This window comes from Parvimonas sp. M20 (assembly GCF_035282425.1).
Taxonomy (GTDB): Bacteria; Bacillota; Clostridia; order Tissierellales; family Peptoniphilaceae; genus Parvimonas.
In genome coordinates, this window is record NZ_JAYKBQ010000011.1 from 1 (window position 1) to 53,845 (window position 53,845).

Genomic DNA, 53,845 nt, shown 5'->3' on the forward strand with positions numbered 1-53,845 from the left:
ACTTCTTCAAAAGCTACTAATGTTGTATCTTTTTCAAAATGTTTAGCATCCACAGTTGTACTTAATTCTACTTCTCCATTTTCTTGTTCTGCTACGAATTCTTTTTCTACTGTTACTTCTTTCCCGTCAACCATGAATGGCTTTCCTGTTTCTTTATCCATCCATACTAACTTAGCTGTATATTTCTTTCCTACTATTAAGTTATTATACTTAACTACATCTGTTAATACTACCTTGTCAGTTGGTTCGTCTTCTTTCTTGTCATTTACTGTTGCCTTTGTCTTTACTGTTGGTTTCTTACGGTCCGTAATTGTAACTTTTCCACCTTCTGATTTTACTATATCATCTTCTGCTACTTTTGTTACTTTTACATTTCCGTCTTTGTCAACTTCAAACTCTATATCTGTTACTGTTAAATATCCTTCAGGTGCTGCTTCTTCATGGAATACATATTTTCCTGCTCTTAATTTTAATTCCTTAGCTGTATCTGTTGATTCCCAAGAAACTGAATTTACACTCTTACCATTTTCACTAATTAAGTTTGTTCCATCTGCTGACTTAACTGTTATCTTTGCTCCAGCTAATTCTTTTCCACCTAAATCTACTTTACTTACTTTTACTGGATGATATTTGTAATCATCTACCATTGTTACAATAGTTGTAGAACCTTCTACTTTTACATTAGTTCCTTCTACTGTTCCATCAGGCTTTACTGTAAACTTAATTGTTGTAGCGAAAGTGTATCCTTCTGGTGCATTTTCTTCTTTAAGTGTATAACTACCAGGCTCAAGAGTTAATTGTTTAGCATTCCCATCTGAAACCCATTCTACTGATGGCACTTTAACTCCATTTTCTTTAATTAGATTTCTACCATCATCTGAGCTTAATTTAATAGTTGCTCCTGGTAATTCTGTTCCATTAATATCAGTTTTTCTAAATTTAAAATCAAATTCCTTAGGTTTATATGTGTTCTTTACATCCATACCTGTAACTTCAGAAGTATATCCTTCAGGTACATTTACTTCTCTTACAGTATAAACTATAGGAATATCCTTCCCATTTTCATCTCGTTTATCTGTTCTGTATTTAGGTAAATCCTTAAATTCATACTTCCATTGTCCATTTTGATCTGGTTTTACTGTTAAAGTCTTTCCTTGTACATCAACTCCATCAGCAACTAATTGAATAGTTACTTGTTCAGGACGAACATTATATCCCTCATCATTTACCCAAGTCTTTTCACCAGAAACACTTGTTAAAATACGTTTATTTTTAATATCTATACCTGTTAACTTATTTGCATTCGGTGTAAATTCCAAGTTTTGACTTGTTGATTCAACTTCATATCCTGGTGGTGTACTAATTTCTTTTAATATATATTTCTTAGTTGGATCCAATGTTTTTGTGGAAATAGCCTCTCCATTTGCTCCTGTAATCATTGTTTCAACTAATTCATTTGTATCTTTAACTCTAATTTCAAATTTCGCTTGAGGAAGTTTAATATTAGGATTAACTGCATCCACTTTTACAATCTTAACTTTCCCCTTATTTCCTTCTCCAGTTCCTCCTGAAGAAGCTGATTGGTATTGGAAAGTTAAATCTTTTGGAGAATCCCAACTAGGTGAAGTTCCTTTAGCATTATTAGTAACTTTAGTTCCAGGAGTATAAGTTGTTTTATAAGTAATAAATAATTGAGCTCCTGTTAAATCTCCAACAGGTTTATCACTTTCCTTCCAGCTTGTAACATTACCATTTGCATCAAAACTTTCTGGAATATGTGGTTTTACATTGCTCAAGTCAACAGTAAAACTCTTCTTATCTGCAGATAACTTAAAATTAGCACCAGGTATCTCTATTTTACCTTTATTTTGACCCAAATTGTTCAAAGATATTGAATATAATTTCAAAGAACCTTCTACAATTGTTTCATTACCTGAAAGTTTATCTTCAATTTTAAGATTAGTTAATTTTCCTGCACTGAAGTTAATTCTTAAAGACCATTTAACTTGATTACTATTACCAGGAATTTCTTCAGCCCATTTTGCAAATTGTTCTGTAGGTTTTCCAATAACTTTTTTAATATTTGCTTTTAGTTCTTTTGCTGTATTTCCAACTACAACTTTAAAAGTATTTACTTGTCCAAATTTAAGCTTCTCTTGAGAAAAATTTGCTTCCAGATGCATTGTCCCTTTAACATTATATTTATCCTTAACATAACTTGTAAATGTAGCTTTAATCTTACCGCCACCACCTGCTCCTGGTGTAACCACTGCTTTGGCAACAACATTCCCTGCATCATCACGCAAATCAAAATTAGTTGCCTCGCTCGTTGTAGGAAAAACCATATTTTCAGGTAAAGTAACCTCAAAATAATCCCCTTCTTTAAGAGTATTATTGTAATGAGACGCATCCCATTTCAATTTAAGTTTAACTTTCTCATAGCCATAATACTCAGATTTTTGATCAACAATAGAAAACTCCGTAACTGTAACATTCGGCTTTACTTCACCTTGTGCATGAATAAAAGCTGAACCAATCGTTTGAAATACCATTGATAAAATCAAAAAACATACTATAAAACCTTTCGATCTTTTTTTCATAAATATCCCCCTTCTAAATCAAATTATTATATCTAAATACACCTAAAAAAATAATTTGATTTTTATTATATTGTTCAATATATGTTTGCTCACACAATTTTATTATATCAAAATTCTAAAACAATGTCTATACATCTTATCTAAAAAAGTTTTATGATGTATGTATTGTCGTTTAATAACATGTTATCTTGCATTTTAATATCCAATTAGTTCTGCTAAATATACGATATTTACAACGATACCTTGTTCTTATATTATTATTGAAAATCTTTAATGTATTTTATCACAAATAGGAATTTTCTTTTAGTTCAACCTTTTGCCTTCACTAACATAACTATTCAGTTTTTATTCGTTTTTTCAGAAAAATTATGCTTAAGCAAGCAACAAAAAAGACGGTTTCAAAAACCGTCCTTAATTTTATAAATTATTTAATAAGTCTAGTAGCTCCAACGAAAGTATTTCCGAAATAACTTCCAAACAGTTTACTAACAATAACACCAGTTCCTGGAGTTGATGCATGAACAAACTTGTTGTTTCCAATGTAAATACCTACGTGACTAATTCTGCCACCACCATTATTAAAGAATACTAAATCTCCTTTTCTTAATTCAGAAGATTTAACTCTAGTACCATAATTAATTTGGCTATATGATGATCTACTTAAAGTAATTCCTACTTGTTTGTAAGCATAATATACTAGTCCTGAACAGTCAAAACCTACATTAGGATTAGCACTTCCCCAAACATACGGTTTACCTACTTGAGCTAAAGCTAGATTAACAACTGTATCCACATCAGCATTACTTGATTGGCTTTCTTGTCTAGATGAATTATTAGAAGAACTTGAATTGTTTTGTTTCTTAGATTTTTCTTCTCTCGGTTGTTGAACTTCAGGTTTCTTTTCAGAAAGATATGATTTCATAACATAACCAGTCTTTCCATTGAAGTTGAATTCAACCCATTCACCCTTATCTATACCATTTACTTTTTCTCCTTTTGATAACACGCCAAGTTTAGATGAACTAGATGATTGATCTGATCTAACATTCAAATTTTCTGTTGCGTAAAGACTAACCTTTTTAACAGGAGCCTTCTTTAGAGTTTCAGCTTTATTTTCTTCTGCTTTCTTTTCTTCAGCAGCTTTTATTTCAGTTTCATTTTTTTCAGGTTCAACTGTTTCCTTTGTTAAAAGTTCAACATCAATAGTTCCAACTTTATCATTCACAGAAACAATAGCCTTCTTATCACCACTCATTTCAACTTTAACGACAGAACCTTTTTCTACTTTAATAGTTTCTTCTTCGTTTTCGCTTAAAACTGGTTTCATTTCAGTAGATTCTTTTACATAATATGAATTTTCTTCTAACTCAGGCATTTTAGTATCTTCTTCACTAACTAAAGAGTATATATTATTATCTTGTTCTAATTTTGCTAATTCTAAAGCGGAAGGAACTTCAAATATCTTATCTGAACTACTGATTAATGATTTATTTACTTCTTCAATACTTGTCCTTTCAATTTTAACTTCTGTCTTGTCTGTTTCATCTGCAAAAGATTTTGATACTGGTAATGCAGTACAAACCAATGCACACAACATAGAAGTTGTTAAAACTTTCTTAATTTTCATAATTACCTCCTAACTCACAAGGACATTTTACAACAAGTATTGAAAAAAGTCAACAAAAAGTTACAAAAAAATTACAAAAGGTTACAAATAAGTTACAAAAATGTTTTTAGGTTCATTTATGTTTCGCATGATATGTTTCACGTGAAACATTTTTACTGTTTTTTATTTAATTCTTTGTTTCACGTGAAACATTTTTATAATTTTTTTTATAATTTTAAATATTATATCTAAAATTATGATATAATAATAGTAGTTTTATACTTGATGATAAAAATAGTAATAAAACAATATAGTTGTATTAAGATACATATTAGAAAGGAATTATGGTAAAAAAGAAAAAACACAAATAATAAGGAAATAAATATGAAAATTTTTGACGTTTTTAGAAAGAAAAGAGAAATGAGAGTAATCTCAGTGTTTAATCAAAAGGGTGGCGTTGGAAAAACAACTACAGTTGTAAATTTAGCGTCAGCTTTGGGTTTTAATAGAAAGAAAGTTTTGGTTATAGATATAGATCCACAAGGAAATTCTACTTCTGGTCTTGGGGTTGAAGATACCGATATAACTATTTATGATGTTTTAACCCATGAAAAAGATATAAATGATACAATTCAAAAGACAAAATCAAAAAATGTTGATATAATCCCCGCTAATTCAGACCTTTGCGGTCTTGAAATCGAACTTTTAAGTGTGGATAAAAAAGAATACTTGTTACAAAGTGAAATAGGGAAGATACCAGCTAATTACGATTTTATTCTAATTGACTGCCCCCCTTCATTGGGAGTTCTTAGTATCAATGCATTAGTTTCTTCACAAAGTGTACTAATTCCAATACAATGTGAATATTATGCTCTTGAGGGTGTGAGTCAGCTAATGAATACTGTTAATCTAATAAGAAAAGGATTAAATCCAGATCTTGAAGTTGAAGGTGTTCTACTTACAATGTATGATTCCAGAAATAATTTATCTGAAGACGTAAAAATTGAAACAGAAAATTATTTTAAGGACAAACTTTTTGATACAGTTATTCCACGAAATATTCGTTTAGCTGAGGCACCAAGTTTTGGAGAGAGTATAATATATTATGATAAAAATTCTAAAGGAGCTATTGCTTATTTATCTTTAGCTAAAGAATTGATTAAGAATAGGAGAAAATAATGAAAAAGAAAGGTCTTGGTAGAGGTCTTGGTTCTCTTTTAAGAGAAGAAGACTTTATTACTGATGAAAATTTATTAACCGTCGACTTAGATAAGTTAATTGCTAGGGAGGATCAGCCTAGAAAAAACTTTGACGATGCAAGTTTGGAAGAATTAGCTAATTCCATAAAGACAGACGGAGTTATTCAGCCGATTGTAGTTAGAAAAGTTGATGATAAATACGAAATAATTGCTGGTGAGCGTAGATTTAGAGCATCTAAATTAGCAGGATTAGAAAAAGTACCTGTAGTAGTAAAGAATGTTACAGATAGAAAAGCAAGAGAACTTGCTTTGGTAGAAAATATTCAAAGAGAGGACTTAAATCCAATTGAAGAAGCTATTTCTTTAAAAACTCTGATGGAAGAATATAAGCTTACACAACAGGAGCTTTCAGATATAATTGGAAAGAGCAGATCTTATATTGCAAATAATCTAAGGCTTCTTAATCTATCTGATTATATTAAGGAATATTTGATTCGTGGAGAATTAAGTCCAAGTCAAGGAAGAACACTACTTTCCTTAGAAACTGAAGAAGAAAGAAAAAAATACCTTGATAAACTGCTTGTTAAAGAAGTAAATATAAGAGATGTTGAGAAAAAAGCTAAACAAAGTAAAAATAAGAATGATGATATTTTTATAAAAGATATTTGTGAAAGATTAACAGAAGTTTTGGATGCAAAAGTTAAAATCCATTCAAAGAAAAAAGGTGGTCAAATAGAAATAAGCTATTTAAACGAAGCAGATTTACAACGAATAATAGATAGTTTAATGAATATATATAATTTGGAGTAATAATATGATTTATGTAGATAATGCTGCTACCACTTTTCCTAAGCCTAAAATAGTAACTGACAAGATAATGGAATGTTCTTTAGGTTATGCTGGAAACCCCGGACGTAGTGGCCATAAACTTGCTATGAAAATGGATTTAGAAATTTATGAGACGAGAGAAAAGATCTGTAAACTAATTAATGGAACAGAACCTCTTAATGTAATTTTCACTTTTAATGCTACAGATAGTTTAAATATAGCAATAAAGGGAGTTCTAGAAAAAGGAAATCATGTAATAACAACATCAATGGAGCATAATTCCGTTCTAAGACCACTTAATCAACTAAGAAAAGATGAAATAATTGATTTGTCCATTGTATATGCAGATAAACAAGGTTATGTAAATCCACAAAAGATTTTTGATGCAGTAACCCCTGAAACTAAGATGATAGTAACTACTCATATGTCCAATGTATTTGGAACTATTGTAGATATAAAGAGTATTGGAGAATTTTGTAAGGAAAATAATATTCTTTATCTTGTAGATGCAGCTCAATCCATAGGTGTTTTGGATATTGATGTTCAAGATATGAATATTGACTTGCTTGCATTTCCAGGTCATAAGGCTCTTTTTGGACCAATGGGAACAGGTGCTCTATATATAAAGGAAGGAATTAAAGTAAAACCTTTAAGGCAAGGTGGAACAGGAAGTTATTCTCATAGCATCGACCAACCCGATTTATATCCGGACAGTTTAGAGAGTGGAACTCCAAACGGTGTTGGAATAATTGCTTTAGGGAAAGGAATTGACTTTATGAATGAAGTAGGTATTGATAATATAAGAAATCATGAAATTAGTTTGAAAAATCATTTTATAGATTTACTAAAGGATAATGATGATATTATACTATATGGAACTTTAGATGATAGACAAGGTGCTGTTGTAAGTTTAAATGTAAAGGATATGGATAGCTCGGAAGTTTCCTATATATTAAGTGATGAATTTGACATTTATACAAGACCTGGTTTTCATTGTGCACCTCTTGCTCATAAGAGCTTAGGTACTGATGAACTTGGAGCGATAAGATTTAGCTTCGGATATTTTAATACAATAAAAGAAGTTGAAGAATGTGTAAATGCTTTAAAAATAATAATAGAAAGGATTAAAAAGTAGTGACTTCAATGATAGAATTTTTAAATTCACATTCAGGAATATTTTTAATTATAGTGTTATTTGGCTTAATTTTTATATCTTATCAATTCAGTCAAATAAATAAAAAACTTAGCTTTCAAAAGAGAAAATATGATATGCTTTTGAGGGGTAGAGGTGATTTGAATATGGGAGAATTAATTCAAGCTCAATCTAATGATATTTCTGAAATGGATAAGAAAGTGCAAGAACTTGCTTATGAAGTGGAAAAAGCAAAGAATAATTTTGCCATGCCTATTCAAAAAATTGGTTTCGTAAAATATGATGCTTTCCACGATTTAAAAAATAAACTGTCTTATTCAATAGCATTATTAGATGGTTTTAATGATGGTTTATTACTAACTACTATTTATGGTAGAGAAAGCTGTATAACTTATGCAAAAGAAGTAAAATCAGGCTCTGTAAAGCAAGAATTGTCAAAAGAAGAATTTGAGGCATTAAGGATGGCATTAGAAAAATAATGAGAAAATTGATGTTTATTTTAAATCCGAATGCATCAGGTTTTAAAAAATTTGACTTTAAAGAAGGTATAGAAAATTATCTAAAAAATAAGAACTTAGATTTTGAGTATGAAATTAAATGTTCAACAAAAGAAGGTGAATCCATTTTAATTGCTGAAAATGCAGTTAAAGATGGTTTTAATGAATTAATCGCAGTTGGTGGAGATGGAACTATCAACGAAGTTGGCGATGTGGCTATAAAAAACAATTTAAAACTTGGTGTAATTCCTGCGGGTACTGGAAATGACTATATGAACAGCCTAAATGAATCCTGTAATTTTGTAATTTGTATGGAGAGAATTATAAGGGGAAGTACAATACTTGTTGATTATGGCTCATTTTTAGACAAGTCATTTTTCAATATCGCATCTGTAGGTTTTGATGCAGAAGTTAATGAATATGCCGTAAAAGTAAAAAAAATCATTAAAAGTGGTTTTGCTTATAAAATAGCGATAGCTTTAGCTCTATTTCATCACAAGAGAAAGAGATATAAATTAATTATTGACGATGTTGAATATGAGGATGACTATTTTCTAATAGCCATAGGTATTGGAAGTAAATATGGTGGAAAAATTAATATTTTGCCATATGCCGATATGCAAGATGGACTTCTGGATATCTGTGCTATTAGATATAAATCAAAATTTGATATAATTAAAAAGATAAAGACAATTGTAAATGCAACTCATGTAAATGAGGATATAACTTCTTGCTTCAAAGCAAAGAAAATCAAAGTTATTTCAAAGAATGTCGAGATTAACTTTGACGGAGAATATATGTCCGGAGTTGATGATGTTGAATTTATAGTAAATGATAAAAAAGTAGAATTAATAATGTAGGGGGTAATTATGAATATTTTTGAAGAATTAACAGCAAAGATTAAGGGAACAAATAAAAGAATTGTATTTCCTGAAGGAGAAGATAAGAGAGTTTTGGGTGCTTGTGTTAGATTAAAAAAAGACGGTTTAGTAACTCCAATAATTTTAGGAAATGTTGAAGAAATCAAAAAAACTGCAAAAGAATTAAATGTTTGTGTCGATGATATTGAAATCATTGATCCTTTAAAAGCAGAAGATTTTGATGAATTAGTTGAAAAATTTGTTGAACGTAGAAAAGACAAAAACACAAAAGAAGAAGCTGAAACATTTTTAAAAGATGTAAATTACTATGGAACAATGATGGTACAAGTTGGAAAAGCTGACGGAATGGTTAGTGGAGCTATTCATTCAACAGGAGATACAGTAAGACCTGCTCTACAAATTGTAAAGACTAAACCAAATGTTTCAAGAACAAGCGGAGCAATGGTTATGCTTGGAAAAAATGGTGAAAGATATGTATTCGCAGACATTGCTATCAATATCACTTTAGAAGCAAAGGAATTAGCTGAAATTGCCGTTGAAACTGCAAAAACTGCTGAATTATTTGGCATAGATCCAAAAGTGGCAATGCTTAGCTTCTCAACAAAAGGCTCTGCAAAACACGAACTTTCTCAAAAAGTTGCAGATGCTACACAAATGGCGAAAGAATTGGCACCTGATTTAGCATTGGACGGAGAATTACAATTTGACGCTGCAATAGTTCCATCAGTAGGGGAACAAAAGGCAAAAGGTTCGAAGGTTGCAGGACATACAAATGTATTTATCTTCCCGGATTTACAATCGGGAAATATAGGATACAAAATTGCACAAAGACTTGGAGGTTTTGAAGCAATAGGGCCAATCCTACAAGGACTTAATAAACCTATTTCAGACCTTTCAAGAGGTTGTAATGAAGAAGATGTTTACAAACTTGCAGTAATTACCGCTGCACAAAGTATTTAATATATTTTTGAAAAACAAAACCGACATGGTTTTGTTTTTTTGTGGGAAAATTATGATATAATTATCTCATAGAAATATATTTTTAGGGAGGAAAGAAACAATGATACCTTTTATTTTTACTGCTGCAATTATATTTATAATAATTATATCTATAAATACTTGGAAAAGAGATGAATTATCACAAGAATCAAATAAAGATATAGAAAAAGAAAAAGAAATGGAAATGGATAAACAAGTTCAAAAGAAATCAAGTTCAATAATAAAATCTGAAAATAATAATTATAGATCTTATTCTGAAGTAACTATCTCACCGTACCAAAAAGCTTGTAACATTGTAAACTATTATGAAAAGAGAATTAGTACTTTGGATGATAATATTGAAAATTTGAAAGAGAATATAGAAAAGAAAAATGATGAAATCAAAGAAATAAAAGATAAAATTAAAGAATCCAAAGAAGAAATACAAGAATATACAGATGATATAGAGTTAAATATAGATGAACTTGAAGAAGTTAAAGAAAATTTAAAAGAAGCAGAAAAAAATAATAATGTTAAATTAATAGAAGAATTAAAAAATGACATTGAAGAAAAGGAATTTGATATTGAATATAATAATGATATGATAGAATCTTGTAAATTGGATATAGAACTTTATAATGATGAAATTGAAAATTTACAATTTGAAATTGAAGAAATTAAAACTTCTATAAAAGAAAATGAAAATGATATAAAAAACTATAAAGATACAATAGAAGATTATGAACAACAAAAGAAAGAATATTTAGAATTTGATGATGACGAAGATGATGACGAAGATGAAGAATATGAGGACTATAACTGGAGTTGTGATATAAATTATCATACATTTAAAGGTAATATTTATAGTAATAAAAAAAATTTATCTTATGAAGATTACATTACTGTTAGTGGTAGTTTTGAAACTTATATAGTAGGTAATACCTATGAAGGTAGACAAGAAAAATTTGAAAAGTATGTTGAAGATACTTATGGAAGTCTATTTTTTAGGATAAATGAAATAGGTACAATATACTTAGAATCAGACCCAGATAATCCTTATGATAAAAACGCTATAAAAGTAATGCATAATGAAATAGGACAATTGGGTTATATTCCAAAAGAACAAACTAAATATATCAGAAAATTTTGCCCATTAGATAAAATGAAAATATATTTTTATGCAAAATACAATAATGATGCTAATAAATTCTATACCAATTTATATCTTGTTAATAATGAAAATGGTAGATGTGGAATAGAGATGAGAAAGAGATATAAAGATGATGATGATAATTATATTAATGTAGATTATAAAATCTAAATCTATAAATCGATTTGGAGGTGAGTTTATGGAATGCTTGGATACTTCTTTTTTACAAAATGATGAAATAAAATTAGTTTTAGATAAATTTTATTCAGGAAATTTAGCTATTAACTGGGTTCCCGCCTATAGCTTTTATATATGCGACTTAAAAGGAAATAAAATGGGGAAATGTGATTTGAGAATTGGATATAGCGAAGGTCTATATTATGGTGGAAATATAGGATATACAATTTACGAAGAATACAGAGGTCATCACTATTCAGCAAAAGCCTGTAAACTCCTTTTTGAACTAGCAAAAAAGCATGACATGGAATATTTGTATATCACTACAAATCCCGATAACCACGCTTCAAATAAGATATGTGAATACCTAAATGGAGAGTTTTTAGGCATCTTTGAATTGCCCGAAGATAATGATATGAGAATAAACGACAATGAAACACATAAATGTATCTATAAATTTGTTTTACTTTAACTAAAATAATAATTATGCTATACTTATTTAAAAGAATTTTAAGATAAAATACTCAAAGGAGTGATATTTTTGAAAATTTTAATTGTCGAAGATGATGAAAATATATTTGAAATGCTGAAAAAGGAACTTTTGCTTTGGAATTATGAAGTAAAGGGGATTTCAAATTTCAATCAAATAGTCGAAGAATTTGTGGAATACCAACCACATTTGGTTTTAATGGATATTATGTTGCCATATAATAATGGTTATTTTTGGTGTGAGGAAATTCGTAAACATTCAAATGTTCCAATTATTTTCATTTCTTCAAAGAGTGAAAATATCGATATTGTAATGGGTATTCAATTCGGAGCTGACGACTATATAACTAAGCCGATAGATTTCAATGTAACTTTGGCAAAAATCAAAGCAATCTTAAGAAGAAGCTATGATTTTACAAAGGACTTTGAATTTTTAAGTTTTGCAAATGTATTTTTATATATGGATAAAAATATCATTAAATATAATGACAACGAAATTTCCCTTACAAATACGGAAACAATGATTTTGGAAACTCTTTTTAAAGCCAAAGGAGGAGTTGCTTCAAGGGAGTCAATTATGGAAAAATGTTGGCATGGAGATGATTATATTGACGACAACACTTTGGCGGTCAATATAACAAGACTTAGAAAAAAATTTGCAGATATTAGTTTAAATGATTTTATCCAAACCAAAAAGGGAAGCGGATATTATCTAAATTCTAAAATGGAGTAAAAATGGATAAATTTAAAAATTATATTTCAAAAATTTTACCTATTACGGTAACAACTTTTTTTATATTATCAGTATTCTGGGTTGTTTTTTTGCTTATGAATTTAAGCTCTGAAAGTTACTTTTTAGCTTTCGAAATAGTGCTTTTTTTCTATATTATATACCTGGTATTCATGGCATTTTTAACTAAAAAAGAGGAAAAACTAAAAAGTCAGATACTAGAGCTTGAAGAAGCTAATTTAAATTTAAGAAATGACTTTTTGGCAAAGGAAAAAGAATTACAAGAGTATTTTTTAATTTGGATTCATCAGATTAAAACTCCAATAACTGCAGGTAAATTAATCTGCGATGGCGATATTGAAAATGAAAATGTAAAAAATATAAAAAAAGAGTTGATTTATATTGAAGACTATACCAATATGGCTTTAAGCTATCTTAAAATGGCTAATCACAATACGGATATGGATATATCACTTGTGAATTTAGACGATATTATTAATCCTTTAATCAAAAAATATGCCATTCTCTTTATTTCAAACAATATAAAACTTGAATACAAAAAGCTGAATGTAAAAGTAATTACTGACAGCAAATGGTGTATGGTAGTAATTGAACAACTATTATCAAATGCAATAAAATATACAAAAAATGGCATTGTTTCAATAACTTTTAATGAAAAAGAAAATTATCTCGAAATAAAAGACAACGGAATCGGAATTAAAGAATCGGATCTTCCGAAAATTTTTGATAAGGGATATTCAGGCTTTAATGGAAGACAAAATCAAAAATCAACGGGAATAGGGCTGTTTTTAGTTAAACAAATTTTGGATAAACTCGGACAAAAAGTTAAATTGGAATCAAAATTAGACGAAGGAACAAGCGTAAAAGTCTATTTTAATATAGATTAGGAGAAAATTATGGAAAAAGATATTTTTGAAGAATATATTAAACATACAGAACCTGAAAAGAAAGAAAAAGCTTATGCTTGGAGTATCGGTATCGGACTTCAAGATGTTGACGGAATTAAGCCTTCAAAATATTTAATTGAAACTGCGAAACAAAATATTGAGGGAGAAATATCCTTAGAGCAAGCTGAAAAAATGATTACTGCTTATTATGAGGAAAAACCTAGCAGAAACGAAGATAGAAATAAGGAAGCTGACGAAGTAGCTTTACGAATTACAAGAATTATTACAGAACCCGCTTTTTCTTTTACACCAAATGAATATTTATCCATTCACTACAGACTATTTAAAGGGATTTACTCTCATGCAGGACAAATAAGAGAATATAATATCACGAAAAAAGAATGGATTTTAAATGAAAAAAGTGTAACTTATGGAAGTTTTAGCGAACTTTTTAAAACTCTGGAATATGATTTATCTCAAGAAAAAAGTTTTAATTACAAAAATTTGAATATGGATGAGATAATAAAGCATTTAGCTCTTTTTGTGTCAAAACTATGGCAAATACATGTTTTTGCAGAGGGAAATACAAGAACAACTGCTGTTTTCTTTATAAAATATCTTAAAACTCTTGGCTTTGAAGTTGGAAATGAATTATTTTCAGAACATTCTTGGTATTTTAGAAATGCATTGGTTAGGGCGAATTACAATGATTTAAAAAATGGTGTTTTTGAGACTACAGAATTTTTAGAAAAATTTTTAAGAAATTTATCACTTGGTGAAAAAAATATATTAAAAAATAGAGATTTGCATATATAGGAAAAACAAATGGAAATTAAAAGAATTACAGAATACAATAATCCCTTATTTTCACAAATTGTTTTAAATCAAAGGGGAGCCTTTTTAATTGACGAAGAACCTTATGAAATTGAAATAATTTCTAGTGATAGTGCCTTAGTTAGAGGAAAAAATAGAGAAAATTTTAAAAAACTTATTGAGTATTTTAGATATTATTCTCCACATATAAATAATTTTTTTGATGAAAATAATAAAAAAATTATTTCTTTTGAAAAGAAGCCAGCTTTAACTTTAGAAGTAGATAAAATTCAACCATCTCAATTTTATATTGATGAAGATAAAGTAAATGCACTCGAAAATTTTATTAAAAATTCTAAGGATATTGTAATTCAAGTTGTAAAATCCGATGACGGATATATCTGCGTTGATGGTCATACGAGGCTATTTATTGCTTTTTTAAAGAATTTTAAAACTGTTCATGCCATAGAAACTGAGTTTGACAATGATACCAACTACTTTGTTTCTCAGACAAAGAAAAGAAATATCTTTACAATAAAAGACTTAAAACTTGTATCTCATAGTGATTATAAAAATTTGTGGATTGATTTTTGTGATAGCTATTTTAATATAGATTAGGAGAATTTTATGTTTTATAATGAAATATTCGATAAAAATATTTTTAATTCTAAACTTGCAATTGCATATAGTTTTTCGAAGATTGGTGATTATTATATTTTACAATCGGATATTGATGTGGAAAATTTTAATGTGATTGTTAAAATAGGAAAAGACTTCTTTGAGGTAAATGTTATTGAATTACCTTTTAATGAGGAATATATTTTGTTTAATGTTTCAGACAGCAAAGGTAAATTCGTTTCAAAAATTAGAAAAAAAGTTAATGAACTTATTGAAGATATTGTAAAAAGCTGTTTTACATCTTTGGATTATAGAAAATTATTACTAGACTATGTAAAGGAAAAATACGGAACAATTCCTGAAGAGCCTTGGGAAGATAATAATCATGCAACAATAAAGACAACTAATACTAAAAAATGGTATGGAATTTTTATGTCTATTCCTTACAAGACTTTGGGTTTGGAGAAAAGCGGAAAGATTGATGTTTTAAATGTAAAACTTAATCCTGAACTTATAGAAAGTATGATTGATAAAAAGCATTTTTTCCCTGCCTATCATATGAATAAAAAATACTGGATTTCAATTGTTTTGGATTCAGATACGGATTTGAATTTGGTTAAGAGCTTAATTGACGAGAGTTTTAAATTAGTCGAAAAAGCGAAAGACTAATGGGAATTTTATACCCAACATTTCAATAACCTTACAAAATTGTAAGGTTATTTTTGTTTTTGTAATATTAGATAAATGTTTGGCGTAAAAATTTTTGCTAAAATATTATTGTAAACGAAAATAATATTTTTTGGAGGTAATTATGAATATATTAGATGTTAAAAATTTAAAAAAGATTTATGGAGGAATGGGACGTGTAAAGACTGAAGCCCTTAGAGATGTGAATTTTTCCGTTGAAAAAGGAGAATTTATAGCTGTTATGGGAGAGTCAGGAAGTGGTAAAACTACTCTTTTAAATATAATAGCAACATTGGATAAGGCAACTGAAGGATCAGTTTTTATTGGAGGAAAGAATGTAAATTCTTTAAGCAATTCAGAAGTTGCAAGTTTTAGACGTGAAAAGTTGGGCTTTGTTTTCCAAGATTTTAATTTATTGGACTCTTTCTCAAACAGAGACAATATTTATCTTCCACTTGTTTTATCAGATGTAAAACCAGCAGTAATGAATGAAAAAGTGGGAGAGATTGCTCCTCTTTTAAAGATAAGTGAAGTTTTAGATAAATATCCTTACCAAATTTCAGGTGGACAAAAACAAAGAGTTGCAATCGCTAGAGCAATTATAACTAAACCTGATTTACTTCTTGCAGATGAACCTACAGGAGCATTAGACTCAAAATCTGCTGATATAGTTATGAAAACTTTCTGCGATATAAATAACAGTGGACAAACAGTTTTAATGGTTACTCACTCTGTAAAATGTGCTGCTTTTGCAAAAAGAGTAATTTTCATAAAAGATGGTAGAGTTTATCACGAAATTTATAAAGGAAGTGACGACAACTTAACTTTTGCTGAAAAAATAAATCAAGCTCAAATCATGTTAAACGGGGTGAATAACTATGAAAAGTAAAATGGCTTCAAAATTTGCTTTTAGAAATATGAAGGCGAATGCTTTGCTTTTAACTCCATTTTTAATAGCAAGTAGTATTATGGGAACTCTATTTTTCGTAATGGCTTCCCTTGGACAAAATCATTATATAGAAAAAAATCATGAATATGTAGCAATCCTTATAAAATTTGGAATTTTTATAGTTGGAATTTTCACATTTATATTTATCCTATATGCCAACAGCTTTTTAGCTAAGAGGAGAAATAAGGAATTTGCCCTATATGGTATTTTAGGTTTAGAGAAAAAACATATTGCTAAAATTATTTCAATAGAATATATACTAAACTTTTTGACAGTTAGTTTCTTTTCAATAACAGGTGGATTTGTTCTTGGAAAATTGGCTTTTATTCTGCTTAATAGAATAACTAAAAATATGACTGCAAAAATAATGGACTATAATTTTTCAATTTCTTCTGCAATATTGACTTTAATATTCTTAGCTATAATATTTATATTGATATATTTAACAATGGTATTTAAGATTGGAAAATCAACTCCTATAGAACTTCTTTCAAAGCAAAAAAAGGCAGAAGGAGAGCCAAAGAGTAAATTTATCCTTGGAACTTTAGGCTTTATAATTCTGTGTGTAGGATACTATCTTTCAGTTACTTCAAAGGGGAATCTCAGTAGCTTTTTTACATTTTTTCCTGCAGTTATTGCTGTAATAATTGGAACTTATCTAGTATTTATTGCATTTAGTATTTTGATTTTAAAAATGCTAAAAAGAAAGAGAAATTTATATTACAAAGCAAAAAATTTCCTTTCAATATCAGGAATGTTATACAGAATGAAATCAAATGCAGTTTCACTTGCAAGTATTACACTTCTTTCAACTTCAATTATAGTTACTTTAGCAACAACATTGACTATAAATTCGAGTATAAAAGATCTTACAGATTCTATCCATCCTAATGATTTTTATTTATCATCCTCAGTAACAGGAAATAATAAAGATATACTCGAAAATGGAGAAGAAAGAAAAAAAGAAATCTTAAATATTTTAAACAAAGCATTAAAAGAAGATGAAAAAATTAAAAATTTAACAGTCAAAAAGACTATAATGAATCCTGTAATAAATGAAAATGGAAAGATTACTCCTTTGGGTAAAAGACGTGCATTATCATCATTTTTAATTATCGAAACATTAGAAGATTTTAATAGAAACAACAATACTAATTATACTCTTAATGATGGTGAGTTGTTATATTCCACTAACTCAAAAAATCTTAAAGATTATGAAAGCTTGGATTTCGCTGGAAAAAATTATAAATTAGTAAAAGTAAAAAACTTATTTCCTATGAGCATATCTGCTGAAGGAATGATAATTATTGTAAAAGATAATGAAACTTTTGTCAAAATGTTAGAAGAATATACTTTTAATTATAATGAAAAACAATTAAAATATAACCTAGATTATAATTTTGATTTAGACTCTGCTGATAAAGAAGCTTTTTATACGAGATTACAAATAGATTATAACATATTTGTTCAACAAAAAGATGTATTTAGTCATTCTTTGTCTTCAAAAACTGAAGTTGATGCTTTCGCTTATGAATTAAATGGTGGTCTATTATTTTTCGGAATGATAGTTGCGTTAATTTTCATAACAGGGACAGTCTTAATCACATACTATAAACAAATTTCTGAAGGCTTTGAAGATAAACAAAGTTACCATATAATGAAAAATGTAGGACTTCCAGACTCAATTATCAAAAAGAGCCTTAGAGTACAAATACTGTGGATTTTTTTCCTACCACTTGTTATAGCAACAATTCACTCAATATTTGCTTTCCCAATCCTATACAATATACTTGGAGGACTTGGTTTCCAAAATATAAGAATTTTCACAATTAGTTTTGCTACAATTGTACTTAGCTTTTCAGTAATTTACTTTATAATATACTCAATAACTTCAAGAGTTTACTATAAGATTATAAGATAGAAATACTAATGATACTAATAAAAAAATCACTGTTTTACGCAGTGATTTTTTTATTATTATTGTAAAACAACAAGTTTCTTGGGTGCTATCCAAATGGAAAGTATAATGGAAGGATGAGTTTATTCTTCCTTTGATTTTAAAAAATCATAATTACAAAGATATTCTTGATTAGTTACATTTGGAGAACATAATATCTTATATAAAATTTCCTGTACTTCTTTCTTAACTTTAAAATCAAATGCATTATAATCATGATCATTATGAGTATCTCCCTTTTGAAGATGAATTCTATTTCTTAAAGAACGTAACCTATTCAATTCTGGGTAGACTAAATGGTCAACAGAAAGTCCTGTATGATGTTTATTCAAACATTTTATCATTTCATCTAATGACATTACAGAATTTACAGGCGTAACTTTTTTTACAATTTCTGTTTTTATAACTAACTTTTCACCATCTTTCATTTGAGATGCTTTTGAGACAAGTATAGTTTCTTCGTCATTTTTCTTCCACCAATTATTAGATTTTATTATATTGCTGAATATTCCTTCTAATATACTCATACTAGTAATTGTATAACTTTTAACAAGCATAATATACATTACATTTGATACATTTAATTCCGAAAACTCTTTCTCTAAAAATTCTAAGTATTGAAGACTATAAGCAAGATTGTCAATTAACGGATGATATCCATCAACGGAACTATTAAGAATAAATCCTTCCCGAAATTTTGAAATAGCTGTAGGATACCATCTTTCTTTTGTTATAAAATTTTTAGATTTAATTAATGTTTCAAAAGGTAAATCTGACATAATCTTTATTCTCCAATTTTATTTTTTATTTCAATATATAAAGTATACTAATCAAAAATAAATTGTAAAATATATTTAGTTTAATAATATTTTTTATCTATTTTTATCTAGCCATTCTTTAACTATTTTATAATAATCTCTGGCATATTCATATTGTTTTGTAGCATATTCTCCAAAATGAATACCAAAGTCTAATTTATATTCACACCAATTGCTCCAAAGTAGTCCACAACAAGCAATATAGGCATAAATTTTTATTTTTGTAATCTCGTCAACTTCTCCATTAAAATAAATATCTATCAAATTATCAATTTGATTTTTATCATATAGAGAGTATATGCAAAACATTGCTATATCAATATCCGGATCTTGCATTGCAGCATATTCCCAATCAATTAAACGAAGTGTTCCGTCTGTTGAAAATAAAAAATTATCACAATTTGCATCTATATGAGTTAAACATTTTGGCTTTCTATTTTTTTCTATAAATTTTTCTAATGATAAAATATTCTCTTTTACTTCTTTGTAATCAGAATAAATTGAATTTTTTTTCGTCCACAAAGACTCATAGAAATTAATTTTTTCAAAAACATCAAACTCATGACCTACTTCTAAACCTAGTGAATGTAATTCTTTTATTTTATCCATACATTTTCTTAAGTCTTCATCATTTTTGTCATCACAATTTCTTGAATTTTCAATAAATTTTGTAATCTTATATCCATTATCTGCATTAATATAAATCAAATCATCACAAATATTTTTATCTTTAATAAGAGAATAAACTTCTGCTTCTTGAACTCTGTCTATAAGCTCAGATGTTCCCTCTCCCGGAATTCTCATAATATACTTTACATTATTTACAGTAAAAACAAAGGAATTATTTGTCATTCCCTTTTTTAAAACTTCAATAGCTTGAATATCATCAATATCCACATTTAAAGCCTCACAGATAATTGAAATTGCCTTTATATGTGTGTTGTTAATAGCCTTTCTAATTTCTTCTAACTCTTCTTGAGAATACTCATTTATTTTAGATAAATCTATTTGGTTACTATATTTGTTTATGTAAAGACTCTTCAGTACATCTAAATCTATTTTGTTCATAATACCTCCTTGTAAATCTCTACTTGAACATTATATATTAATATTTTTAAAAAATCAACATTTAAGGAAAAATAGTTTATAAAGTTGAAAAAAATATCCATAAAGTGTATAATATTAATAGTTTTACGCCAGATGGTAAAACTATTAATATTTCATCATAATTACTCTAATTTAATTATAAAAAAGGAATTATGATTTAATTATCTAGTTTTACGCACAATGGTAAAATTAGATATATTTTACCATAATTACATTAATTTAATTATCAAAAAGGAATTATGATAAATCATACTTTCCATTTTAGAAAAATTTTTAAAAGTAAAGTATGATGAAATTAGGTTTTCTTTTTAGTTTAGTTTATGGTAAGCTTAATTTTAATAGAACTAGTTTTTTAATTACTAAGAAAATTATTAAAAAATGGTTAATATATTTAACTACTTATAGTGCAATTTATAAATTTAATTATAAGTAGTAATTTGATTTTTAAGAATAATTGTGATAAAATAGTTATTCAATTTTAAATTTGGAGATTTTTATGAAAATTGAAAATACAATTTTGCTGGTATTAGATATTCAGGAAAAATTAATGCCTGTTATACAAAACAAAGAAAGCATTATAAAATACACGAATATTTTAATTAAGTCCTGCAAAGAACTTAATATTCCTATAATTTATACGGAACAATATCCAAAGGGACTTGGCGAAACTGTTTTGGAAATTAAAGAGTCTTTAAAAGACTCAAAAGCAAAGTATTTTGAAAAGAACAGTTTTTCAGCCTATCCACTTATTAAGGAAGAAGTTTTAAAACTTAAAGAAAAAGAAAAAACTTCAATTATTGTTGCAGGTGTGGAAACACATATTTGTGTATATCAAACTATAAGAGATTTAAAGAGTAACTTTGAAATTTATGTTCCCTTTGAAACTGTAGGTTCAAGAAATCCTGAAAATTATACGAATGGCTTGGACTTAATTAGAGAAATGGGAGCAAGTGTTACTAATGTCGAAACTATACTTTTTGATTTGATTAAAACATCAGAACACAGTAGTTTCAAACTAATCAGTAAATTGATAAAGTAAGGGAGTTTTATATGAAAAAGAAATTTATAATAACTTTTATTCTATCCTTAGCTCTATTTGGAGGAATTTTTTGGGTTGCAAATAAAGTTTTGGATATTATGGAGTTAACTTCAAAAGTAGAATTTGTAGGTAGCGATTTAGGCGAAGGAAATAATATTGAACAACGTGTTGAAAATGAACTTTTATTTTTAGTTTTAGGTTTAGACAGTGATGATTTCAGTGGAGCTACAACCGAACAAAACAGAACTGATACAATGATCTTGTGTAAAGTTAATTTTGAAACTGGAAAAATTGATATTCTATCAATCCCTCGTGATTCTAGAGTTATGGTTAATGGAAAACTAGATAAGATAAACCATGCTCACCATTTTGGTGGTCTTAAACTTGCTATGAAAACTACAAGAAATTTCTTGAATTTAGATATAGACTATTATGTAAGAGTTAATTTCTTCTCTGTTAAGGATATTGTAGATGCACTTGGTGGTGTAGAAGTTGATGTCCCTGTTAAAGTTGATGTTGCAGAAGACAATGTTCACTTAAAACCAGGTAAACAAATTTTAAATGGAAAACAAGCTCTACAATTTGCAAGATTTAGAGCAGGATATACAGAAGGTGATGTTGGTCGTGTTAAAGCTCAACAATTACTTATAAAGGCAATGATTAAAGAATTAACTAAGCCTAAAAATATTGCTAAAATTCCTCAAATTTTAGAAGTTGTTAAAAAGACTGTAAATACAAATATTCCATTCTCAACAATTACTAAATTAGCTCTAAAAGTAAAAAATTTAAATGAAGATAATATAAATACTCAAATAGTGCCAGGAGAATCTGCTTATATAAACAATATAAGTTATTTCGTTCCTAATCGTTCAAAATTAAATGCTCTTGTTAAAGAGATGTTCGGTGATTATCTATTGAGTCAAAATAACAACACACAAGTAGATATAGACGATAAAAAGAAAACAAATACTAAAAACAATAACACCAATAACAATAATAAAAATAACAATACAAATAAAAATAATACTAATAAAAATAACAAAAAGAACAATAACAGATAATTTGGGTGAATATGGAAAACGAGAGAAAAAAAGAACATTTAGAAAATTTTTTAAAGAGCAATTTCAAATCCAATACTCTATTTGAAAATGTGTATATTGAACATTTTGCATTAACTGATTTAAATTTTGATGAAATTGATACATCTGTAAATTTTTTGGGGAAAAAACTTTCTTTTCCACTTATAATAAATGCAATGACAGGTGGGGCAGAAACTTCCTATGATATCAATGAAGACCTAGCAAGACTTTGCAAAAATTTTAATATAGCATTTGAAGTTGGAAGTCAAAAAGTTGCACTACAAGATGAAGAACTTGTAGAAACTTTTACAGTGGTAAAAGATATTTTAGATAAAAAAAATATAGTAATTTCAAATCTTTCAGCATTATCAAGCCTTGACGATGTAAAAAAAGCCGTTGAAATGTTAAATTCCGATGCAATTTCTCTCCATTTGAATCCTGCTCAAGAGATTGTTCAGTTTGAAGGAGATAGAAATTTTTCTGGAATTTTAGAAAATATTGAAAATATCGTTAAAAACTCGAATGTTCCCGTTATCGTAAAAGAAACAGGTTGCGGTATTTCTAAAAAAACTTGTGAAAAGTTGTTGAATGTAGGTGTAAAATACATTGATATCAGCGGTTTTGGCGGAACAAATTTCATTGAAATTGAAAATTTAAGAAGAACGGATTTAGATTTTACGAATATTTATGGTTGGGGAATTCCAACTGCAAAATGTATAATAGATTGTAGAAATATTTCAAAAGACTTTACTCTAATCGGTTCCGGTGGAATAAAAACCGGAGAAGATATTGCAAAAGCCATTATACTAGGTAGCGATATGACTGCTATTGCAGGAGAGGTTTTAAGATATTTAGTTCATGGCGGATACAAATTCGCCGAAAATTATTTAAAATCTCTAATCTATCAAACTAAGATGATTATGTTGCTTCTTGGAGTAAGAAATATTGAAGAACTTAAAAAAGCTGAATACAAAATATTTGGAAAATTAAAAGATATATTAAATTATTAAAAAATGAGAGTTTTGATGACTCTCATTTCAGAGCATAGACAAAGTATAACTTTTGTCTGTGCTTTTTTTATGTATTTTTGTTTTTATTAAATTATTTGACTATAGTCCAATTATTATACTACTTATTCTCTTTTTCTCCGTTAAAAAAGTGTCAACAATTGCTCATTGACACTTTGTCATCAGTCTGAAATGAGAGTTTTGATAACTCTCATTTTTTTATACTAAGAAGGGGAGACCTTTTAAAAACTTTTTGTCTTTAAATCTACTTTTAAAATATATGGTACAAATACAAATACCAATAAAACTAATCCTGAAAAAATGAATATATATGAGCTTTTAAAATTATCAAATAAAATAGAATAGAATAATATCCCAAGTGGATTTAAAAGCTGACAACCCGTTTCGATAATACTAAAAACTCTACCCTGATATTCATGTGGAATAGCCTTTGTAAACCAAACCATTAATGGAGTATTTACAAAATTTCCAACAAAATTAACTCCAAATGCAAATATCACAAAAACTATAAAATATGAAAAAGTGTTGAGTTTAAATAATAATGCAATTCCTAAAAATAATAAAACTCCTGCAGTTCCACGCAACCATTTAAAAGAAAACTCCAAAGGACTTTCAATATCGTTCATCATTGACAAAATTATAGATGAAACTATTATTGCTAATGGAAATATCGCATTTACAATACCGTAAAGATAATCAGAAATCTTAATCTCATTAATCAAAACATAGGGAAGTCCAACCGAAACTGAAGCAAAGAGGAAATTTATAAACATTGCAAAGAAGATAATAAAAACTAAAACCTTTTTGTCTTTCATATATTTGATGCCTTCAACGAACATCTTTAAAACTTTCTTTTCTTCATTATTCTCTGTTCCTTCAGTCTTAATAAGATTAAAATTAATAAAAAGTACAATTAAAATAGTTATAAACTCGATAACTGCTTCTAAAAGCACAAAATGGATTAATTCTAATTTTGTAAGTAAAAAAACTGCTAAAATCGGAGAAATTATATAAACCCCCGAAGATGCAATCTGTTGAAAGGATTTTACCTTTTGAATATACTCTTCACATACAACTTTTTTTACTGAAGATGCAAAAGCATTATTTAAAAATTGATCCGCGACTTTTAAACAAATTAATAACATATAGGTATTAATTAAATTTGTTTCAGCATTAGAATTTAAACTTAAAGCATATAAAATCAAACTTACAATGCTAAAAAGCTGAGCAATTACTATTACAATCTTCTTATTGTATTTATCGACAACAGCTCCAACAAAAGGAAGTAAAACAAGTGCAACCAAAGGTCCTATAACTTGAGAAATACCGAAATTTAAAGCTGATTCCGTTTTTTTCAAAATCAAAAGACCAATTATAAAAGACAAAATAGAACTACCAAAGTTTCCAGTTATTGTTGTCATAATTAATTTTATCATCTGTTTTCTTGATTCTTTTAAAATATCCATGATTTTTACCTCTTAACACTTTATTTTGATTATATTATACAACGTATAATATAATATGTCAATAGTTTGTTGGGATTTTTATATAATGGTGGCTTTGTTGAGGGAGTATTTCTTTGTAAAGTACTTAAAGTGGGTTATTCCTATGAAATATTAATATTAAATTATCTACTATATAAAGAAATTTTTCTAATTGTCAATTATTAATTATTAAGAAATTTAAAGTTTATTTACTTTTAACGTTTAGCTCTTAAACAAAGCAATTTCCCATATACGTCATTTCGACCGGAGTGAAACGGAGCGGAGAAATCTCACACTATTACTTGTTTACAAGCAATAGTAGGTCTGACGCAAAGATTGTTCAAATCTTTGATTTGAGTACAATCGACTGTGGAGATCTCATACTTTTGCTTTAGCAAAAGTAATGTATCGTAGATACATAGACTACAGAAATATCCTACCTGCAATATGTTAGAATCGACTAAAAATGCTTAATTCAGAATTAAGGGGCTTTATGAGATCTCTCCACTTCGTTTCGCTTTGCTCAACTCCGGTCGAGATGACGTGTTAAGAATATCTCTATTCAAAGTTCTATGACGTGAATTTCTCACAAAAAAAGACGGTGCACCGTCTTTATTTTCCTATACAGAAATTTGAAAAGATATTATCCAAGATATTTTCGGAAATATTTTCTCCGATTATTTCTCCAAGCACTTCATAGGATCTTCTTAAGTCCACTTCGCAACAGTCGATAGGCACCATATTTTTTAAATCTACATAGAAAGATTTTAAATATTCTAATGAGCTCTTTAGACTGTTTTCATGTCTTACATTCGTGATTAAAGCCTTGTCCTTAATCTCTATTTTGCCATCGAAAAACATATCTATAATTGCCTGTTCAAGTTTTGAAATGCCTTCATTTTTTAGAGCTGATATTTCTATTAACTCAAAATTTACCTTTTCTTTTAATTTTTCTTCATTCAATTTTTTATCCAAATCTACCTTATTTAAAATTCCAATAGATTTAGTTGTATTTGCAAGATTTATTATCTTTTCGTCTTCTTCATCAAGCTCTCTTGAAATGTCAAATAAAACCAAATTTAAGTCTGAATTCTCACTTGCTTCGATAGATTTTTGAACTCCGATTTTTTCAACGACATCAGCAGTATCTCTAATTCCTGCAGTATCGTTAATATTTAACTTAATTCCTGAAAGTTCAATGTCTTCCTTAATTAAATCTCTTGTAGTTCCTGCAATATCAGTTACAATCGCTCTTTCTTGTCTTAAAATTCTATTTAATAGGGAAGACTTTCCAACATTAGGCTTACCGATGATTGAAACATTTATTCCATCTTTTAAAATTTTTCCCTTATTAGACTCACCAAGTAATTCTTCCATTTCAGCCATTAATTTTTCAGTCTTTAAAATTACATTATCAAAAGGCAATTCTTCCTGCATATCTTCTGTAAAATTGATAGAGTACTCAACAAAGCTTAAAATATCTAAAAGCTGTTCTCTAAATTCTTTAATCTTCTTACTCAAATGACCTTCAAGTTGATTAATCGCACTCTTATGAGAAAATTCAGTTTTCGCCTTTATTAAGTCGATAACTCCTTCAGCCTGGGACAAATCAAGACGACCATTTAGAAAAGCTCTCTTTGTAAATTCTCCCTTTTCTGCAAGATCTGCTCCGTTTTCAAGACATAAATTCAAAACTCTTTTAAGACATACAATGCCTCCATGAGTAAAGATTTCAACTATATTTTCCCTCGTATAAGTATGAGGTGCAAACATAAAGCAGACCATAACTTCATCAATGAGTTCATCTTTATCGTAAATATGACCATATTTCATCATTTTATTGGATTTTTCGTCTATCTTTTTTTTATCATAAGGTTTGAAAAAATTTTTTACAATATCTACCGACTTTTCACCACTAAGCCTTACAATTCCAATACCTGATTCACCTGTAGCAGTAGCAATAGCAACAATAGTATTTTCCATATTTTCTCCTTGTTGTTCCACAATAAAAAGAACGCCTAAACGTTCTTTTCATTGCATATTAAAACCTAGGCTTGATAACAACCTTTCTATGTGGCTCTTCACCTTCACTCATAGTAAATACACCCCTCATATTGTATAAAGTTGAGTGAACAATTCTTCTCTCGTAAGCATTCATAGGTCTAAGTCGCATAACCTTTTTATATTTTATAGCTTTTTTAGCAAAAGTCATCGCCATTTCTCTGATTATTTCTTCTTTTCTCTTCTTATATCCATTTATATCTAAGAAAATTCTCTTTTCTAAAGAAGTATTTCTTCTTGAAAAAATACTTACAATATATTGAATACTTTCCAAAGTTTCTCCGGATTTTCCGATCAAAGTCTTAAAATCATCAGATTTGTTTATATACAAATTAACAGCTTCTTCATCTTCATCAGAAGTTACTTCGCAGTCAACTCCCATTTCTAAAATTAAATCCTTTAAAAAACCCTCAATTTTTTTTACATCATCACTTTTAACAAGAACTTCTTCCTTACAACAAGTTTCTTCAACAACTTCATCTATTACTTCTTCTACATGCTCTTTAGACTTTTCTTTTTCTTCTTTTAGCGAAACTTCAACCAAAGCATCTTTTGAACCAAAACCCAAAAAACCACTCTTAGGTTTTTCAATTACTTTAACATCAACATCTGAAATTTCAGCTGATAATTCTGATAACGCAAGCTTAACAGCTTCATCGACAGTTTTTGCTGATTTTACAACTTTCATTTTTTGCTCCTTTCTACTAATTACTCATTTTTTTATTTTCGTAAGCAGTCAAAGCTAATCTCAATAAAATTTCTACAATATTTGTCATAGCCCAATAAAGTGCAAGACCTGCAGAGAAACTCTTTGCAGAAATAAATATTATCAAAGGGAATATATATTTCATAGTTTCCATAGACTTTGCACCGGGATTATCCTTTTGATCTCTATTGCTCAAATCAAGATAAATATATTGAGTAATTGCATTTATCAAAGGAAGTCCATATAAAAGCGGGTCCGGTGCCGATAAATCTTTAATCCAAAGGAAATTTTTCATAACATCCGCATTCTTATCCCCAAAAATATATAACAAAGGCTCTCCCATTACTGAAAACATCGCTATAACTAAAATTAAATTGAAAATCATAGGTAAACAACCACCAAGTTGTTTAATTCCATGCTCTTTATTAAATTCCATAAGTTTAAGATTCATAGCTTGTTGATCATGTTTATATTTTTCTCTTATCTTTTGTTGCTCTTTAGCAAACTTTGCTTGAATCTTTTGACTCTTTATACTACTTAAAAATATTGGGAAAAGTACAATCTTAAAAATTATTGAAATTATAATGATACTAATCGCTAAATATGAAATACTAGCAGGTTCATTAGGTAAAATTGAAGCAACCCCTTCATAAATAAATTTCAATACAGATCCCATTAAATTTCTTAAAAATGCCATTTATTCCTCCTATTTTAGTGGATCATAACCACCTTTTCCAAAAGGATTACATCTTAAAATTCTCCAAATAACTAAAAAAGTTGCTTTAAAAAAATTGTATTTCTGATATGCTAAAATAGCATATTCCGAACAAGTCGGAGTAAATTTACATTTTCCATGTCCATAAAGACCTGAAATATACTTTCTATATAATTTAATCAATAAAATCATCAATCTTCTCAATTTAAAACCTTCTTTAAAGCAAAATTAATAAGTCTTAATAAAGACCTCTCAAGTTCAATGTAATCAATTTCTAAAGTGTTTTTTTTCGGTAAAATTACCATTTCATAACCTAATCCTAAATCACAAACATTAAGTCTTATTATCTCTTTTATTCTTCTCTTAATCAAATTACGTTTATTTGCCTTTCCAAACTTTTTAGTAACGGAAACACCGAACTTAACTTTTTTTCTATTTGTCGGTCGGATAAAAATGGTAAAATTTTTATTCCAAAAATTTTTTCCACGTCGGTAAACAGTTTGAAACTCTCTATTTTTTCTTAATCTAATTTCCTTATTCATATATCATCTTTCCATGCTTCAAACACAAAGCAAAAAGCTGAATTTTAGAAAAGGCCACACTAATGTTGGCCTATGCTGATAAAACTTTTCTATTTTTAAGTCTTCTTCTCTTTAATACAGCTCTACCTGCTTTTGTACTCATTCTCTTTCTAAAACCATGAATTTTACTTCTTTTTCTTCTATTCGGTTGATAAGTTCTTTTCATAATATAGATGACACCTCCTTATTATAATCACCTTTAGGTTATTCAATAAAACACTACCATAGATTATAAGCTATTTTAAGTATAATTGTCAAGTAAAAATATAAAAATTTTATAAATTTTTATACAGATTAAGAGCAAAATTTTTAATTCAGAATACAAGTATTTACATTTGACAAAAATGATGATATCATTAAATTAAAGTGATATTGGAATTTATGTGAGGGATAAATATGAAATACACACCAGAAAAATTTGAACTAAAAGATGGTAGAATCTGTGTAATTAGAGAAATTCAAGTAAAGGATGCTGCAGAAACTGTTGAATATTTGAAGACTGTTATGGGAGAATCTGATTTCTTGTATTCTTATCCAGAAGAAATAACTATGTCTGCAGAAGAGGAAGCAAAAATGATAAAAGGCTTTAATGAATCTGATAATACACTTATGCTTGTTGTCGAAATGGATGGAAGACTAATTGCAAATGGCATGATTACAAAACTGACAAAAAAGAAAATGTGCCATCGAGGGAATGTCGCTGTTTCTGTGCTGAAAGAATTCTGGAACTTAGGAATAGGAAAGAAATTGCTTATTTGTCTTGAAAAGCAAGCTAAGGAATGGAATCTTTCCCAAATTGAACTGGATTATTTCTCAGGTAATAAAAGAGGAAGGGCTCTTTATGAGAAAATTGGATTCATACAAGTTGGAGAAACTCCTAATGCCTTCATTTTGAAGGATGGAACACGATACAACAATATAAAAATGATAAAAGGTATTTAAAAAAATTTTTCGCTCTACAAATCCAAGTTTACTGGATTACCAATACACCTAAAAGAACGAAAAAATTATAACTAAAAGTGTTGATATAGTTATATGATTTAACTGATGGGGTTCGTGTCATAATAATCACAGTGGCAAATAGTCAAGGTAATACAAGAGTTTTGAAGATAATTCAAAGAAATAGAGAGATGATTAAATGGTGGTAACTTAAATGGAAAAAATTTTAAAGAAAGTCATCCAAGGATTGATATAAACATAGGCGAACAGATAATATCAGTTATTTGTTATCTTTCAATAAAAAAATAATACCATTAGGTTAAAGAGATATTGGAATTTATTAAAAATAAAAGATTATATTTATAAAGTTTTTGGAGGATAAAAAATGAAAAATAATTATACATTTAGAAAATTAATAAGAATACTCTTTTTGCTTTTTATATTTTTGACTGTATTTTATAGTTTACATATAATGCAATAATATTCAAAATAATTTTTATAAATAGGGAGGATTTTAAATGAGTTATTTATGTTTTTTAGTAATAATGATAATTTTGTCATTAGTTTCAGTTGTATTTAGCCTAATTGCACCAATTATGGTTCAAATTTGGAGTAAAAGTGTAGAGGGAATTACTATCTATAGAATTTTACTTTTATCTATAATTATGGCTGTTTTTATGCTAATAAATATTTTATTTATTGTAATAAAAGAACATTATTCAAGAAAGTTAAATAGAGAGAATTTTTTCGACTATCTAAAAGATATTTTAACTTTAAAATATGATTACATAATTTCCGAAGGAATAATGAAAATTTTGGATAAGACAATAATGAGTGTTAACAATATTTATCTGTTTATCACAGGGGATAATATCAAATTAATAACAAATTCACTCGTTATGGTAGTTGTTTCTGTTTGGATTTTATATATTAATAAATACATATTTCTCGCTTGTTTAGTAGTCATTCCTATAAATATTTTAGGCTTTGCCAAGATAAACAAAGTGCTATTGGGAAAATCTAGAAATATGGAATTACAGGTTACTACAGGCTGGCAAAAAGTTTTATCCGTCATATCAAATACTGAATATATAAAACAACAATCTAATCCAGATATTATTAAAAATTATTTAAATGATACTGTAGATACTATTTACAATTCAATGTCTGATGTAAATATGTATTCTGTAAGTACTTCTACCTTAATTCACAGTATTAATTCAATTTTTCAAACTGTTATTTTAACTTATGGGGTTTATAATTTTGCCTTTGTTGGACATGATTATTTTTCATTGATGATACTTATGATTTTAATTCCAACATTTTTTAATACATTAAGTTCTCTTGTCGGCTCAAAATTAAATAAAAGAAATTTCACAATAGCTAAGGAATTTAAGGAAAATTTAGAAAATATGAGTGAAGTTTATAGTGGAAATAGTCTTAAAGAGATAAAAAATATTTCCTTTAATATTTCAGAATTAAAACTTCCTACACATAGTATTGATGTCAATATTGTCGGAGAATTTTCAAAAGGAGATATCATTAGAATAAAGGGCGACTCCGGTAGAGGAAAGAGTACATTCTTAAAATCAATTATTGGCTTTAGAGAAAATGACGGAATTTTTATAAATGGAAAAGAAATAAATTCATACAATTTATTAGCTTTAAGAAACAGAATTGAATATATGGGACAGGATGCTTATGTATTTCAAGGCTCATTAGAGGATAATTTATTTTTCGGAATTGAAAATTATAAAGATAAAATTGACAGTTTAAAACAAGATCCTCTTTTAAAGACTATCTTCTCATCTAAAGATTTGAACTCTGATATTTTTAACTTAGGAGCTGATTTATCCGGTGGAGAAAAACAAAAAATCGCTTTAGCAAGAGCAATTAATTCCGATGTTGATATACTTCTATTGGATGAAATCACTTCAAGCATTGATAAAGAAAGTTCTGTTGAAATTTATAACAGAATAAAAGAAATTTCAAAAGATAAAATTATTTTTATTATCTCTCATGATGATATTGTAGATAATATTTGTAATAAAGAAATTTTAATCTAATTTATAAAATTTTTTACAACAAAACTATCCAAATCAAAATAATTTTGTTTTTGTATTTAACTATTTATTTTAATATAAAAGATTATATTATTAAGTTAAAGTAGTAGTAAAGAGATTTTGTAATTTTCAGTTAATAGAATGTTAAAGGAGGTCTCTATGAAAAGTTCTAAAAAAATTTCAACTTTCGAAAAAATTTACTTTTGCTTTGCGATAATTTATTTAATTTTTGTTCCAATTAGATTTTTCTTTACTAAAGAAACCTTTGGATCACATGAAAAATTATCAATTATTATTTTTAGTATATCTTTACTTATTTATACAATAGCATATTTGAAGAAAAGACTAAATAAATAAGAACCCCACCCTTCCTCGATGCTTCGCATCGGGTGGGTACCCGGGAACCTTGTTGCTTCGCAATAATAAATTAATCCATTTGCATTTTGCAAGTGGATTTTTTTGTGCAAAAAAATTTTGAATATGATATTTTTGCCTCTATATTTAAAATATTTTCCCTTTGCATATTAAATGCAATAAATTTGAGTTTTTTTTGGATTTTTGGTATAATTTAACTGTGAAAAGATGTTTAAAATCTTTCTATATATAAAAATTTTTTTAGAAAATTATCTACAAATTATTTTTTACAAAAATGTAAAATGTGGATAAGTAGAATGAATTTGTTGATAAGTTGTTTATTAATTTCTGATTATAATTTTTAGATTAAAAAAAATTTGAAAAAATGCAATTTATTTTATAAACAATATAAGTTTTTAAGAAATGTGGATAACTTTTTAATTCGTTTAAATATTTTTTACAATTAGCTCTAAAAATGTTTAAATTTCAATCTTTTTAAAATTTTGTCCACTGTGGATAAATATGTTGATAACTTTGTATGGGGAGTAGTTTATGTTTGAGAACGAAATAATGGTTGACAGCTTATGGCTTGAAGTTTGCAATGAGTTAAAAGACAAACTTGGAGAGAGTCGTTTTGCGACTTGGATTGAAGTTTTAAAACCGATTTGTTATGAAGATCACAAGTTAATGGTTCTTTGTCAGTCGAATTATATTAAAACTTTTATAAATGGACATTTTAAAGATTATATAGAAGAAGCTATAAATAACCAGCTTTTTCCTCTAATTAAAGAAAAATCTGAACTTTTACCTGTTGTTGCTACTGACGAACTTTATTTAGAAGCGATTAAAAATTTAGGAGGTCAAACTTCTTTCTTTTCAAAATCTGGTGAAAAAGCCACGAAAAAAGGAAAACTAAAGAAAATTTCTTCTTCAAACAATTCCTTAACTTTTTCAGATAGATTTACTTTTGACAATTTCATAAAGGGTAAGAATAATGAATTTGCAATGGCTGCAGCTGAAGCAGTTGCCAAAAATCCTGCTGGTACTTACAATCCACTTTTTATTTATGGAAATTCAGGGCTTGGAAAGACTCATCTTATGAAAGCTATTGGCTATGAAATTCATAAGAATTTTGATTGTAAAGTACTGTATTTGAGTAGTGAGAAATTTACAATTGACTTGATTGACTCAATTAGGGATAAAAATCAAAATTCAGAATCCGAATTTAGAAAAAAATATAGAAATGTGGATGTTTTGCTTATAGATGATATTCAATTTATTGCAGGAAAGACTGCAACTCAAGAGGAATTTTTCCATACTTTTAATGAATTATACAGTAGAAATAAGCAAATTATAATTTCATCAGATAGGCCACCAAAGGAGATTAAAAATCTTGAGGACAGACTTAAGAGTAGATTTAATATGGGTTTAACTGTTGATATTCAACCACCTGATTTTGAAACGAGAATGGCTATTTTACAAGATAAGGTAAAATATGAGCCGATAGCTCTTTCAAATGAAGTTCTAGAATTTATTGCAATGAATATTAAGAATAATATAAGAGAGCTCGAAGGAGCTTTAATTAATGTTTTGGCTCATTATAAATTAAAACAAGATGCTCCAATGACTGTTGATTATGTAAAGGGAATTTTATCCCAAAAACTTAATGAACTTAATAGAAGAGAATTGGACATTGATGTAATAAAGGAAACTGTAAGTCAGTATTTTAAAATAGAAGTTTCTGATTTAAGTTCAAAGAATAGAGCCAATTCAATTGCTTATCCAAGACAGGTTGCAATGTATCTTTGTAGAAATATGTTAGACTGTGCTTTGGGAAATATAGGTTCAGCTTTTGAAAAAGATCATACTACTATAATGCATGGAGTTAAAAAGATTGATGAAAAGATAAAGACTACTGAATCTGTAAAGCAGGATATAGAAAACATAAAAAAAATGTTGGAAGATTAATATTACAAAAATGTAATATTAATTTTAAAGAAATTTTTAGTTATTCAACTTATACTGTTCATAAGCCTGTTGATAAGTTGTTGATAACTTTTTATAATTTTTTTATTGTTAATATGTTTATAAGTCTAGGATTATTTTGTGATTTATACAGTAGTTATACAGTTAGAAATTGTTGTTATTTCAACATTTAAAAGGGTTGTTTAAGATATCCACAGCCCCTACTACTATTACTACTAAATTATATATTTTTTATATGTGAAAAAAAGGAGAAAATTATGGAAATAAAGATAATGCAAAATGAACTTTTGGGTTTGATAAATATATCTTTAAGGGCTATAAGTTTAAAAAATAATACTTCAATACTAGAAGGAATTTTATTTATTGCAAAGGATAATAAATTAACTTTAAAGTCAACTGATTTGGAACTTACAATTGAAACTACAACTGAATGTAAGGTTGAAAAAGAAGGCGAAGTTTTACTTAATGCTTCAATGATTTCTAATATAGTAAGAAAATTACCAAATGATGAGGTATATATAAAAGTTGATAGAGAAAAAGTCTTTATTCAAAGTGAAAATGCAAAATTCAATATAATTGCAATGGATATTTATTCATATCCCGAATTTCCAACTTTTGAAAATAAAGTGGATTTTTATGTTCAAGAAAATTTGCTTAAAGTTGCGACTAAACAGACTATTTTTGCAGCAGCAATTGATGATTATAGAATAGTTTTAAATGGTGTTGATGTTGAAATTGAAAATAAAAATGTAGATTTTGTCGCACTTGATGGACATAGAATTGCAAAGAGAAGTTTTAAAATAGAGGAAGATATTGAGAAAAAAGTTATAATTCCACCGAGAGCTTTAAACGAAATTTCAAAAATTGTTCCTGAAGGTTCTGTTGTTGGAGTTTCACTTGTAAGAGGAAGTGCGATTTTCACTTTTGAAAATACAATCTTTTCAACAAGAGTAATTGATGGAGAGTATTTGAATTATAAGGCACTATTCTCTTATGAACACAAGACAAAAGTTATTGTTTCAAGACGTGATTTAATAAATGCGATTGAAAGAGCAAATATTATCTATAAGGCAGAAAAGGGCGATTTAGTTACTTTTACAATAGATGATAATAGTATTTTAGTTGAGGGATCATCTGAAATTGGAGATTTAAAAGATATTATCGACATCAAAAAAGAGGGAGATAATTTAAAGATTGCATTTAATTCAAAATATGTTTTAGAGGGATTAAAGACAATAGAACAGGATTTTGTTGAAATTACATTTAATGGTAGAGCTGGTGCTTGTATCATAAAACCAGAAGATGAAAATATAGATTATACTTATTTAGTTTTACCTGTTTTGTTGCAAGATTCTCAATATTAGGAGTTTAAAATGGAAGAAATTATTATTGATACCGAATTTATAAAATTGGATTCGTTGTTGAAATATGCTGCTGTTGTTCAAACAGGAGCAGATGCTAAATTCTTTATTTCTGAAGGATTAGTTTTTGTTGACGGAGTAGTTGAAACAAGACGTGGTAGAAAAATTTATGACGGAATGACTGTCAAGGTATTGGCTGACGAAGAAGTAAGTTTAATTGTTAAAAAGAGGTAGAGTTGATAGTTGAAAAAATACATTTGACCAACTTTAGAAATTTAAAAGATATTTCTTTTAATTTTAAAGAGAATATAAATGTATTTGTCGGAAAAAACGGAATTGGAAAGACGAATGTTTTGGAGGCAATTTACATTTCTCTTGTTGCGTCAAGTTTTAGACAGGCAAAACAAGAAGATTTTATAAGTTTTGGAGAGAATTTTACTAAAGTTGATACTTTTGTAAATGAAAAGGGATTTGAAAATAAAATTTCTTTTTTATATACCGAAGATAAGAAAAAAGTTTTTAAAATTGATGATATTAAACTTAAGAGTATAAATGAGCTTTATGACTTTTCAAATGTTATTGGATTTTTCCCAGATGAGCTAAAAATAATCACTGAAATTCCAAATTTTAGAAGAAATTTTTTTGACAGTTTTATTATGAAAATGTCTAAGGGATATAAACAAAAATTGAATTTGTATAGAAATGTAATTTTTAGAAGAAATTTACTCTTAAAGGGAATGAATTTATCTAGCTACTACAAGCAGGAGATGAATGCACTGACAAAGAAGCTTGCTCTTTTGTGCTATGAAATAAGCATGGAGAGAAAAAAGCTGATTGATTTGATAAATAAGGAAGTAAATTTCATTCATCAACAATTATCGGGAGAAACTCTTTACATAGAGTATGAATCAATTTTATCAAATCATAAAAGATCGGAAAATGAATGTTTAAAGGAAATTTTAGAAAATTTTTCAAAGTCCTATAAATTGGATAGTGAAAATAAGACTACAAACTTTGGTATTCATAAGGAAAATTTTAAATTTATTCTAAATGGCAATGATGCGAAGAGCTTTTCTTCACAAGGTCAAAAGAGAAATATTATAATTACGATTAAAATGTGTCAAAAAAATATTTTTGAAGAGTATAAGGGAGTAAAACCGATTATTCTACTTGATGATTTATTTAGTGAATTGGATGAATATAGAAGATATGAAATTTTGGAATATTTAACGGATAATCAAGTCTTTATAACGACTACAGATAAATCTTTTGTAAATAATTTTAAGAATATAAATGTTATAGAAATGGAAAAAGTGAGAAAGGAAAAATATGAGTAAGGAAAAAATTAGAAATTACGGGGCGAAAGACATTAAAGTTCTAACAGGTCTTGAGCCAGTTAGACTTAGACCTGGTATGTACATAGGTTCGACAGGAGTAAAGGGACTTCATCATTTAGTTTATGAAGTTGTTGACAATAGTATTGATGAGGCTTTGGCAGGTGTTTGTGATACAATTACAGTTACAATTTTTGAAGATAATTCTGTAAGAGTTGAAGATAATGGTAGTGGTATTCCAGTAGAAGTGCATCCACAAACAGGAAAATCAACACTTGAAACAGTTTTGACAATTCTACATGCTGGTGGTAAGTTCAATAACAATGCTTACCAAGTTTCAGGGGGACTTCATGGAGTTGGGGTTTCTGTTGTAAATGCTCTTTCAGAATGGCTTATTGCAAATGTAAAAAGAGATGGAAAACTTTATGAACAACAATTTTCAAGGGGAAATACAACTTCAAAACTTGAAGTTGTAGGTACTTCAAAAGAAACTGGAACAATAATAACTTTTAAACCTGATTCTGAAATTTTTGATACAACAATTTATGAAAAAGAAATTTTAAGAAACAGATTTAGAGAAATGGCATTTTTAAATAAGGGTGTTAAAATTATTTTTACAGATGAAAGAGAAGATTTTACAGAAACTTTTCATTATGAAGGTGGAATAAAATCTTTTGTTGAGTATATGAATAGAAATAAAAATAATCTTCATAATGAAGTTATTTATTTTCAAGGACAAAGAGGCGATTCACAAGTTGAAATTTCTATGCAATATACAGACGGATACTCCGAAAATGTCTTAACTTTTGCAAATAATATTCATACTCCTGAAGGAGGAAGTCATTTAGTAGGTTTTAGGACTGCTCTAACTCGTACTTTAAATGATTATGGAAGAAAATACAATTTAATTAAGGATAAGGATGCGAATCTTCAAGGGGATGATACAAGAGAAGGTCTTACTGGAATAGTTTCAATAAAACTTCCTAATCCGCAATTTGAAGGACAAACTAAGGCAAAACTTGGAAATAGTGAAAGTCGTGGTATCGTTGAAACTTTCTTATACGATAATTTGATGACTTTCTTAGAAGAAAATCCAAAAGTTGGTAAAATTATTATAGAAAAAGCACAAAGTAGTGCAAGAGCGAGAGAAGCTGCAAGAAAAGCAAGAGATTTAACTCGTAAAAAATCAATTCTTGACAATACGACTTTACCTGGTAAATTATCCGACTGTCAGGAAAGTGATATTGCTGTAAATGAAATTTATCTTGTCGAAGGGGACTCTGCGGGTGGTTCTGCAAAACAAGGTAGAGATAGTAAATTCCAAGCAGTTTTACCACTTAAAGGTAAGATTATGAATGTTGAAAAGGCAAGAATTGACAAGATTTTAGGTTATGAAGAAATAAAGTCAATGATTACTGCTTTTGGAACAGGAATTGGAAAAGATTTTAATTTAGACAATTTGAGATATGGAAAAATAGTTATAATGACAGATGCCGACGTTGACGGTGCACATATTAGAACTTTGATTTTAACATTTTTCTATCGTTATATGAGAGAATTAATCGAACAAGGTCATGTATATATAGCTCAACCACCACTTTATGGAATTATTAAAGGTGTTAAGGTTGTAAAATATTGTTGGACTGATGAAGAATTACAAGCAAGTTTAGATGAACTTGGTCGTGATTCACATAGAATTCAAAGATATAAAGGTCTTGGGGAAATGAATCCTGCACAACTTTGGGAAACAACAATGAATCCTGAAAACAGACTTTTCCTACAAGTAAATATTGATGATGAAGAACTTGTGTCAATAGATGAAACTTTCTCAACTCTTATGGGAGATAAGGTTGAACCAAGACGTGAATTTATAGAACAAAATGCGAAATATGTTGAAAATATTGACGCATAGGAGGAATAGATGGCTGATATAGAAAATAAAATAAATGTTGTCGATGTAGATATCGAAAAGGAAATGAAAAAGTCATACCTTGAATATGCCATGAGTGTTATTGTTGCAAGAGCTTTGCCTGATGTTAGAGACGGTTTAAAGCCTGTTCATAGAAGAATTATTTATGCAATGCAAGGTCTTGGACTTTTACCAGACAAGCCTTATAAAAAATCTTCAAGACTTGTCGGGGAAGTAATGGGTAAGTATCACCCTCATGGGGACTCTGCAATTTATGATGCAACAGTTAGACTTGCACAAGATTTCAACTTGCGTTATCCTCTTGTTGACGGTCAAGGAAACTTTGGTACTATCGACGGAGACGGTGCTGCCGCTCCTCGTTATACAGAAGTTAGAATGCAAAAACTTGCTCTTGAAATGTTAAAAGATATAAATAAAGATACTGTAGATTTTTCACCGAACTATGACGAAAATGAAAAAGAACCAGTTGTTTTACCAAGTAAATTTCCAAATCTTTTGGTAAATGGTGCAGCTGGTATCGCCGTTGGTATGGCTACAAATATGCCACCACATAATTTAAACGAAGTAATTGATGCAACTTGCGAATATATCGATAATTTCGACATTTCCATTGAAGAACTTATGAAATTTGTAAAAGGTCCTGACTTCCCGACTGGAGCAAATATTATGGGACTTGAAGGAATTAAACAAGCTTATCATACAGGACGTGGAAAAATTACTGTAAGAGCAGTTGCAAATATTGAAGAATACAATAATAAGACTAGAATTATAGTTACAGAAATTCCATATCAAGTTAATAAAACTAATTTGATTATGAAGATTGTTGAGCTTATCAAAGATAAGAGAATTGAAGGAATTTCAGACTTAAGAGATGAAAGTAATATGAAGGGGATTAGAATTGTAATCGAATTAAAGAGAGATGCTAATCCGAATATTATTTTAAATAATCTTTATAAACATACACAAATGCAAACTACTTTCGGTGTAATAAATCTTGCACTTGTAAATGGTGAGCCAAAAGTTTTAACTTTAAAGGAATTAATTGGACATTATGTAGAACATCAAAGAGAAGTAATTACAAGACGTTGTAGATTTGAACTAAAAAAAGCTGAAGACAGAGCACATATTGTTGAAGGACTTTTAAAAGCGATTGATCATATTGACGAAATCATTAAGATAATTAGAGCTTCTTACTCAGATGCACAAGAAAAACTTATGGAACGTTTTGGCTTTACTAAAATTCAAGCTGAAAGCATCCTAGAAATGCGTTTAAGAAGACTTCAAGGTCTTGAAAGAGAAAAATTACAAGATGAATACAATTCTTTGATTAAAGAAATTGCAAGACTTAAAGAAATCTTAGGAAATGAAAGATTAATCTTAAATATAATCAAAGAAGAATTAATAGAAATAAAAGAAAAATTCGGAGATGACAGAAGAACTGAAATCAAACCTAATTTTGATGAAATTGAAATTGAAGAGTTAATCAAAGAAGAAGATGTTGTAATAACTCTTACAAAACAAGGTTACATCAAGAGAATCCCTTCTGATACTTATAAAGTACAAAATAGAGGCGGAAAAGGTGTTGTTGCCCTTACTACAAAAGAAGACGACTATGTTGACAGTCTTTTTGTAACTTCAACTCATAGCTTGATTTTATTCTTTACGAATAAGGGAAGAGTTTATAAGTTAAAAGCTTATGAAATTCCTGAAGGAAAAAGACAAGCAAAAGGTCAAAATATTATAAATCTTTTAGAATTGATGCATGGAGAAAAAGTAAATGCAGTAATTCCAGTAAAAGATGCAGAAGCTGATGAATACTTGATTATGGCTACAAAGAAAGGGACAATCAAGAGAACATCTGTTGAACTTTTCAAAGCAATTAGAAAAGTTGGAATGAAGGCAATTAATTTAGTTGATGATGACGAACTAATTCAAGTTAGAGTTTCACCAGTTGAAGACTCAGCAATTCTAGTTACAAAAAAAGGTCTTGCAATTAAATTTGCACTTTCAGATCTTAGAGAAATTGGAAGAACAGGACAGGGTGTAAGAGGAATTAAACTTGATAAAGATGATGAAGTTGTTTCAATGAATCTTGACTCTGAAGGAAAACATCTACTTGTATTCTCTGAATATGGCTATGGAAAGAGAACTTTAGCTTCAAACTACAAAGTGCAAAACAGAGGCGGAAAAGGTGTTAAAACTTATAAAGTAACTGAAAAAACTGGTTTTGTAGTTTCATCTAAAATGGTAAATCCAAATGATGAAGTCATTGTACTTTCACAAAGTGGCGGAATTATAAGACTTCTTGTTAAAGACATACCAGTAAAAGGTAGAGATACACAAGGTGTTATAATAAAAGATGTAAATAAAGACGAAGATAAAATCGTTGCAGTTGCAAAATATGTAAATGATGTTGAATAAGGAGATGCTATGGAATTAAAAGTTGATTTAAGACAAGAGGGAGAAAAACTTTTTGTCGATTTACAAGGTGATTTGGATATAAATTCCAATAAAGAATTTAAAGAAAAAGTTAATTCCGTTCAAGGAGTAAAAAAAATAACAGTGAATTGTGAAAATCTTTCATATATTGATTCAACGGGGCTCGGTGCTTTTATAAGTATCTACAAACATATAAAAGAAAAGGGAGAAAAACTTGTTATTACAGGCTTAAAACCACATATCAAGAAAATCTTTCTTATAACCGACTTAGACAAAGTTTTTGAAATCGAGGGGTAATTATGGATAGGATATTTGTAAAATTTCCTTCAGAAAAAAAATACATTTCAACTTTAAGACTTTTAATTTCGTCCATAGCTAATACAATCTCTATGGATATTGAAAATATCGAAGATTTAAAAGTTTCAATTTCTGAAGTTGTAAATTTATTTGTAGATGAAAGTGAATTTTTTGAAATCAGTATGGATGTCTTTGATGATAAAATCGAAATTGAAGTCATGCCTGACATTTCCCTTTTAGGAATTCAAGAAAAAGAAGAAAATAAATTTGCTTTACTAATTTTGGAGAATTTAGTTGATAAAGTAGAATTCAGAGAAAATAGTGTACTTTTAGTTAAAAATAAAGGATAAAAAAATGAAAAAGGTATATAACAAACCGGACTCAGAACAAATAAAAGCTCTATTTAAAGAGTATTTTGAAAATCCCACACCAGAACTTAGAGACAAACTAATAGAAAAAAATCTATATATGGCTGAAATTTTAGCAAAAAAATATGTAAATCGTGGAATTGACTATGATGATCTATTCCAAGTTGCAAGTCTTGGCTTAATCTATGCCATAGATAGATATGACATCTCAAAAGGCTTTGAATTTTCAAGTTTCGCTATGCCGACTATCGTTGGAGAAATAAAGAGATATTTCAGAGATAAAGGTTGGGTAATTCGGGTTCCAAGAAGAATACAGGAGAACTCTAAAAAAGTTAATAATGCAAAATATCATTTAACACAAGAGCTTGGAAGAACTCCAACAATTAAAGATATTGCAGACTATGTAGAACTTTCTGAAGAAGAAGTGTTGGAAATTATGGAAGCTAGTAAAGTTTATACACCTCAATCATTAGATCAAAGTTTTGAAAATTCAGATAGTGAAGACAAAGACACAAACTTAATTGATATTGTTGGAGAAGAAGACAAAGAATTTGACTTTGTTGACAATCAAGATTTTATTAAAAAAACTTTAGAAAAACTAACTGAAGTTGAAAAACAAATAATACTTGGAAGATATTTTGAACAAAAAACACAAGTAGCCCTTGCAAAAGAGCTAAACATTTCCCAGATGACAGTAAGTCGTCTCGAAAAAAAAGCCCTTGCAAAATTTAGAGAAGAATTGAATATGTAAATTTAGGAGAAAAATCAACGGGAATCCGTTGATTTTTTTGTTGGTAAGTATGTAATTTAATAATTTTATGTATCTTCGATACATTTACTTATTCTTGTTTACTTGTAAATAAAAGTAGGTCTGACAGGGGTAATTGTATCTTTAGATACAATTACTCTGGAAATCTCATAAAGCCCTATAATTATGAATATAGTCTATTTTAATGAAATTAAAATTATAATAATTTTAGTGTAAAAAACATTGAATCTACTCAATAATTATGCTATACTGACATTGATTATATTAATATAAAAGGAGAAAAATAATGAGTTTTTTTAAAAAGGTTATTAACGGATTATTTAATGGTTCAAAGGAAAAGAAAGAAGAGCATTCTAATGACGAGTATTCTCCTACTTTAATTAAAGAAGCACCCCTTGCTTATTGGGAAGAATTTTCATATATGTTAGCTTTAACACCTGAAAATTATACACTTACAGAAGAAATTTTTGCTAATATTAAAGCTATAGATGGTATTGAAATTAAAGAAAAAATTATGCCAAGTGAAGATTTACCCGGAAAGCTTGTTATATCATACGATGGTACGGACTTTGAAGTAGGATTTTATATTGGAGATTTTTATACAGAAGAAATGTATCAATGGCAATTACAATATTTTACTGAAGAGGAAAAAGAACAAATTTTAAAAGTAAAGAATGCTTTAAATGTTTATATGAAGTTTGAAGGTAATCCTAAAAAATATTATCATTTACAGCTTAAACTTGTTTATGCTATGATTCCTGAAATGGTTGCTCTTTGTGATGAAAGTGCTGAGAGAATGTTAAATAAAAAATGGGTTGAATTAGCAGTAAAATCAAATGTTCTTCCTGCTCCGATAAGTCTATATACTGTTCAAGCCGTTTATGATGAAAATGAAGTTTGGCTACATACACATGGATTGTGTAGATGCAATCTACACGAAATTGAAATTTTAGGTTCAAACAAGGATGACTCCGGAACACATTATGACTTAATTTCAAATTATGCTTGTAGATTGTTAGATGAAAATAATCCTGTTGAAGAGGATGATGGAAATGAAATTGGCGAAGAAACAATACATTTGGGAGTTTTTTACGATGGAGAACCAATAGTTGCTACATCAAAAAAATGGATAAATGCTTTGAAGTATTATCCTAAGGATATTCTCGGAGGGATTGAAGATAGAAAGGACTCTCATAATTCTAAAACAAATATACTTTTCCTTTATGGAAGTGAAGAGGACTTTAATAAAAATCGTTTGAGAAAGCCTTCAGAGTTTACAGAAAAGTTGGAGAATAATCCTATATTTTATTTAAGCAATGAAGAAACTGCAAGAATGAGTTCTTTGGCGAGAGAAAGATTTTCTTATGTTGAAAGAATGCTTAAGGAAAAACAAGACGGTAAAGATATTGGCATTATTATTAAGTTAGGTCTTGAAACAGTAGATGAAGAAGGTAATTTGGATAGTGAAAATCGTGAACATATTTGGTTTGAGGCTCTTTCTATGGAAGGAGATAGTTTTAAGGCAAGATTGACTCAAGAGCCTTATAATATTCCTAATTTACGTGAAGGTGATGAGGGAATATATTCTATAGATTATGTAAGTGATTGGAGGATTCATACTGAAAATGGTGTAATAACTCCTGAAACTGTATATTTGCTAGATTTATAAAGAAAAAGAAAATCAACGTAACTACGTTGGTTTTTTGTTGGGAAAAAAGTGTATTTTTTATGATGTATTTTCGATACATTTAATTTTGCTTGTTTACTTGTAAACAAACAAGTATTTCCGAAAGAAAAATTATTTGAATAATTGACTTATATTAATTAGAAAGTGAAATAACAAGTCCTTTTTTATAACTTTCTGATAAATATACATTTATACCTTAAATTATAGTTTATTTTAAGGTGTAAATAGATTGATTATACTCAAATATTGTGATATACTGCTTATAAGTTTTTAATAAATTACAAAGGAGAAAAAAATGAGTTATTTTAAAAATTTATTTAATGGATTATTAAGTGGATTAAAGGGAAATAATAAAGAAGCACCTTTTTATTATTGGGAAGAGTATTCTTGTATGTCAGCATTAGTACCTGAAAATTATTCACTTACAGAAGAAGTTTTTGTTAATATTGAGGCTTTAGATGGAATTAAAATTAAATATAAGAAACTGCCACATAAAAAAACAGCAGGAAAACTTGTGATATCATATGAAAGAAAGGACTTTGAAGTAGGATTTTTTCTTGGAGATTTTCCTGTTCATGAAATGCGTCATTGGGAACAACAATATTTTACGGAAGAGAATAAAGAAAAAATTTCAAGTGTAAAGAAATCTTTAAATATTTTTATGAAGTTTGAAGGAAAATCTCAAAAATGTTATCATTTACAGCTTAAACTTATCTATGCTATGATTCCTGAAATGGTTGCTCTTTTTGATGAAAGTGCAAAAAAATTATTAAATAAAAAGTGGGTTGAGTTAGCAGTAAAATCAAATTTGCTTCCTGATCCAATAAATTTATTTAGAATTCATGCTGTTTATGATAAAAATGAAGTATGGTTATATTCATGTGGATTGTGTAGATGTAATCTTCGAGAAATTGAAATTTTAGGCTCAAATATGGAAGACTCGGTAACACATTATGAGTTGCTTTCAAATTATGCAAGCTGGTTATTAAATGGAAAAGATGCTATTTTAAAAGATGAAACAAATGAACAAGGTGAAGAAACATTACCTATTGGATTTTTTTATGATGAAGAACCGATAGTCGTTTCATCTAAAAAGTGGACAAATGGTTTAAAGTATTATCCTAAGGATATTCTCGGCGGTTTTGATGATAGAAAGAACTCACATAATTCTAAAACAAATATAATTTTCCTCTATGGTTGTGAAGAAGACTATAATAAAAAGCATTTAAGAAAGCCTTCAGAGTTTACAGAAAAACTTGAAAATGAGTCTATATTTTTTGTAAGCGATGAGGAAACTAAAAGAAAGATTTCTTTGGCGAAAGAAAGATTTTCTTATGTTGAAAGAATGCTTAAGGAAAAACAAGAAGGTAAGGAAGATATTGATTTTATTATTAAATTAGGTCTTGAAACAATAGACGAAAATGGTAATATAGATACAGAAAATCGTGAGCATATTTGGTTTGAAGATATTTCTATGGAAGGAGATAGTATTAAAGGAAAAGTTACTCAAGAACCTTATAATATTCCTAATTTGCATGAAGGTGATGAGGGTATATATTCTAAAGATTATGTAAGTGATTGGAAAATTCATACTGAAAAAGGTATAATAACTCCGGAAACTGTATATTTATTGGATTTATAAGATATGTTAAAAGTAAATAATTTTTATCCCTTAAATTAAGGTGTATTTTAAGGGATAAAAAGATTATTAAGGAGAAATCCAAAGAGAGGGCATAGGCAGAGCGACAAAATATATAAGATTAAAATAGTAAAAAGTTTAAAATCAACGGGTTTCCGTTGATTTTTTTGTGGGGAAGTTGTTGTTATGTATCTACGATACATTTACTTTTGCTAAAACAAAAGTAGGTCTGATGGGGTATTTGTATCATTTGATATAATTATTGCAAGGCAACAAGGTGCCCAAGTATCTACCAAATGAAATTATAAAATTTTTTTGGTACATACACAATTAAAGGGAAGTTTTTCTAGAGTTATATTTTTTTATATCTTTTGGATAGATTCCTTTATATTTTTTGAAACAAGTACTGAATTTGCTATGAGAAGAATACCCTACTGCTTCAGCAATATCCTGAATTTTAAGGGAGGAGTTCAATAGAAGAACTTCTGCCATATTCATTCGGCGTCTTTGAGTGTATTCGGTAATTGTACATTGATATTTTTGTTTAAATAATTTTTTAAGTTTTGTACCGCTCATAGTGGATATTTTTTCTAAAGTTTTTTGTGAAATTGAGGTTGCATAATGATCGTCTATATAATTAGCAACAATTTCCAAAGCTTCATCATCGGCAATAGATATTGGATTGTTGTACTTATTTAAAAATGCGTCTATTGTTATACTAAGCCATTCTTTTGCCTTTGATTCAAAAAAGATTTCAACAGCAGGAGATATCATCTTACAATTTAGTATATCTTTTGCAATTCTTTCCAAAGGTTTGTTTATAATTGTATTAGTGTTGAAAAATAAATTTTCATAGTTACAAATTTTGTTTTTGTATGAGGATAGACAATCTTCTATCATAGATTGGTTGAAATTTATACCTATTCCTAGATAGGGAGAGTTTTTATGTAGTATAAATCTATAGTTTTTAGAATTTTTTGTATTTATAACATAGAGTGAGTTTGAAGAAAGATTTTGATAAGGATTAAAACTTTCTCCATTTGCTGTAACTAAATAAGATGAGTAAAAGGAATAGAAATTATCCAAACCGGCGAAACTTGTGTGGATAATTTCTTTTTTTATGAAAACATCGTGAATATCAATTGTAAAATTTTTACCTTCATAAAACCAATATATGCCTTCCGCATCTTCTGTATTGAAACAAAATGTATGCCCTGCAGAGGAGTATTTTGTATTATCAGTACATTCATTTGTAGAAAAAAAGTTTTTAACAAAGTTGTAAAAATCGCTCATATATACCTCCATTGTATATTTTTATCCCTAATAGACATTATTCCGAATAGACATAGTTAGCTATGTCTAATTGATTGAATTTCTCATTTATTATATAATTTATTATATGATAGGTAAATTATATAATAAATAGAAGATAAAAACAAGCTAAGAGTTATATACTGTTAAAAATTTTAAAACACCAATTTTTATATTCAGTCTAAACAGGATATTTATAAAGCTTGTTTAATTTAAAGAAAAGGAGGAGTTATTCATTGAAGAATAAGAAAAAATCAATACTAAAAAGGCTAATGCCTTATGCCGGTAGGAAAAGTATTTTGTTTTATATTGCTATGATTATGTCTGCAATTTCAGGTATTATGGTCTTGATGCCTATGGTTTTTATTCATAGGATTATAAATAGTTTAATTTTAAATGAAACGGTAGATTTTGTCTATGTGAGGGAAAATTCAATTTATGCGGCGACATTTGCGGGATTAGGTTTATTTATATACCTTATAGGTCTTGTTTTATCCCATGTTTTTGCGTTTGAAGTAGAAGATAATATTATTAAGAGCTCGGTAAAAAAACTAATGAATAAACCACTTGGATATTTTGATGATAAAGAAAGTGGAAGAATAAGAAAAGTAATCATATCCGGAGCTTCTGAAACTCATTCTTTCTTAGCACATCAACTTCCTGATATGGCAATGACAGTTATATCACCGGTAGTTCTGTTTGTATTTTTCTTTATGTTTGATTGGAAATTGGGGCTTGTAAGTATGGTGCCGATAATTATTGGCATGATATTAATGTCATCAATGATGACATCCGAAACAAAGAAAATGAAAGAAGAATATTACGAAGATCTTTCCGATTTATCTTCTCAGACCGTAGAATATGTCAGGGGAATTCCGGTGGTAAAAACATTCGCACAAAGTATTGAAAGTTTTGATAAGTTATATTCGTTAATTATCAAAATAAAAGATCTTGTGCTCAAGCTTACTATGAGTTACACGAATAAAATGTCATGGTTTGGGACTATTTCTACATCGACAGCATTTTTCTTAGTGCCTGTAGCTTTATTGTTAATAAAATTTAATGGTAACTTAGCTAATGTGGTTGCAAATTCTGTTATTTATTTTCTGATAGGACCGATATTTGCCGTTTTTATTATGAGAACGGCGACAATTAAACAATTTAGTTATTTTGCGGAGCTTGCTCTGGACAAAATTGAAAATATACTTGAATATAATGATTTTATTTATGGAGATAAGACAAGCTCTGAAGTGGGAATTGAGTTTAAAAATGTAAGTTTTTCTTATGGTGAAGAAAATGTCTTGGATAATATTTCTTTTAAAGTAGAAAGAGGAGAACAAGTTGCTTTAGTTGGAATGTCGGGTAGTGGTAAAACCACTATAGCAAGGCTTGCTGCCAGATTTTATGATATTAAATCAGGTGAAATTTTAATTGGCGGGATTAATATAAAAGATTTTGAAAAAGAGGCTTTGATGAAAAAAATAGCCTTTGTTTTTCAAAATTCCAAACTGTTTAAGATGAGTTTAAGGGATAATCTTCTAATTGCAAAACCCGACGCAACAGATGAAGAAATAGATAATGCTTTGATTAATTCAGGCTGTAAAGAGATAATTAAAGGCTTGAAAAATAGACTTGATACTGTTTATGGAACGAGGGGCACATATTTTTCAGGTGGTGAAGCTCAAAGACTTTCTATAGCAAGAGCTTTTCTTAAGGATGCGGATATTATTATTTTAGATGAAGCTACAGCTTTTGCGGACCCTGAAAATGAACATCTAATTCAGGAGTCTTTTAAAAAATTATCAAAAAACAAGACAACACTAATGATTGCCCACAGATTATCTACTGTAGTAGATGTGGACAAGATACTTGTTATAGAAAAAGGTAGAATTGTAGAAGAAGGTAAGCACTCAGATTTGATAAATATGAATGGGCATTATAAAAAGCTTTGGGATGAATATCAAAAATCTGTAAATTGGAAGATAGGAGGTTAAGATATGGTTTCTTATTTTATAAAACGATATGCTATGTCTGAAAAAGGAGCGATTAATTTAAAAAAAGCAATCATCTCACATACCTTTGTTAATTTAACAAAATTATTTGCACCAATGATTGCCTTTATGTTTTTGTTTCAGTATATAGGCGTTTTGAAGGGTATTGAAAGTTATAATTTTACTCTATTTCATTATCTTATATTAATTATAGTAATGATGATATTAATGTTTTTAGTTGCAAGGTGGGATTATGTAAGACTTTACACAAATGTATATAACGAGAGTGCAAATTCAAGGATTGATTTAGCAGAAAGATTAAAAAAATTGCCTCTTTCTTATTTTGGAAAAAGAGATTTGGCAGATCTTGCAGAAACAATGATGAATGATATGAATTTATATGAAACTATATTTTCACATGCCGTTCCTCATATATATGCAACCACTATTTCTACAGGTGTTATTGCTTTAATGCTTATTATCTATAATCCAAAATTGGCTTTTGCAGCATTGTGGGTGATTCCGATTTCACTTCTAATAATATTTTTATCAAAGAAAAGTCAGAAAAAAGTAGTACAAAACTGGATAGATGATAATCGCAAGGTTTTTGATGATTTGCAGGAAAAGATTGAGCAGATAGAGCAAATAAAATCTTATAATTTAGAAGAACAAATGCTAAAAGATTTTTTTAAAAAATTAAATATGTCTACAAAACAAAAAACTAAAGGTGAAATTGTTGCAGGAACACTTACAGGAATAGCGACTGCAATATTAAAACTTGGTATTATAAGTGTTGCTGTTGTTGGTGTAAATATGCTTATTGCAGGGGAGATAAATATATTGGTTTATATTGCATTTTTAATGATGACAACAAGTATTTATCTACCAATAGAGGGAATAATTACTTTTATGTCCATGATAGTTATGCTTGATGCTGTGGTTGGAAGAATAAAGGAAATAAAAACTATGCCTATTCAAGAGGGCAAAAAGAATATGGAAATTACAAATTATGACATTGAATTTAAAGATGTTTATTTTGGATATGATAATTATTCTGTAATAAATGGGGTTAGTTTTATCGCAAAGCAAGGTGAAATCACAGCCTTAATCGGTTCAAGCGGAAGTGGAAAAACAACAGTTGCAAAACTTGCTGCAAGATTTTGGGATATAGATAGAGGAAAAATTTTGATAGGTGGAAAAGACATAAGTGAGGTTGATCCGGAAACTTTACTTAAAAATTTTTCCATAGTATTTCAAGATGTTATCCTCTTTAATACAAGTATAAAAGATAATATTAAAATCGGGAAAAAAGATGCTACAGATGAGGAAATAACAAGGGCAGCTAAAATAGCAAGATGTGATGATTTTATAAATAAAATGCCGGAAGGAATAGATACTATAATAGGGGAAAATGGACAAAGACTTTCCGGTGGAGAAAGACAAAGAATATCAATAGCAAGGGCTATTTTGAAAGATGCACCGATTATACTGCTTGATGAAGCTACGGCATCTCTTGATGTCGAAAATGAAAGTCTTATTCAGGAAGCTCTTTCTGAACTTATAAAAGAAAAAACAGTTATAGTAATTGCTCATAGACTTAGAACAATAAGAAATGCAGATAAAATTGTTTTGTTAAATGCCGGAAAAATAGAAGCGGTAGGTACAGATAGCGAACTTTATAAAAGCTCAGAATTTTATAAGGCAATGCTTGAAAAAGCAAATATTCAGTAAAAACTTATAGGAGGACATTATGGAAATGGAAAAATTGAAAATCAAGGATTTAGTTACAATAGGTGTATTTACGGTAATATATTTTGTACTTATGTTTCTTTCAGGAATGATTGGCATAGTACCGATTTTATACTTGGCATATCCTGCTGTGGCAGGTATTATAACAGGCATAGTTATTATGCTTTTTATAGCAAAAGTTCAAAAACCATGGGGATTATTTATACTTGGTTTAATTTGTAGTTTTATCGTTATTGCAATGGGAAACACATATATAATATTAATACATGCAGTAATAAGTATGGTGATTGCTGAATTTGTAAGAAAAATAGGTGGATACAAATCTTTCAAATACAATATGCTTTCATTTACCATATTCAACACTTGGATTTGTGGATTTCTTATGCAAATATTATTGGCTAAAGATAAGGTTATTGAAGTGGCCGAAACAAGGGGAATGGGACATGATTATATAATGAAACTTATTGCTCTTTTAAATTTCCAAAATATGATATTTGTATATATCGGGGCAATTGTCGGTGGAATTATCGGTGCTTATATCGGGAAAGTATTTTTGAAAAAGCATTTTGAAAAAGCAGGTATTATATAATGCCTGTTTTTTTGGATAATCCCTATAATCCGAATCCGATTAGTAAACTTATGGTAACTTTTTTACTTGGTTTTGCCGTATTTCATAAGGTAAATATCTATTTTGAATGGGCTATTATACTTCTCATTTCATTCCTTTTTTATAAGAATGGATTTAAAAAAGAAGCATTGAAAAATATATTATTTTTCGGTGTTTTTTCTTTAGTAATACCTAGCCTTGATGTAATTAGAAATATGAATGTGATTTTGATGATATTCTTTATGTTATTTGCAGTATGTAGGATGTTTTATCTTCCCTTTTGTTCCGGTAGTTTTTTTGTAAAAACATCAGATGTAGGAAGCATAATATCTTCAATGGATAAAATTAAATTACCCCATAGTATTTCCATACCAATTGCTGTAATTTTTAGATTTTTTCCGTCATTTAGAGAAGAAAGTCATAATATAAAGCTCGCTATGAAGGTAAGAGGAATTACATTAAAAAATCCTATTTCGTATATTGAGTATGTAATGGTACCTTTACTCGTCATATCATCTAACATTTCTGATGACATTGCAAAGGCTGCAGAGACAAAATGTATTGAAAATCCTGTAAAAAAAACAAGGTATATATCAGTCAAAATGAAAATAGTTGATTTTGGATATGTACTTTTGGTACTGATGATGGTTATAGGAGGGATTTTATGGTAGAAATCGAAAATTTATCTCTATCTTACGGGAATAATAAAAAAGTATTAAAAAATATTTCTTTAAATATAAAAAAAGGTGAATGTATATTACTGACTGGAAAAAGCGGAAGTGGAAAATCTTCAATTATAAATTCTATCAATGGATTGGCTGTAAGATATGATGGAGCCTCTATAGATGGAAGTATTAGAATAGGGAATAAAGATATAAAAAACCTTAAACTCTATGAAATATCAATGCTTGTATCAAGTGTTTTTCAAAATCCGAAGACTCATTTTTTTAATGTGAATACTACTCTTGAATTGCTTTTTTATTTGGAAAACATAGGACTTTCAAGAGACGAAATGGATAAAAGATTAACTGAAATGCTGAAGTTATTCCCTATAGAGCATCTTTTGAATAGAGATATTTTTAAATTATCAGGTGGGGAAAAACAGATTTTATGTATTGCTGCCAGTTATATATCCGGTACTGAAATAATTGTTTTAGATGAGCCTTCATCAAATCTTGATGAAGAAAATATTAAAGTTATAAAAGAAATGCTTGCTCAACTTAAAGATATGGGAAAAACTATTATAATTTCAGAACATAGAATATTTTACCTTATGGATATTATAGACAGGATTTTTTTAATTAAAGATGGGGAAATACAAAGAGAATATACTAAAATAGATTTTATGAAATTATCTACAAAGAAACTTAATGAATTAGGTTTAAGAGATAAAATTAAAACAAAACTTACAGTACCTGAAATTAAAAATAGCGGGAGTTTCAATGTGAAAAATATTGAATTTAAGTTTAATGGGGTAGATAACAAGTTGCTTTTCAAAAATATCTTATTTGAAATGGGTAAAATTTATGGCATAGTAGGAACAAATGGGCTCGGAAAATCTACATTGCTACGTTGCCTTATAGGTTGCGAACGAAAATCTAAAGATGAAATCTATTTAGATGTCAAAAGACTTTCGAAAGCAGATAGGATTAAAATATCATCACTTGTAATGCAGGATGTTAATCATCAACTTTTTACTGATTCTGTCATAAGTGAAGTAAGTCTTGGTATAAAAAATATTGAGATTAGTTATGTTGAAGATATTCTAAAAAAACTTGACTTGTATGAATTGAAAGATTGTCATCCAATGAGTTTGTCAGGCGGACAAAAGCAAAGGGTAGCAATAGCATCCGTATTGTGTAAAAATTCCAAACTTTTGTTTTTGGATGAACCAACAAGTGGAATGGATTACCACAATATGATGAATATATCTCACCTAATCAATGAATGCAAGAGCAATGAGAAAATAATATTTATTGTTTCGCATGATCAAGAATTTTTAAATTCGATAGCTGATTATATTGTATATTTGTAGATACTAATAAGAACCCCACCCTTCTACGATGCTTCACATCGGGCGGGTACCCGGGAACCTTGTTGTTTCACAATAAGAACCCCACCCTTCTACGATGCTTCACATCGGGCGGGTACCCGGGAACCTTGTTGTTTCACAATAAGAACCC

At 28.5% G+C, this 53,845-nt stretch carries 49 protein-coding genes; 37 read left to right on the forward strand and 12 right to left on the reverse strand.

Annotated elements, in window-relative coordinates:
• Both VJI93_RS05680 and VJI93_RS05685 read right to left on the reverse strand, forming a co-directional pair.
• A partial coding sequence (locus VJI93_RS05680) for a SpaA isopeptide-forming pilin-related protein (RefSeq protein WP_323999842.1) occupies positions 1–2,600 on the reverse strand: 2,600 nt, incomplete at its 3' end.
• Positions 2,601–3,024: 424 nt separating this feature from the next.
• Positions 3,025–4,227 carry a C40 family peptidase gene (locus VJI93_RS05685; RefSeq protein ID WP_323999843.1) on the reverse strand — a complete coding sequence of 401 codons (1,203 nt, stop codon included), beginning with the start codon at positions 4,225–4,227 and terminating at the stop codon, positions 3,025–3,027.
• A gap of 363 nt (positions 4,228–4,590) precedes the next feature.
• Between VJI93_RS05685 and VJI93_RS05690 the strand changes: the two genes are divergently transcribed.
• The 15 genes from VJI93_RS05690 (at position 4,591) to VJI93_RS05760 (ending at position 18,184) form a co-directional block, all read left to right on the forward strand.
• Positions 4,591–5,385 carry a ParA family protein gene (locus tag VJI93_RS05690; RefSeq protein WP_323999844.1) on the forward strand — a complete coding sequence of 265 codons (795 nt, stop codon included), beginning with the start codon at positions 4,591–4,593 and terminating at the stop codon, positions 5,383–5,385.
• Positions 5,385–6,215 (forward strand): ParB/RepB/Spo0J family partition protein, encoded by an 831-nt coding sequence (locus VJI93_RS05695; protein ID WP_323999845.1) that lies wholly within the window; start codon positions 5,385–5,387, stop codon positions 6,213–6,215. The genes VJI93_RS05690 and VJI93_RS05695 overlap by 1 nt, the downstream gene beginning before the upstream one ends.
• A gap of 4 nt (positions 6,216–6,219) precedes the next feature.
• Complete coding sequence (locus tag VJI93_RS05700) at positions 6,220–7,368, forward strand: aminotransferase class V-fold PLP-dependent enzyme (RefSeq protein WP_323999846.1); 1,149 nt, start codon at positions 6,220–6,222, stop codon at positions 7,366–7,368.
• Positions 7,369–7,376: 8 nt separating this feature from the next.
• Entirely contained in the window at positions 7,377–7,865 is a 489-nt protein-coding gene (locus VJI93_RS05705; RefSeq protein WP_323999847.1) for a DUF4446 family protein, read from the forward strand.
• A complete protein-coding gene (locus VJI93_RS05710; RefSeq protein WP_323999848.1) occupies positions 7,865–8,743 on the forward strand; it encodes a diacylglycerol/lipid kinase family protein in 879 nt (292 codons plus the stop codon). The genes VJI93_RS05705 and VJI93_RS05710 overlap by 1 nt, the downstream gene beginning before the upstream one ends.
• A gap of 9 nt (positions 8,744–8,752) precedes the next feature.
• Positions 8,753–9,724 carry a phosphate acetyltransferase gene (gene pta / locus VJI93_RS05715; RefSeq protein ID WP_323999849.1) on the forward strand — a complete coding sequence of 324 codons (972 nt, stop codon included), beginning with the start codon at positions 8,753–8,755 and terminating at the stop codon, positions 9,722–9,724.
• A gap of 100 nt (positions 9,725–9,824) precedes the next feature.
• Entirely contained in the window at positions 9,825–11,063 is a 1,239-nt protein-coding gene (locus tag VJI93_RS05720; RefSeq protein ID WP_323999850.1) for an HIRAN domain-containing protein, read from the forward strand.
• A 28-nt stretch (positions 11,064–11,091) separates the two neighbouring features.
• The gene (locus tag VJI93_RS05725) at positions 11,092–11,541 is read left to right on the forward strand and encodes a GNAT family N-acetyltransferase (RefSeq protein WP_323999851.1); all 450 of its coding nucleotides are present in this window, start codon (positions 11,092–11,094) and stop codon (positions 11,539–11,541) included.
• Positions 11,542–11,610: 69 nt separating this feature from the next.
• Positions 11,611–12,291: a response regulator transcription factor gene (locus VJI93_RS05730; RefSeq protein WP_323999852.1), complete on the forward strand. Its 681-nt coding sequence runs from the start codon at positions 11,611–11,613 to the stop codon at positions 12,289–12,291.
• A gap of 2 nt (positions 12,292–12,293) precedes the next feature.
• Positions 12,294–13,196, forward strand: coding sequence for a sensor histidine kinase (locus VJI93_RS05735; protein ID WP_323999853.1), 903 nt, complete (start codon positions 12,294–12,296; stop codon positions 13,194–13,196).
• Between the two features lie 9 nt (positions 13,197–13,205).
• On the forward strand, positions 13,206–14,012 hold the full coding sequence (locus tag VJI93_RS05740) for a Fic family protein (protein WP_323999855.1): 807 nt from the start codon (positions 13,206–13,208) through the stop codon (positions 14,010–14,012).
• A gap of 9 nt (positions 14,013–14,021) precedes the next feature.
• The gene (locus VJI93_RS05745; protein WP_323999856.1) at positions 14,022–14,627 is read left to right on the forward strand and encodes a hypothetical protein; all 606 of its coding nucleotides are present in this window, start codon (positions 14,022–14,024) and stop codon (positions 14,625–14,627) included.
• A gap of 9 nt (positions 14,628–14,636) precedes the next feature.
• Positions 14,637–15,296, forward strand: coding sequence for an MmcQ/YjbR family DNA-binding protein (locus VJI93_RS05750; RefSeq protein WP_323999858.1), 660 nt, complete (start codon positions 14,637–14,639; stop codon positions 15,294–15,296).
• 142 nt (positions 15,297–15,438) lie between these two features.
• Positions 15,439–16,203 (forward strand): ABC transporter ATP-binding protein, encoded by a 765-nt coding sequence (locus VJI93_RS05755; RefSeq protein ID WP_323999859.1) that lies wholly within the window; start codon positions 15,439–15,441, stop codon positions 16,201–16,203.
• Complete coding sequence (locus VJI93_RS05760) at positions 16,193–18,184, forward strand: FtsX-like permease family protein (protein WP_323999860.1); 1,992 nt, start codon at positions 16,193–16,195, stop codon at positions 18,182–18,184. The genes VJI93_RS05755 and VJI93_RS05760 overlap by 11 nt, the downstream gene beginning before the upstream one ends.
• Positions 18,185–18,303: 119 nt before the next feature.
• Here the strand turns inward: VJI93_RS05760 and VJI93_RS05765 are convergent, their stop codons facing one another.
• Positions 18,304–18,999, reverse strand: a complete 696-nt coding sequence (locus VJI93_RS05765) for a hypothetical protein (protein WP_323999861.1) — start codon at positions 18,997–18,999, stop codon at positions 18,304–18,306.
• 93 nt (positions 19,000–19,092) lie between these two features.
• Positions 19,093–20,106 carry a choline/ethanolamine kinase family protein gene (locus VJI93_RS05770; protein ID WP_323999862.1) on the reverse strand — a complete coding sequence of 338 codons (1,014 nt, stop codon included), beginning with the start codon at positions 20,104–20,106 and terminating at the stop codon, positions 19,093–19,095.
• Positions 20,107–20,641: 535 nt separating this feature from the next.
• Between VJI93_RS05770 and VJI93_RS05775 the strand changes: the two genes are divergently transcribed.
• From VJI93_RS05775 to fni, 3 genes are read left to right on the forward strand one after another with little or no spacing between them, the layout of a single operon-like run.
• Positions 20,642–21,184: an isochorismatase family protein gene (locus VJI93_RS05775; RefSeq protein ID WP_323999863.1), complete on the forward strand. Its 543-nt coding sequence runs from the start codon at positions 20,642–20,644 to the stop codon at positions 21,182–21,184.
• Positions 21,185–21,195: 11 nt separating this feature from the next.
• The gene (locus VJI93_RS05780) at positions 21,196–22,245 is read left to right on the forward strand and encodes an LCP family protein (RefSeq protein WP_323999864.1); all 1,050 of its coding nucleotides are present in this window, start codon (positions 21,196–21,198) and stop codon (positions 22,243–22,245) included.
• Positions 22,246–22,256: 11 nt separating this feature from the next.
• Positions 22,257–23,273, forward strand: coding sequence for a type 2 isopentenyl-diphosphate Delta-isomerase (gene fni, locus VJI93_RS05785; RefSeq protein ID WP_323999865.1), 1,017 nt, complete (start codon positions 22,257–22,259; stop codon positions 23,271–23,273).
• A 239-nt stretch (positions 23,274–23,512) separates the two neighbouring features.
• Here fni and VJI93_RS05790 read toward each other — a convergent pair whose 3' ends face one another.
• From VJI93_RS05790 to rpmH, 7 genes are all read right to left on the reverse strand, one after another.
• Entirely contained in the window at positions 23,513–24,757 is a 1,245-nt protein-coding gene (locus VJI93_RS05790; protein ID WP_323999866.1) for an MFS transporter, read from the reverse strand.
• A gap of 630 nt (positions 24,758–25,387) precedes the next feature.
• Complete coding sequence (gene mnmE, locus VJI93_RS05795) at positions 25,388–26,758, reverse strand: tRNA uridine-5-carboxymethylaminomethyl(34) synthesis GTPase MnmE (protein ID WP_323999867.1); 1,371 nt, start codon at positions 26,756–26,758, stop codon at positions 25,388–25,390.
• A gap of 58 nt (positions 26,759–26,816) precedes the next feature.
• Positions 26,817–27,524: an RNA-binding cell elongation regulator Jag/EloR gene (jag, locus tag VJI93_RS05800; protein WP_323999868.1), complete on the reverse strand. Its 708-nt coding sequence runs from the start codon at positions 27,522–27,524 to the stop codon at positions 26,817–26,819.
• A gap of 16 nt (positions 27,525–27,540) precedes the next feature.
• Positions 27,541–28,239, reverse strand: a complete 699-nt coding sequence (locus VJI93_RS05805; protein ID WP_323999869.1) for a YidC/Oxa1 family membrane protein insertase — start codon at positions 28,237–28,239, stop codon at positions 27,541–27,543.
• A 9-nt stretch (positions 28,240–28,248) separates the two neighbouring features.
• Positions 28,249–28,449: a membrane protein insertion efficiency factor YidD gene (gene yidD, locus VJI93_RS05810; RefSeq protein ID WP_416384092.1), complete on the reverse strand. Its 201-nt coding sequence runs from the start codon at positions 28,447–28,449 to the stop codon at positions 28,249–28,251.
• Between the two features lie 8 nt (positions 28,450–28,457).
• On the reverse strand, positions 28,458–28,799 hold the full coding sequence (gene rnpA, locus VJI93_RS05815; protein ID WP_323999871.1) for a ribonuclease P protein component: 342 nt from the start codon (positions 28,797–28,799) through the stop codon (positions 28,458–28,460).
• Between the two features lie 70 nt (positions 28,800–28,869).
• Entirely contained in the window at positions 28,870–29,004 is a 135-nt protein-coding gene (gene rpmH, locus VJI93_RS05820; protein ID WP_004832453.1) for a 50S ribosomal protein L34, read from the reverse strand.
• Positions 29,005–29,234: 230 nt separating this feature from the next.
• Here rpmH and VJI93_RS05825 point away from each other — a divergent pair, with 230 nt between their 5' ends.
• From VJI93_RS05825 to VJI93_RS05890, 14 genes are all read left to right on the forward strand, one after another.
• Positions 29,235–29,780 (forward strand): GNAT family N-acetyltransferase, encoded by a 546-nt coding sequence (locus VJI93_RS05825; RefSeq protein ID WP_323999873.1) that lies wholly within the window; start codon positions 29,235–29,237, stop codon positions 29,778–29,780.
• A gap of 515 nt (positions 29,781–30,295) precedes the next feature.
• Positions 30,296–31,843 (forward strand): ABC transporter ATP-binding protein, encoded by a 1,548-nt coding sequence (locus tag VJI93_RS05830; protein ID WP_323999874.1) that lies wholly within the window; start codon positions 30,296–30,298, stop codon positions 31,841–31,843.
• A 156-nt stretch (positions 31,844–31,999) separates the two neighbouring features.
• The gene (locus tag VJI93_RS05835) at positions 32,000–32,197 is read left to right on the forward strand and encodes a hypothetical protein (protein ID WP_323999876.1); all 198 of its coding nucleotides are present in this window, start codon (positions 32,000–32,002) and stop codon (positions 32,195–32,197) included.
• Between the two features lie 549 nt (positions 32,198–32,746).
• Positions 32,747–34,162 (forward strand): chromosomal replication initiator protein DnaA, encoded by a 1,416-nt coding sequence (gene dnaA, locus VJI93_RS05840; RefSeq protein ID WP_323999877.1) that lies wholly within the window; start codon positions 32,747–32,749, stop codon positions 34,160–34,162.
• 275 nt (positions 34,163–34,437) lie between these two features.
• Positions 34,438–35,544, forward strand: coding sequence for a DNA polymerase III subunit beta (gene dnaN / locus VJI93_RS05845; RefSeq protein ID WP_323999879.1), 1,107 nt, complete (start codon positions 34,438–34,440; stop codon positions 35,542–35,544).
• 9 nt (positions 35,545–35,553) lie between these two features.
• Positions 35,554–35,775, forward strand: coding sequence for an RNA-binding S4 domain-containing protein (locus VJI93_RS05850; protein ID WP_323999880.1), 222 nt, complete (start codon positions 35,554–35,556; stop codon positions 35,773–35,775).
• Between the two features lie 2 nt (positions 35,776–35,777).
• Positions 35,778–36,878 (forward strand): DNA replication/repair protein RecF, encoded by a 1,101-nt coding sequence (gene recF, locus VJI93_RS05855; protein ID WP_323999881.1) that lies wholly within the window; start codon positions 35,778–35,780, stop codon positions 36,876–36,878.
• Positions 36,871–38,787: a DNA topoisomerase (ATP-hydrolyzing) subunit B gene (gyrB, locus tag VJI93_RS05860; RefSeq protein WP_323999883.1), complete on the forward strand. Its 1,917-nt coding sequence runs from the start codon at positions 36,871–36,873 to the stop codon at positions 38,785–38,787. Before recF ends, gyrB begins: the two co-directional genes overlap by 8 nt.
• 9 nt (positions 38,788–38,796) lie before the next feature.
• Positions 38,797–41,226: a DNA gyrase subunit A gene (gene gyrA, locus VJI93_RS05865; protein WP_323999885.1), complete on the forward strand. Its 2,430-nt coding sequence runs from the start codon at positions 38,797–38,799 to the stop codon at positions 41,224–41,226.
• 9 nt (positions 41,227–41,235) lie between these two features.
• The gene (locus tag VJI93_RS05870) at positions 41,236–41,541 is read left to right on the forward strand and encodes an STAS domain-containing protein (RefSeq protein ID WP_293439793.1); all 306 of its coding nucleotides are present in this window, start codon (positions 41,236–41,238) and stop codon (positions 41,539–41,541) included.
• Positions 41,542–41,543: 2 nt separating this feature from the next.
• The gene (locus VJI93_RS05875) at positions 41,544–41,891 is read left to right on the forward strand and encodes an ATP-binding protein (RefSeq protein WP_323999886.1); all 348 of its coding nucleotides are present in this window, start codon (positions 41,544–41,546) and stop codon (positions 41,889–41,891) included.
• Positions 41,892–41,895: 4 nt separating this feature from the next.
• Positions 41,896–42,660: a SigB/SigF/SigG family RNA polymerase sigma factor gene (locus VJI93_RS05880; protein ID WP_248111278.1), complete on the forward strand. Its 765-nt coding sequence runs from the start codon at positions 41,896–41,898 to the stop codon at positions 42,658–42,660.
• Between the two features lie 304 nt (positions 42,661–42,964).
• A complete protein-coding gene (locus VJI93_RS05885) occupies positions 42,965–44,347 on the forward strand; it encodes a DUF4026 domain-containing protein (protein WP_323999888.1) in 1,383 nt (460 codons plus the stop codon).
• A 313-nt stretch (positions 44,348–44,660) separates the two neighbouring features.
• Complete coding sequence (locus tag VJI93_RS05890; RefSeq protein WP_323999889.1) at positions 44,661–46,007, forward strand: DUF4026 domain-containing protein; 1,347 nt, start codon at positions 44,661–44,663, stop codon at positions 46,005–46,007.
• 327 nt (positions 46,008–46,334) lie between these two features.
• On the opposite strand, the gene VJI93_RS05895 is transcribed toward VJI93_RS05890, so the two are convergent.
• Entirely contained in the window at positions 46,335–47,297 is a 963-nt protein-coding gene (locus tag VJI93_RS05895; protein ID WP_323999890.1) for a helix-turn-helix domain-containing protein, read from the reverse strand.
• A gap of 254 nt (positions 47,298–47,551) precedes the next feature.
• Here VJI93_RS05895 and VJI93_RS05900 point away from each other — a divergent pair, with 254 nt between their 5' ends.
• Genes VJI93_RS05900 through VJI93_RS05920 form a run of 5 tightly spaced genes read left to right on the forward strand, consistent with a single transcriptional unit; the run spans position 47,552 to position 53,697 of the window.
• Entirely contained in the window at positions 47,552–49,309 is a 1,758-nt protein-coding gene (locus tag VJI93_RS05900) for an ABC transporter ATP-binding protein (protein ID WP_323999893.1), read from the forward strand.
• Positions 49,310–49,312: 3 nt separating this feature from the next.
• Positions 49,313–51,037, forward strand: coding sequence for an ABC transporter ATP-binding protein (locus VJI93_RS05905; RefSeq protein WP_323999894.1), 1,725 nt, complete (start codon positions 49,313–49,315; stop codon positions 51,035–51,037).
• A 19-nt stretch (positions 51,038–51,056) separates the two neighbouring features.
• Positions 51,057–51,644, forward strand: a complete 588-nt coding sequence (locus VJI93_RS05910; protein ID WP_323999895.1) for an MptD family putative ECF transporter S component — start codon at positions 51,057–51,059, stop codon at positions 51,642–51,644.
• Positions 51,644–52,333: an energy-coupling factor transporter transmembrane component T family protein gene (locus VJI93_RS05915; protein ID WP_323999898.1), complete on the forward strand. Its 690-nt coding sequence runs from the start codon at positions 51,644–51,646 to the stop codon at positions 52,331–52,333. The genes VJI93_RS05910 and VJI93_RS05915 overlap by 1 nt, the downstream gene beginning before the upstream one ends.
• Entirely contained in the window at positions 52,327–53,697 is a 1,371-nt protein-coding gene (locus tag VJI93_RS05920) for an ABC transporter ATP-binding protein (protein ID WP_323999900.1), read from the forward strand. Before VJI93_RS05915 ends, VJI93_RS05920 begins: the two co-directional genes overlap by 7 nt.
• The last annotated feature ends 148 nt before the right edge of the window (positions 53,698–53,845 follow it).

Coding starts and splice junctions, on each gene's coding strand:
- VJI93_RS05685 (WP_323999843.1), bottom strand. CDS start 4,227: ATGAAAATTAAGAAAGTTTTAACAACTTCTATGTTGTGTGCATTGGTT.
- VJI93_RS05690 (WP_323999844.1), top strand. CDS start 4,591: ATGAAAATTTTTGACGTTTTTAGAAAGAAAAGAGAAATGAGAGTAATC.
- VJI93_RS05695 (WP_323999845.1), top strand. CDS start 5,385: ATGAAAAAGAAAGGTCTTGGTAGAGGTCTTGGTTCTCTTTTAAGAGAA.
- VJI93_RS05700 (WP_323999846.1), top strand. CDS start 6,220: ATGATTTATGTAGATAATGCTGCTACCACTTTTCCTAAGCCTAAAATA.
- VJI93_RS05705 (WP_323999847.1), top strand. CDS start 7,377: ATGATAGAATTTTTAAATTCACATTCAGGAATATTTTTAATTATAGTG.
- VJI93_RS05710 (WP_323999848.1), top strand. CDS start 7,865: ATGAGAAAATTGATGTTTATTTTAAATCCGAATGCATCAGGTTTTAAA.
- pta (WP_323999849.1), top strand. CDS start 8,753: ATGAATATTTTTGAAGAATTAACAGCAAAGATTAAGGGAACAAATAAA.
- VJI93_RS05720 (WP_323999850.1), top strand. CDS start 9,825: ATGATACCTTTTATTTTTACTGCTGCAATTATATTTATAATAATTATA.
- VJI93_RS05725 (WP_323999851.1), top strand. CDS start 11,092: ATGGAATGCTTGGATACTTCTTTTTTACAAAATGATGAAATAAAATTA.
- VJI93_RS05735 (WP_323999853.1), top strand. CDS start 12,294: ATGGATAAATTTAAAAATTATATTTCAAAAATTTTACCTATTACGGTA.
- VJI93_RS05740 (WP_323999855.1), top strand. CDS start 13,206: ATGGAAAAAGATATTTTTGAAGAATATATTAAACATACAGAACCTGAA.
- VJI93_RS05745 (WP_323999856.1), top strand. CDS start 14,022: ATGGAAATTAAAAGAATTACAGAATACAATAATCCCTTATTTTCACAA.
- VJI93_RS05750 (WP_323999858.1), top strand. CDS start 14,637: ATGTTTTATAATGAAATATTCGATAAAAATATTTTTAATTCTAAACTT.
- VJI93_RS05755 (WP_323999859.1), top strand. CDS start 15,439: ATGAATATATTAGATGTTAAAAATTTAAAAAAGATTTATGGAGGAATG.
- VJI93_RS05760 (WP_323999860.1), top strand. CDS start 16,193: ATGAAAAGTAAAATGGCTTCAAAATTTGCTTTTAGAAATATGAAGGCG.
- VJI93_RS05765 (WP_323999861.1), bottom strand. CDS start 18,999: ATGTCAGATTTACCTTTTGAAACATTAATTAAATCTAAAAATTTTATA.
- VJI93_RS05770 (WP_323999862.1), bottom strand. CDS start 20,106: ATGAACAAAATAGATTTAGATGTACTGAAGAGTCTTTACATAAACAAA.
- VJI93_RS05775 (WP_323999863.1), top strand. CDS start 20,642: ATGAAAATTGAAAATACAATTTTGCTGGTATTAGATATTCAGGAAAAA.
- VJI93_RS05780 (WP_323999864.1), top strand. CDS start 21,196: ATGAAAAAGAAATTTATAATAACTTTTATTCTATCCTTAGCTCTATTT.
- fni (WP_323999865.1), top strand. CDS start 22,257: ATGGAAAACGAGAGAAAAAAAGAACATTTAGAAAATTTTTTAAAGAGC.
- VJI93_RS05790 (WP_323999866.1), bottom strand. CDS start 24,757: ATGGATATTTTAAAAGAATCAAGAAAACAGATGATAAAATTAATTATG.
- mnmE (WP_323999867.1), bottom strand. CDS start 26,758: ATGGAAAATACTATTGTTGCTATTGCTACTGCTACAGGTGAATCAGGT.
- jag (WP_323999868.1), bottom strand. CDS start 27,524: ATGAAAGTTGTAAAATCAGCAAAAACTGTCGATGAAGCTGTTAAGCTT.
- VJI93_RS05805 (WP_323999869.1), bottom strand. CDS start 28,239: ATGGCATTTTTAAGAAATTTAATGGGATCTGTATTGAAATTTATTTAT.
- yidD (WP_416384092.1), bottom strand. CDS start 28,449: ATGATTTTATTGATTAAATTATATAGAAAGTATATTTCAGGTCTTTAT.
- rnpA (WP_323999871.1), bottom strand. CDS start 28,799: ATGAATAAGGAAATTAGATTAAGAAAAAATAGAGAGTTTCAAACTGTT.
- rpmH (WP_004832453.1), bottom strand. CDS start 29,004: ATGAAAAGAACTTATCAACCGAATAGAAGAAAAAGAAGTAAAATTCAT.
- VJI93_RS05825 (WP_323999873.1), top strand. CDS start 29,235: ATGAAATACACACCAGAAAAATTTGAACTAAAAGATGGTAGAATCTGT.
- VJI93_RS05830 (WP_323999874.1), top strand. CDS start 30,296: ATGAGTTATTTATGTTTTTTAGTAATAATGATAATTTTGTCATTAGTT.
- VJI93_RS05835 (WP_323999876.1), top strand. CDS start 32,000: ATGAAAAGTTCTAAAAAAATTTCAACTTTCGAAAAAATTTACTTTTGC.
- dnaA (WP_323999877.1), top strand. CDS start 32,747: ATGTTTGAGAACGAAATAATGGTTGACAGCTTATGGCTTGAAGTTTGC.
- dnaN (WP_323999879.1), top strand. CDS start 34,438: ATGGAAATAAAGATAATGCAAAATGAACTTTTGGGTTTGATAAATATA.
- VJI93_RS05850 (WP_323999880.1), top strand. CDS start 35,554: ATGGAAGAAATTATTATTGATACCGAATTTATAAAATTGGATTCGTTG.
- gyrB (WP_323999883.1), top strand. CDS start 36,871: ATGAGTAAGGAAAAAATTAGAAATTACGGGGCGAAAGACATTAAAGTT.
- gyrA (WP_323999885.1), top strand. CDS start 38,797: ATGGCTGATATAGAAAATAAAATAAATGTTGTCGATGTAGATATCGAA.
- VJI93_RS05870 (WP_293439793.1), top strand. CDS start 41,236: ATGGAATTAAAAGTTGATTTAAGACAAGAGGGAGAAAAACTTTTTGTC.
- VJI93_RS05875 (WP_323999886.1), top strand. CDS start 41,544: ATGGATAGGATATTTGTAAAATTTCCTTCAGAAAAAAAATACATTTCA.
- VJI93_RS05880 (WP_248111278.1), top strand. CDS start 41,896: ATGAAAAAGGTATATAACAAACCGGACTCAGAACAAATAAAAGCTCTA.
- VJI93_RS05885 (WP_323999888.1), top strand. CDS start 42,965: ATGAGTTTTTTTAAAAAGGTTATTAACGGATTATTTAATGGTTCAAAG.
- VJI93_RS05890 (WP_323999889.1), top strand. CDS start 44,661: ATGAGTTATTTTAAAAATTTATTTAATGGATTATTAAGTGGATTAAAG.
- VJI93_RS05895 (WP_323999890.1), bottom strand. CDS start 47,297: ATGAGCGATTTTTACAACTTTGTTAAAAACTTTTTTTCTACAAATGAA.
- VJI93_RS05905 (WP_323999894.1), top strand. CDS start 49,313: ATGGTTTCTTATTTTATAAAACGATATGCTATGTCTGAAAAAGGAGCG.
- VJI93_RS05910 (WP_323999895.1), top strand. CDS start 51,057: ATGGAAATGGAAAAATTGAAAATCAAGGATTTAGTTACAATAGGTGTA.
- VJI93_RS05915 (WP_323999898.1), top strand. CDS start 51,644: ATGCCTGTTTTTTTGGATAATCCCTATAATCCGAATCCGATTAGTAAA.
- VJI93_RS05920 (WP_323999900.1), top strand. CDS start 52,327: ATGGTAGAAATCGAAAATTTATCTCTATCTTACGGGAATAATAAAAAA.